We start from the raw sequence: 57,671 nt of genomic DNA, 5'->3' as shown, positions 1-57,671 counted from the left end.
GGTGACGTACTGGACGATCACGTCGTCCGCGCGGGAGACGAAGACGCGGCTGGTCCAGTCGCCGTCGGTGGCGGTGGTCTCGCCGGTGGCGAAGTCGACGGCACGGCGGTATCCGGCCCGGTCCGCGGGCGGGCGGCGCAGGCGGGTCTGGAAGGCGGGGTGGAACGGCTGCACCCACTGGAGCGGCCGGCCGTCCGTGAAGCCCTCGGCGGCCGTGAGGTCTCCGGCGAGCAGCCGGTCCTGGAGGGCGCGCAGGCCGGCGGCGAGCTCCGGGGGCCGGGCGTGTTCGCCGCCGTTGGGGCGGACCAGGGTGTGGTGCGTGACGACGACACGGTCGTCGTCCGGGTCACCGGACACGAGGGCGCCGTGGTGGCCGTTGCCGCTGAGGAAGCCGTCCTCCCAGCGGGCGGCGGGGTGGGGCTCCCAGGTTCCGTGGACGGGGCCGGGGTGGTGGCCGGGGTGGTGGCCGGGGCCGGATGCCGGGCCGGCCGGAGGCGCCGCGGGAGGGGCGGGTGTCGTGGGTGTCGTGGGTCTCATGGGCGCAGTACCGCCGCTCCGTAGCGGCCGAGGGTGAGGGTGTCGGTGACCGTGGCGCCGGTGAGGAGGTCGGTGTGGGTGCCGGGCACCTCGACCGTGACCGGCTCGCGTCCGTGGTGCAGGAGGAACAGCAGCTCACCGCGGCGTACGGCCTCGACGTCCGCCGGGAGGCCGTCGAGCACGGGGCGGACGCCGGCCCCGGCGGCGATCCGGGTGAGCAGGGCGCGCAGGGCGTCCGGCTCCGGCAGTGTGGAGACGTACCAGGCGCGGCCGGTGCGCAGGACGGCGGGCAGCCCGTCGAGTTCGCCGCCCTTGTAGGGGATCGTCTCGGCGACCGTGTCCACGTCGGCCTCGATCTCCTCCGACCACAGGGTGCCGGCGAAGCCGTCGCAGGCGACGGTCTCGCCCTGCTCCAGCGGCCACCACTCGTGCAGGACGCGGATGCCGAACAGCTCGCGCAGCCGGGCGTCCATGCCTCCGGCGCGGACCCGGTCGTCCTCGTCGGCGACGCCGGTCAGGAAGCCGCTGACGAGGGTGCCGCCGCCCCGGACGTAGGCGAGCAGGTTGTCGATCGCCGCGTCGGTGAGGAGGTAGAGCTGCGGGACGACGACCAGCCGGTATCCGGTGAGGTCGTGCTCGGGGTGGGCGAAGTCGGTGGTGAGGTGCGCCTCCCACAGGGCGCGGTGCCAGGCGTGCAGGACGACCGGGTGGTCGACGCGGTCCGAGAGGCGGCCGTCCTGGGAGCTCGCCCACCAGGAGTGCCAGTCGTGCAGCACGGCGATGCCGGCGCGGACGCCGCCGCCCGCCGCCTCGGGGCCGATCCGGGCGAGGTCGGCGCCGAGCTGCCGGGTCTCCTGGTAGGTGCGGCCCCGCTCCCCCGCGTGGCCGACCATCCCGGAGTGGAACTTCTCCGCTCCCTGGCGGGACTGGCGCCACTGGAAGTAGCAGACGGCGTCGGCGCCGCGGGCGACGGCCTGGAGGGACCACAGGCGGTTCAGGCCGCGCGGCTTGGGGTGGTTGACGCCGCGCCAGTTGACCGCGCCGGCGGCCTGTTCCATCAGCATCCAGGGCCCGCGGGCCTGCGAGCGGGTGAGGTCCTGGACGAGGGCGCCGTGCTGCGGGCCGAGCGGGTCGCGCGGGTCGGGGTAGAGGTCGACGGAGACGGCGTCCTCCTCCTCGGCCCAGCGCCAGGCGTCGATGCCGAAGAACAGCGGCATGAAGTTGGTGGTGACCGGGATGTGCGGGGTGTGCCGGGCCACGATGTCGCGTTCGGCGGTGTAGCACTCCAGCAGCATGTCGGAGGTGAAGCGGCGGAAGTCCAGCACCTGGGTGGGGTTGCTCAGGTAGTGCGGGGTGCGCGGCGGCAGGACGCCGTCCCAGGTGTCGTAGCCCTGGCTCCAGAAGGCGGTGCCCCAGGCGGTGTTGAGGGCGTCGAGGGTGCCGTACTTGTCGCGCAGCCAGCGGCGGAAGGCGGCGGCGGCCTCGTCGCCGTAGTCGTAGGTGCAGTACTCGTTGTTGATGTGCCACATGATGAGGGCGGGGTGGGCGCCGTAGCGGGCGGCCAGGTCCTCGGTGATGGCGGCGGCGTGCCGGCGGTAGGTGGCGCTGGAGTGCGAGAAGTGCTGGCGGCCGCCCCACCACTCGGTGCGGCCGTCCTCGGTGCGGGGCAGGGTGTCGGGGTGGAGCCGGCCCAGCCACGGGGGCGGGGAGGAGGTGGGGGTGGCGAGGACGACGCCGATGCCGTTGTCGTGCATCAGGTCCATCAGCCGGTCCAGCCAGCCGAACTCGCGCGCTCCGGGCGTCGGTTCGAGCTTCGCCCAGGAGAAGACGCCGAGGGTGACGCAGGTGACGCCCGCGTCCCGCATGAGGCGGACGTCCTCGTGCCAGGTCTCCTCCGGCCACTGCTCGGGGTTGTAGTCGCCGCCGAAGAGGACGCGGCCCCGGGTGGCGTCGTGCAGCGTCGGCCTGTTCTCGGATGTCATCGCAGGGGCTCCCCGTACTGGATGCCGCGCCCGTTGGTGGCCAGGTAGACCCGGCCGTACACGCGCGGGTCGCCGGTGATCGTCTCGCCGGTCCAGCCCCACTGGTGGGCGTCGTCGTTGACGCGCACCCAGCTCTTCGCCCCGTCGTCGGAGCGGTGGACGGCGGTGATGGTCTCCGTGGCGCCGACCTGGTAGAGCGCCGGGTAGTCGGCGCCGTCGGCGGCCTTGCCGAAGCCGAGGGTGTACGAGGACCGGCAGCTGTCGATCTTCGAGAAGGTCGCGCCGCCGTCGGTGGACCGGTACAAACCGTTCCACTTGGCGCTCAGCCACAGGTCACCGGACCGGCCCGGGGCCGCGACCAGCTTGAACTGGCTGTCGCCGGAGGGCAGACCGGTCGCCCGCGCGGTGAAGGTGCGGCCGCTGTCCGTGCTGGCGAGGAGCGTTCCCGTGTCGGTGTCGTACGCGTAGAAGAGCGTGGGGTCGGCCGGGTCGGCGACCGGCGTGGCGCCCTTCGGGAAGGAGGGGACCTCGGACCAGGTCGTGCCGTTGTCCGTGGAGCGGTGGGCGGCGTACTTCGTGCCGTCCCAGTGCACGAAGGACCACAGCAGCGCGCTGCCGTCGGCGTTGGTGGCGATCGGCCCCGGAGCGTCCTTCGCGAGGGCGGGCTGGCTGGCGAAGGGCGCCCAGGTCACCCCGCCGTCGTGGGAGTACGCCCCGTTGCCGTGGTCGCCCCACCCGGTGCGGACGACGTACGACGGTCTGGCCGCGGCCTGCGCGAGTCCCGTCGCCGACCCGGACACGGGGTTGGTGGCCATGCCGCGCGACGGGGACGCGGTGAGCTTCTCGTGGTACATGACGCCGATGTCCCGCGAGCCGCTCAGCAGGTGTGCCTCGCCCGCCGGGGGCGACACCAGCTGGACCACGGACGCCTCCTCCAGGCCGCGGATCTGCGGGGCCCAGTTCCTCAGGTCGCGGGTGCCGTAGAGGGTGGCGCCGGTGCCGTACACGATGTGCCGGGAGTCGTACGGGTCGACGGCGAGGGCCTGGATCCACCAGCCGAACTTCGGCTGCTCCTCGCCCCACTTGAGGTAGGGGGTCTCCGACACGTCGAGGACGGCGGTGTCCTTCAGGGACGTCCAGGTGCGGCCGCCGTCGGTGGTGCGGTACAGGGTGTCGACCGCCGCCCAGCGGTTGTTGGTGGAGACGACGGCGGTGCCGGGGCGGCGGGCGTCGACGGCGACGCCGCCGTAGCCGAAGGAGTCGGTGCCGCCGTCGGCCGTGGTCCCGCCGGGCCGCACGGGCGTGACCTCGGTCCAGGTGCCGGTGGCCGTGGCCAGCTTGTGCACGCTGCCGTCGGACTGGCCGTTGGGGCCGGGCGCGTCGGCGTACGTCACGTACAGCGCGCGGGTGTGCCGGTCGTACGCGGCGCGGACCGGCACCTTGGCGGCGGTGCCGGCGGGCTGCCCGGGGACGGCGTCCCAGATGGTGCCGTCCGTGGTGCGGAAGAGGTTCGCGGAGGTGCCGTCCCCGTCGCCCCAGCCGGCGTAGACGGCGCGGCCGGCGGCGACGAGGAGGGTGACGCCCTGGCCGCCGGCGCTCGCGCCGGCGGGGAAGCCGGGGACGGCGGCCCATGTCGCGCCCCGGTCCGTCGACCGGAGGAGCCCGTCGTGCCGTGTGCCCAGCCACAGGGTGTCGCTGTCGCGCGGGTCGACGAGCAGGCGTTCACCGGCGCCCCGGCCGTCCTCGTTGGCGCCGAGCTTCACGGTGAGGTCGGTGCGGCTCCAGGTGGCGCCGCGGTCCTCGGAGCGCAGGACCGCGCCGGTGCCGGCCCAGGACTGGGCGTAGGTACCGACGGCGAGGTAGAGGCGGTCGGGGTGGGCCGGGTCGACGGCGAGGGCCTCGACGCCGAGGAGGTTCCAGTCGTCCCAGCCGAGGTGGTCGGTCAGCGGGGTCCAGCGGGCCGCGCGGTCGTCCCAGCGGTAGGCGCCGCCGATGTCGGTGCGGGCGTAGGCGAGGCCCTTGACGGCCGGGTGGAAGAGGACGCCGGTGATGAAGCCGGTGCCGCCGATGACGGCGTTGCGCCAGCGGTAGGGCACGGCACTCACGGCCGCGTGGGCACGCCCCTGCCCCACCGGGAGCGTGGTGAGCGCGGCGGCGGCTGCCGTGCCGGCGAGGACGGTGCGGCGGCTGAGCATGGGGGTTACCTCGCAGGGGTCGGGTTCGTGAACGTGGGTTGTCGGGTGCGGGGGCTGGTGCCGGGGGGTGGGGTGCGCGGCCCGGCACCGCGGGTGGCTGCGGCCGCGGGGAGCGTGACCGCACCCCCTAGGGGCGCGGGGAACTGCGCGACCGGCCACCGACGGCCCGCGGCCGTACGCCGACCCGCACCACCCCTCGGCACGGCACCGGCACCATCCCTCGGCACGACACGGCACCGGCACCGGCGTCAGCCCTTCACCGCGCCCGTCAGCATCCCCTTCTTGAAGTGCCTCTGCACGAACGGCGACAGCACCGCCACCGGCAGCAGCGCCATCACCATGACGGCCATCTGCACGGCCAGCCCGGACAGTTCTCCGGTCTTGATGGCCTGGCCCAGGCCGACCGGGGCCTCCTGCTTCTGCACGAGCTGGATCATGACGTTCTGCAACGGCATCATGTCCTGGTCGTTGAGGTACAGCGAGGCGTTGAACCAGGCGCTCCAGTAGCCGACGGCGTAGAACAGGGTGATGACCGCGAGGACCGCCCGGGACAGCGGCATCACGATCCGCCACAGGATCCGTACGTCCCCCGCCCCGTCGATCCGGGCGCTGTCGATCAGTTCCTGCGAGATCCCCATGAAGAACCCGCGCAGGACGAGGATGTTGAAGACGCTGATCGCGCTCGGCAGGATCAGCGCGAGGTAGGTGTCGGTCAGGCCCAGCGACTGCACCAGGAGGTAGGTGGGGATCAGGCCGGCGCTGAAGAACATCGTCGCCAGCAGGATCATCAGCAGCCAGCGGTGGCCGAGCGAACCCGTGCGGGAGAGTCCGTACGCGCACAGCACGGACACCGTCATCGAGAACGCCGTACCGACGACCGTGATCAGCACGCTGATCACCGCAGCGCGGGTCACCTGGCCGCCGCTGAGCAGCTCCTGGTAGGCGACGAAGGTGATGCCCTTGGGGATCATCACCAGGCCGCCCGCCTCGTCGATCGTCCGGCGCGAGGAGAGGCTGGTGACGACGACGATCCACAGCGGGAAGAGGATGGCGAAGCAGGCCAGTCCGAGGACCAGTCCCTTGCCCGCCAGGCCCACGCGGGTGGGCTTCTCCTCCCACACCGGGCGCGGCGGTGCGCCCCAGCGGCCGGGCCCGTCCGCCGGCTTGCCCGTCGGCTTGTCGATCGGCTTGTCGATCACGGCACTCACTTCTTGTACACCCCCTGCTCGCCCATCAGATGGGCCACCTTGTTCGCGGCCAGGACCAGTCCGAGGCTCACCACGCCCTTGATCAGTCCGGCGGCGGCCGCGTAGCCGAAGTCCTGGTTGCGCACGCCGTTCCACCAGACGAAGGTGTCGAGGACCTCCGCCGCGCCCGGTCCGACGGCCTCCCGTTGGAGGAGGATCTGTTCGAAGCCGACGGTGAGGGCGTCACCGACGCGCAGCACCAGCAGCAGGGCGATCACCGGGCGCAGCGCGGGCAGGGTCACGTGCCACATGCGGCGCCAGCGGTTCGCCCCGTCCATCGCGGCGGCCTCGTAGAGGTCCGGGGGGACCGAGGCGAGCGCGGCGAGGAAGACGATGATCCCCCAGCCGGCGTCCTTCCACACGCTCTGCGCGGTGACGAGGTACTTGAAGGTCTCGGGGTCGGTCATGATGTCGAGACCGTCGTAGCCGTGCTGGCGCAGCAGTTGGGAGAGCAGGCCGGCGCCGCCGAACAGCTGCTGGAAGACGGCGATGACGAGCACCCACGAGAAGAAGTGCGGCAGGTAGAGGATCGCCTGCGAGATCGCCCGCACCCGGGGCCTGACCACGCTGTTGATGAGCAGCGCGAGAAGGATCGGGATCGGGAAGTAGAGCACCAGCTGGAGCACGAACAGCACCAGCGTGTTGCGCAGGGCGTCCCAGAAGGCGGAGTCCTCGAAGATCCGCTGGAAGTTCTCCAGGCCCACCCAGGGGCTGTGCAGGATGGAGACGACCCCGTTGTCGCTGATGTAGGGGTCGTACTCCTGGAAGGCGACGAGGTTGCCGAGGATCGGCACGTAGTTGAAGAGCAGGACCAGCAGGACGGCCGGCAGGGTCATCAGGAGCAGGACGCGGTCGCGTCTGAACCTGAGCCGCAGGCTGAGCTTCCCCTGCTGTCGTTCCCGCCGGGTGCCGGTGGCGTCGTCGGGCGCCACCGGGGTCTCGTCGTTCTTCTCCGGCGTGCTGGTCTCGGTCCCGCTCCGGGGCACCGTGCTGTGCGACACGGCCGTTCTCCTTGCCTCGGTACCGGATCAGCTCGCCGACGAGCCGTTGTCGTCGAGCAGCTTCTGGTACCAGTCGCGCAGCTTGTCTCCGCCCTGGCTCTTCCAGTCGGAGACGGCCTGCTGCATGTCGCCGATCTTCTTGCGGCCGCGGATGATGTCGTCCTCGAGCTGCTCGAAGTCGTTGTAGAGGTTGGTGTAGCGGGTGGGCTCGGTGATCTGCATGCCGTAGAAGGAGGACTTCTTGGTGGCGGCGCCGACCTTCTGCTGCCACTCGACCTGCCCCCTGGCGACCTCGGGGAAGTCGGGGTGGGCGAGGGTCGAGGCGGGGCTGGCGATCATCACATAGGCGTTCAGGACGTCGATGTTGCCCTGGTCGTTCTTGACCGGGACGCCGTCCTTGAGGGTGTAGTGGGTGCCTTCGACGCCGTAGTTGGTCATCATGAACTCCTTGGTGCCGTACGGCGCGGCGGTGACGTTGGCGACGGCCAGCGCGTCACGGATGACCGACTCGGACGCGTTCTTGTTGACGAAGGCGAAGATGCTGGCCGGGTTCTTGGCCCAGAAGGTGGGCGTGCCCCCGTCGTGGGCGAAGAGGTCCATGCCCCACACCTCGAACTCCGGGTTCTGCGTGGCCTGTTCGGCGGTGCGGCTGTACCACTGCGAGATGTCCTGGTTGTAGATGAGGAACTCGCCGGCCGCGAACTTCGGCCCCGCGTCGGTGGCGTTGCTCTTGCCCAGCTCGGCGTCGGGGTGCACGAGTTCGTCGGCGAACAGCTTGCGCGTCCACTCGATCGCCTCCAGGTACTCCTGGGTCTCGATGCGGTTGATCAGCTTGCCGTCGACGACGTTCCAGCCGAGCGCCTTCTCGTCTCCGGAGAGGACGCCGAACATGTTCCAGGCGGTCCACTTCATGTCGAGACAGGCCCACCGCTTGGCCTTGGCGTTGGTGATCTCCTTGGCCAGGGCGTAGAACTCGGCGGCGGTGGTGGGGACGGCGTACCCCTCCTTGTCGAAGATGTCCTTGCGGTAGAGGGGCACGATGTTGGAGACGTACGCCGAGGGCATCGGCAGCCCGCGCAGTTTGCCGCCGAAGAGGGAGCGCTGCCAGGCGTCGGTGGGGATCGCCGCGAGGTTCGGGTAGTCCTTGACGGCGTCGCCGGAGAGGTAGGGGCCGAGATCGGCGAACTTGCCGATGATGGCGCTGGGTATCCTGCCGTTCATGTTCCAGCCGGGGACGACCACCATGTCCGGCACGTCGCTGGAGGCGAGGACCGCGCCGAGCTTCTGCTCGTAGGTGTTGCCGTCCTGGTTCTGCCAGGCGACGTCGACGCCGATCAGGTCGTTCATGGCCTTGTAGTAGGCGTTGTCCGACTTCGGCGGGGAGCCCCAGAACGGCGACATGACGGTGACCTTGCCGCCCTTGCCCAGCTTCTTCGGCACCGAGGTCTTGAGGCCGGCCAGGTCCAGCTTGCTGGTGAAGCCGATCGAGGAGCCGTTCTTGGACGGGATGTCGGGCGTCACCACGTTGGAGGCGACGTAGGCCGGCAGGAGCTTCTTGGCGTCCTTGCCCGACGTGGTGCCGTCGCGCGAACCGCTGTCCGTACCGCCGCAGGCGGCGAGCAACGGCATCCCTCCGGCCACCGCTGCGGTGGCGACCGCCGTGGAGGCGAGGAAGCTTCTCCGGCTGGGGCCGGAGGAGGCGGAAGCGGCGTTCGGCGTCATTGCGTCAACCCTTCATGGCGCACCAGGACACCCGGCGGTGGCCGTCGGCTGCGGTGTCTCGAGTGGAACTGGCTGAGCTGAAGCGGTTCCCGTCCCCGGTCGTCGGAGGATTACCCGCCCCGTGGCGGCGACTCCGTACACCGGAAGGATCGTCGAAGCGCTTCGATGTTGCTGCGAGGTTAAGTGAAGGGATGGGGGTGCACAAGGGTCGCTTCCAAGATTCCTCCGAGGTGTGCGGGTTCGGTGCGTGCTCATGTACGGCTTGAAATGCCGCCCGTGAGTCGGAGTTGTTGCCGAGGAATGTCTTGACACCCACCCTGCGGCCGACTGAGCATCGAAGCGCTTCGAAAGCGCCTGCTCGCTCCAGTGCAAAGGGATCACCACGTGACCGCACCCACGCCGCCCACGCCGCCTTTCCGCGATCCGCACCTGCCGTTCGCGAAGCGCATCGACGATCTGCTGTCGCGGCTGACCCCGCAGGAGAAGGTCTCCTTCCTGCACCAGTTCGCCCCGGCCGTGGAGCGGCTCGGCGTCGCCGCGTTCCGCACCGGCCAGGAGGCGCTGCACGGCGTGGCCTGGATGGGCCCGGCGACGGTGTTCCCGCAGGCCGTGGGGCTGGGCGCGACCTGGAACCCGGAGCTGGTGCGCCGGGTCGGCGACGCCGTCTCCCGGGAGGTGCGCGCGATGCGGGCCCGGGACGAGCGCGTCGGCCTCAATGTCTGGTCGCCCACGGTCAACCTGCTGCGCCACCCCCTGTGGGGCCGCAACGAGGAGGGCTACTCGGAGGACCCGAAGCTCACCTCCGCCATCGCCACCGCCTACACGCACGGTCTGCGCGGAGAACATCCGACGTACTGGCGCACGGCCCCGGTCCTCAAGCACTGGCTGGCCCACAACAACGAGACCGGCCGGGACGTCACCTCCTCCTCGGTCCGCCCGCGCGTGCTGCACGAGTACGACCTGCGCGCCTTCCGGGAGACGGTCGAGGCGGGCGCGGTGGCCGGCGTGATGCCCGCGTACAACCTGGTCAACGGCCGCCCCAACCACGTCTCCCCGTACCTGCGCGAGCAGCTGCGGACCTGGACGGAGGAGGAGCTGCTGGTCTGCTCGGACGCGGGCGCCCCCTCCAACCTGGTCGACTCCGAGCACTACTTCGACACCCACGAGGAGGCGACGGCGGCCTCGCTGACCGCCGGCGTGGACAGCTTCACCGACCACGGCACGGACGGCTCGAAGATCACCGCGCGGGTGCGGGGCGCCCTGGAGCGGGGGCTGCTGACCGAGGCCGACGTCGACGCGGCGGTCCGCCGCCAGCTCTCGGTCCGCTTCCGGCTCGGCGAGTTCGACCCGGGCGAGGACCCGCACGCGGGCACCGGCGCGTTCGACACCCCGGCCCACCGGGCCCTCGCCCAGGAGGCCGCCGAGCAGGCCGTGGTGCTGCTGCGCAACGACGGTGTGCTGCCGCTGGCCGCCGGCACCCGGCTCGCCGTGGTGGGCCTGCTCGCCGACGAGTGCAAGCTCGACTGGTACAGCGGCACCCTGATCCACCGCTCCACCCCGCTGGAGGGGCTGTACGAGCGGTTCGGCGCCGAGCGGGTGGAGTTCGCCGAGGGCACCGACCGGGTCCTGCTGAGGACCGCCTCGGGAGCGTTCCTGACGGTGCCGCCCGCCCCCGAGGCCGCCGACGCGGTGCGCGGCGCCGAGGGCGCCCTGGACCCGGCGCTGCTCGCGGGCCGCACCGACCTGCCCCCGCTGACCACCGGCGCGTCGGGCACCGAGCTGGCGCTGGCCGACTGGGGGGAGGGCGTCCTCACCCTGCGCGCGCCCGACGGCCGGTACCTCTCGGTCGCCGACGACGGCTTCCTGCGCGCCTCCGCCGACCAGCCCGGCGGCTGGGTGGTGCAGGAGACGTTCCGCCTCGAAGCCCATGGAAACGGTCACCTCCTGCGGCACCTGGGAACGGGTCGCCACGTCTGTGTCACCGCCGACGGCGTGAAGGTTGCCGAGGAGAATCCCGAGGTCTTCGAGCTCATCGTCGTCGAAAGCGGTGAGGACGCGGTGACCCGGGTCACCGCCGGGGCCGACGTGGTCGTGGTGGTGGCGGGCAACGACCCGCACATCAACGGCCGCGAGACCGAGGACCGTACGACCCTGCGGCTGCCGCCGCACCAGGAGCGCCTGCTGGCGGCGGCCCGGAGCGCGAACCCGCGCACGGTGCTGGTCCTGACGTCGGCGTACCCGTACGCGGTCGAGCCGGGCACCCTGTCCGCGGTGCTGTGGACCGCGCACGGCGGGCAGGCCGCGGGGACCGCCCTGGCGCGGGTGCTGGCCGGTGACGTCTCCCCTGCGGGCCGGCTGCCGCAGACCTGGTACGCCGACGACGCGGACCTGCCCGACCTGCTCGACTACGACGTGATCGGCTCCCGCCAGACGTACCTGTACTTCGAGGGCACCCCGCTGTTCCCGTTCGGGCACGGCCTGTCCTACGCGTCCTTCGCCTACGCCGGGCTGGCGGTGGCCGTCGGGGAGGACGTGGCGCGGGTCTCCTTCACGGTGACCAACACGGGGGACGTGACCGCCGACGAGGTCGCCCAGCTCTACGCCCGCGCGGTGGAGCCGTCGGTCCCCCGCCCGCGCCGTGAGCTGCTGGACCACCGCCGGCTCACGCTGGCCCCGGGCGAGCGGCAGGAGGTCTCCTTCGAGGTGCCGCTGTCCGCCTTCGCGTTCTGGGACGTGGCCCGGGGTGGCCTGCGCCGCGAACCGGGCCCGTACGACCTGCTGGTCGGCGCGTCCAGCGAGGACGTCCGGCTGCGGGCGACGGTGACGCTCGACGGCGAGGCGGCCGTCCCGCGTCCCGTCCTGCGCGAGGGACTGGCCGCCGTCGGCTTCGACGAGCAGAGCGGGACCGAGATCGTGGACCGGGCCAAGGCGGCGGGGGACGCGGTGACGCCGGCGGCCGGCGGCACGGGCGAACTGGTCTACCGTGCCTGCGACTTCGGGAGCGGCACGACGGCGGTGAGCGTGGAGGTGGCCGGCGAGGGCACGGTCGAGGTCTTCCTGGACGGCGGTCCGGCCCGGGCGGTGCTGACGCTCGGCACGCCCACGCCGGGCCCGTACGACTACACCACCCTCGACGCCCCGTTCAGCGCGGACGGGGTGCGCGATCTGCGGATCGAGCTGCGCGGCCCGCTGCGGCTCGCGCTCGTCGGCTTCTCCGGTTGAGGGTCCGGACGAGGCCGGCGCGGAGAAGGGGCCCGGCACCGGTGAACTCCGGTGCCGGGCCCCTTCGGGGACGGCGCTCGCGCGTCGAGGACCGGCCGGGCGCGGGAACGGCTCCCGCCGGCCGGGGGCGGGGACCTGGGTCAGCCGGGGTGGGGCGGGGACCTGGGTCAGCCGGGGTGGGGCGGGGACCTGGGTCAGAGGGCGAGTCCGGTGAGGACCAGAACCCGCTCGTAGGTGTAGTCGTCCATCGCGAACCGCACGCCCTCGCGGCCCACCCCGGACTGCTTGGCACCGCCGTACGGCATCTGGTCGGCGCGGTAGGACGGGACGTCGCCGATGACGACACCGCCGACCTCCAGCGCGCGGTGGGCGCGGAAGGCGACCTGGAGGTCATGGGTGAACACGCCCGCCTGAAGGCCGTACTTGGAGTCGTTGACGGCGTCGAACGCCTCGGCCTCGCCGTCCACCCTGCGCACGGTGAGGACCGGCCCGAAGACCTCCTCGCAGGCGATCGTGACGTCCGCCGGTACGTCGGTGAGGACGGTCGGCGCGTAGGAGGCGCCGTCGCGCTTGCCGCCGGTGAGCAGGGTCGCGCCCGCGGCGACGGCCTCGTCCACCCAGGTCTCGACGCGCTTGGCCGCGTCCTCGCTGACCAGCGGGCCGACGTCGGTGCCGTCGTCGGACGGGTCGCCGGTGGCCTGCGCCTCGACGGCGGCGACGATGCGCGGCAGCAGCCGGTCGTACACCGACGCGTCGGCGATCACCCGCTGCACGGAGATGCAGGACTGACCGCCCTGGTAGTTGGAGAACGTGGCGATGCGCGTGGCGGCCCGGTCCAGGTCCGCGTCGCTCGCCCAGTCGCCGAGGACGACGGCCGCGCCGTTGCCGCCCAGCTCCAGGGTGCAGTGCTTGCGCGGCACCGAGTCCATGATCGCGTAGCCGACCTTCTCGGAGCCGGTGAAGGAGATGACCGGCAGCCGCTCGTCCTGGACGAGGGCGGGCATGCGGTCGTTGGCGACCGGCAGGATGCTCCAGGAGCCGGCGGGCAGCTCGGTCTCGGCGAGCAGCTCGCCGATGACCAGACCGGAGAGCGGTGTGGCCGGGGCCGGCTTGAGGATGATGGGCACTCCGGCGGCGATGGCCGGGGCGACCTTGTGGGCGCACAGGTTCAGCGGGAAGTTGAACGGCGCGATGCCGAGCACCACGCCCTTGGGGAAGCGCCGGGTGAGGGCGAGACGGCCCTGGCCGCCGGCGTCGGTGTCGAGCCGCTGGGCCTCGCCGCCGTTGAACCGGCGGGCCTCCTCGGCGGCGAACCGGAAGACGGAGACCGCCCGGCCGACCTCACCGCGCGCCCACTTGATCGGCTTGCCGTTCTCGGCGGAGATCAGCTGCGCGATCTCCTCGGTGCGCTCGACGAGCCGCTTGCCGACGTGGTCCAGGGCGGCGGCGCGGACGTGGGCCGGGGTGGCGGCGAACTCGTCCCGCACGGCGTACGCGGCGGCCACGGCCTCCTCGACCTGCGCATCCGTCGGCACGCCGACCCGGCCGACGAGACGGCCGTCCCACGGCGAGGTGACGTCGAAGCTGTCCTCGCCGGTGGCCTGGCGGCCGGCGAGCCAGAAGGCGTGGGTGGAAGTCATAGTCGAGTCCCGGCCCTTCCGCGTAGTGGGGTGTGCTGGATTTCCTGGTCCACCGTAGGGGCGGGGAGGCGGAAGGGCGTTTGTCCGGGACGTAGTGGTGCGGGTCGGGGGTGCGCCGCTTTGGCGCGGTCGGCCGACCGCGGCCGACCGGCCTGTGGCTCAGCGCGGGCACGCTGCCGAGCACGGGCACCCGACTCAGCCCGGGCGCCCGGAACGGGGCTACCGCGCGAGGCGGCGCAGCAGCAGCCACAGTGCGCCCAGCAGCACCGCGCCGAGGCACCAGCTGGCCGCCACGTCCGACGGCCAGTGGTAGCCCTGGCGGACCAGTCCGAAGGAGACGGCCGCGACGAGGGCGGCGGCCGTGGCGGTGACCGCGCGGCGCGCGAGCGCGGTGACCAGCCAGGGCAGCAGGACCAGTGCGGCGCAGCCGTAGGCGAGGGCCGCCGTCGCCGTGTGCCCGGAGGGGTAGTACCCGGTGGCCGGCGGCACGGCGGGCGTGCCCGGCCGGTCCGTCCACTCCTTCAGCGGGAGGACGATCAGCGGCATCAGCGCCATCAGCGCCGTCACGGCGACGGGCGGCAGCCACCAGCGCCCGGCGCCCGCCGCCCTCGCCCGCCGGGCGGTGTACCAGACGACCAGCACCAGCACGGGCACCGCGACCGACACATTGCCCAGGTCGGCGAGGAGTTCGCTGACCTGGTCCCGGTGGACGAGCGCCCGGCTGAGGCGTTCGTCCACCCGCAGCAGCGGGCCGTCGGCGACGACCTGCCAGGTGAGCAGCGCGAAGAGGAGGGCGGGCAGGCCGAACAGGAGGGCGAGGAGGCCGGGGCGCGGAGCCGGCGTCCCGGCGTCCGGCGACGCGTGCGCGTCCTCGGTCCGCCGGCGGAGGCGGGTCGACATGGACCCCAGCTTGCCAGTCGGGGGCGGGGAGGGCTGCCGGGAGGTGCGGGCGCGACCGGGGGCGTGGTAAAGACCCCGGAGCGGGTCCGGGGTCCGTCTTTGCGTGGTCTGCGCCTGAGAAGGAGGTCGGCCACCCCGGAACAGGGGGGATGGTTCCGGGGTGGCCGTCCGGACCGGAACGCCGGCCGCCCCGGGGGGTCTGGGGCGGACGACTGTCCGATCGGTGAGGAGATCCGGAGCCAGAGGCTCCGTCCGTGTGCGCGAGGCACGACCAGGTCGAAGCTGGGGAGGCTCCGGCCCGGGTTCACCCGCGGTCGCCCGCGGGTGGGGGTGTATCTCTCATCTGGGGAGAACCTACGGCAGTGACTGCCGGGACGACAGAGCGTTCCGTCTCCCGCCATCCACCTCGCACACCTTCTTCACACGCTCTGCCCGGCCCGGAATCCCGTGGCTCCCGGACCGGGTGCGAAGGGCCCGCTCAGATACGGGCGAAGGCCTGCTCGATGATGTCGAGCCCTTCGCCCAGCAGGTCGTCGCCGATCACCAGCGGCGGCAGGAAACGCAGCACGTTGCCGTAGGTGCCACAGGTCAGGACCAGCAGGCCCTCCTGGTGGCAGGCCTTGGCGAGCGCGGCGGTCGCCTCGGGGTTCGGCTCCTTGGTCGTGCGGTCCTTGACCAGCTCGATGGCGATCATCGCGCCGCGGCCGCGCACGTCGCCGATGACGTCGAACTTCTCGGCCATGGCGGTCAGGCGGCCCTTCATGATCGCCTCGATGTGCTTCGCCCGGGCGTTGAGATCGAGCTCCTTCATCGTCTCGATCGCGCCGAGCGCGCCCGCGCAGGCCACCGGGTTGCCGCCGTAGGTGCCGCCCAGGCCGCCCGCGTGGGCGGCGTCCATGATCTCGGCTCGGCCGGTGACGGCGGCGAGCGGCAGACCGCCCGCGATGCCCTTGGCGGTGGTGATCAGGTCGGGGACGATGCCCTCGTCCTCGCAGGCGAACCACTGGCCGGTGCGGCAGAAGCCGGACTGGATCTCGTCGGCGACGAAGACGATGCCGTTGTCGGCGGCGAACCGCCGGATCGCCGGCAGGAAGCCCTTGGCCGGCTCGATGAAGCCGCCCTCGCCGAGCACCGGCTCGATGATGATCGCGGCCACGTTGTCCGGCCCGACCTGCTTGGTGATCTGGTCGATGGCCTGCGCGGCGGCCTCGGGGCCGGCGTTCTCGGCACCGGTCGGCCAGCGGTAGCCGTAGGCGACCGGGACGCGGTAGACCTCGGGCGCGAACGGGCCGAAGCCGTGCTTGTACGGCATGTTCTTCGCCGTCAGCGCCATGGTGAGGTTGGTCCGGCCGTGGTAGCCGTGGTCGAAGACGACGACGGCCTGCCGCTTGGTGTACGCACGGGCGATCTTCACGGCGTTCTCGACGGCCTCGGCGCCGCTGTTGAACAGCGCGGACTTCTTGGCGTGGTCACCCGGGGTGAGCTCGGCGAGGGCCTCGGCGACCTCGACGTAGCCCTCGTAGGGGGTGACCATGAAACAGGTGTGGGTGAAGTCGGCGAGCTGCGCGGAGGCACGGCGCACGACGGCCTCGGCGGACGCGCCCACGCTGGTCACCGCGATGCCGGAGCCGAAGTCGATGAGGCGGTTGCCGTCGACGTCCTCGATGACGCCGCCGCCCGCGCGCGCGGTGAACACCGGCAGCACGGACCCCACGCCCTGCGCGACCGCGGCGGTACGGCGGGCCTGCAGCTCCTGCGACTTCGGGCCGGGGATGGCGGTGACGACGCGGCGCTCCTGCGGAAGTGCGGTCATGGAGGGCTCCCTGATGATCTTGCGTACCGGGTGGTCCGGGATGTGCGCGGTCCGGGGTGTTCCCGGGGGTGCGGTGTTCGGACGCAGTGCTTCTTTTCTCGCAGGCTAGGGCGGCGGGCGGGGGGTGGGCATGCTCCATGTGGGCGTTGTCGGCGGTGCCGGTTGTCCGCGGTGGACATAGCCGGTCGGCGGGTGGCCGGCCCCGCCGGGCAGCCGCCCCGGCCGCGTAAGCGGTGGACTCTCCCTGCCGGGGCGTTAGATTGACTCGGCGATGACGGACGGAGCGGCTGGTCAGGGGGCAGGGGCGATGGACAGCGACGGGACGCAGGACGCACGGGGTACGCACACCAATCCTGTGCCGCGCCCGGCGGGGCCGCCACAGCGCCCCGCGGGACCGCCGGGACCGCCCGTGGGACCGCCGGGACCGCCCGTGGGACCGCCGGGACCGCCCGTGGGACCGCCGGGACCTCCGGCGATGCCGCCGGGACCGCCCGCGGTGCCGCCGCGGCCGGCCGGCCCGCCGGGTGCGGCGCCGCACCCGGCGGCGGGGTGGACCGGAGGCGCCGAGCCGGACCGGCGGGGCCCATGGGCCCAGGAGGCCGAGCGGGCCGCGCAGGGTGCCCAGCCCGCGCAGGGTGCCCAGCCCGCGCAGGGTGCCCAGCCCGCGCAGGGTGCCCAGCCCGCGCCGGGTGCGCATGCCGCGCAGACCCCGCAGGCCGCACACGCCGTGCAGGCCGCGCACGCCGTGCAGGCCGCACACGCCGTGCAGCCGCCCTCGTCCGCCGTCGCCGCGTGGCTGAACGAGGCGCGTCCGGCCGCGCGGCCCGGCGTCTGGCGGTTCGGGTACCGGCTGCCGAAGGCCGCGCGCGCGGCGGAGCGGCTGGCGCCCGTCACGGTCGTCGGCATGCTGATCCCGCTGGTGATCGCCCTGGTGCTGTGGTCGCTGTGGCGGCGCGGCGCCATCCCGTACCAGTTCTCGCTGCTGCGCGTGTTCACACCGGACGACTGGTGGTGGGGCGGCACGATCGCCTCCGCGCGCACCATGGAGGGCGCCGAGGCCCGGGTGGTCTACGACGGGGTGTTCTTCGCCGTCCTCCTGTGGGTGATGGGCCGGCTGGGCGGCTGGGCGGCCGCCGCGCGCCACGTCGTCGGCCGGCGGCCGCAGCCGGCCCGGGCGCTGCTCGGCCTGCTGTGCGCGCTGGCCGCGCTGAGCTTCGTCTTCCCCGACGCGTTCCCCGGGGCCGGCTGGGACGCCCTGCCGGTCGTCGCGCCGCTGTTCTCGCTCGTCGTCCTGGTCTCCGGCAGCTACGAGCTGTTCGCCTCCCCCGCCTTCACCGACTTCCTGTACACGGTGATCACACTGCTGGTGGTGTGGCCGTTCGCGCTGCTCGGCGGCTGGTGGCCGTACCTGAGGGAACGACTCGCCGCCCGCCGGACGGCACCCGGCGCCACCGCGCCCGCGGGCGTGGAGCGGCCGCGCGCGCAGTGGCCCGAGCTGCGGGACGCCGGCGAGTACGAGGCGGCGGACGTGCTGACCGCCGAGGTCGCGGCCGGGCGGATGAACGACGTGGACTGCGCGCGCGTCGCGCGCGCGTGGGCGGCACGGCGGCCGGACTTCCGGGAGGCGGTCCTGCGGGAGGCGGGCGCCGCCTGGACGCACCCCTCCGGCGACCGTGACCTGCCCCGGCGCGGCGCCCGCCACGACCTGCTGGCGGGCCAGGTGCGCATCGGCCGCTGGGTGGCCGCCGAGCGCGCCCCCCTCGCCTACCACGACGCGGGCGCCGCGCTCGGGCCGGAGGCGCTGGGCACCTCGCTGCTGGCGGTCGGGCCGTCCGGCTCGGGCAAGACGCGGACGCTCGTCGAGCCGCTGACCGAGGCGCTGGCCCTCCAGGCGCTGACCGGGAGCTGCGCGCTCGTCGCGGTCTCCTCCCCGGGGAGCCCGCTCGGCTCCGACTCCGCGTTCGACGTGATCGTACGGATCGGGGACCCCTCGTCCGTCCACGACCTGGACCCGTACGCGGAGTGCGACGACCCCGACGAGGCGGCCGCCGTGCTCGCCGAGGCGCTGGTGGGCGACCTCGCCACGGTGAACGGCCAGAGCGCGGCCACCGCGCTCGCCCAGCTGCTCGGCCCCTACCGGGCCGCGCACGGCCGCTTCCCCGCCCTGCCGGTCCTGCGCGAGCTGCTGGAGGGCGAACCGGCGGCGCTGTCGGCGCTGCGGGAGGCCGTGGCCGGTGACGAGGTCATGCGGCGCGAACTGGACGCGCGGGTACGGCAGACCGGCGTGCCCGGCGACGCGGGCCGCGCGCTCGCCGACCGGCTCGCGCTGCTGAACCGGCCGGTGTTCGCCGGCTTCTTCGGCGGCGGGGCCGGCGGACCGGGCGGGGCGGAGGCCGGCCCGCACCGGCCCTTCTCGCTGCGCGCCGTCGCCCACCACCCGCTGCGGGTCCGGATCGACCTGCCCGAGCGCGGCCACGAGGAGGCCGCCCGGCTGATCACCCGGCTCGTCCTCGCCCAGTTCCACGCCGTCGTGCGGGAGGGCCGGCGGGCCCACTTCGCCTGCCTGGTCCTCGACGACGCGACGGGGACCGTCACCGCGGACTCGGTGCGCCGGATCCAGCGGCTGCGCGCGCGGAACGCGGGCGTGGTGCTCGCGCTGCGGACCGTCGCCGACGTCCCCGAGGCGCTGCACGGGCCGCTGTACGCGGCGGTGGGCTGCCGGATGGCGTTCTCCGGCATCACCACCTGGGACGGCAGCCGGTTCGCGCAGACCTGGGGCACCGAGTGGGTGGAGACGACGGAGGTCGCCAAGCACACCGTCTTCGCGGACCAGCCGATGACCCGCGCGATCCACGCCCTGCGCAAGCTGGTCACCGGCAAGGCCGTGACCACGGACGCGGTGACGGTGCGCCAGGTCGAGCGGGAACGGTGGTCGGCGTCGCAGCTGGCGCACGAGGTGCCGCCGGGGCACGCGGTGCTGTCCCTGACGACCGTCGGGGGTGAGCACGCGCCGCCGCTGCTGGTGGACCTGCGGGGCTGAGCCGGTGGACCCGCGGGGCCGAAGGGAAACGCGAGGACTCCTCCAGTGAGGCAGAATCGCCCTGGGCCCTTCATACGAAGCGGCCAAAAGATCACGCGGCCGAGGCAGAGGACCACGCGTACGACGCGGAGGATTCCGCAGGGGATCACGCGCACGACGCGGGGGTCCTCGCACATCGCGGAGGATCCCCGCACGGCGCGGAGGATCCCCCGCCGACGACCGCCCCCCAGACCTGAAGGCCCCATGCCCCCGACGCTCGCCTCGCTCGTCCACCACTCCGCGCTGAAGCTGACCGTGCGGGCGGGCGAGGACCGCCTGGACGTCCCGGTGCGCTGGGCCCACGTCAGTGAGCTGGCCGATCCCGTGCCGTACATGGAGGGCGGGGAGCTGCTGCTGATCACCGCGCTGAAACTGGACGCGGAGGACCCCCAGGCCATGCGGCGCTACGTGAAGCGGCTGGCCGGGGCGGGCGTGGTGGGGCTCGGCTTCGCCGTCGGCGTCGCCTACGAGGAGACCCCGAAGGCACTCGTGGACGCCGCCGAGGAGGTGGGCATGCCGCTGCTGGAGGTGCCCCGCCGCACGCCCTTCCTCGCGATCAGCAAGGCGGTGTCGGCGGCGATCGCGGCCGACCAGTACCGGGCGGTGACGGCCGGGTTCGCGGCGCAGCGCGAGCTGACCAGGCAGGCGCTGACGGACGGGCCCGAGGGGCTGCTGGCCTCGCTCGCCACCCAGGTCGACGGGTGGGCCGCGCTGTACGACGCCTCGGGAGCCGTCGTCGCGGCCGCGCCGGAGTGGGCGGCGCGGCGCGCGGCGCGGCTCACGGCCGAGGTGGAACGGCTGCGGGAGCGGCCGGCGCCCGCCTCGGTGGTGGCGGGCGGGCCGGAGCTCTCCGACCACGACGACCGGGTCGAACTGCACTCCCTGGGCACCGGCCGCCGGCCGCGCGCGGCCCTCGCGGTCGGCACGGCGTCGGCGCTCGGCACGGCGGAGCGGTACGCGGTGCACTCGGCGATCGCCCTGCTCACCCTCACCACGGAACGCTCCCGCTCGCTGCACGCGGCCGAGCAGCGCATCGGCGCGGCGGTGCTGCGCATGCTCCTGGCGGGCGAGCCGGACCACGCCCGGGCGGTCGCCGGGGATCTGTACGGCCCTCTGCTCGACGCCCCCTTCCGGGTGATCGTGGCCGAGCCGGCGCACGCGCGCGCGGCGGCCGGCGCCGGGGAGACGGCCGGGGACCTCGCGGAGGTCGTGGAGTCGGCGGCCGCCCGGTCCGGGGAGGCCGTGCTGGTCGTGCCCGAGGGCGACCGGCTGGTGGCGCTGGCCGCGGACGGCGGCGCGACGGTGGCGGCGTGCGTGCGGTACGCGACCGCGCTGGAGAACGCCCGGTCCTCGGCGGGCGGGCGCGACGGCGACGACGACGAGCCGGTCGTCGGCCTGTCCGCGCCGTCCGGCCCGACCGCCGCGGCCGGGGCGTACAAGCAGGCCGAGCAGGCCCTGTCCGTGGCCCGCCGCCGCGGCCGGGTCCTCGTCGAGCACGAGCAGCTCGCGGCGGGCTCGGTGCTCCCCCTCCTCGCGGACGACGCGGTCAGGGCCTTCGCGGACGGTCTGCTGCGCTCCCTCCACGAACACGACGCGACCGGCCGGGGCGACCTGGTCGCCTCCCTGCGTGCCTGGCTCTCCCGCCACGGCCAGTGGGACGCCGCGGCGGCCGACCTGGGCGTCCACCGCCACACCCTCCGCTACCGCATGCGCCGCGTGGAGGAGATCCTCGGCCGCTCCCTGGACGACCCGGACGTACGGATGGAACTGTGGCTGGCCCTGAAGGCGACGGCCGCGGAGTAGCCGGCCGAGGCGGGCGGCCCCGTCGAGGCCGACGGCACGGGCGACCGGCCGGGGCAGGCGGCCGGCCGCGCCGACGGGCCGGGGTGGTTCACGTGAGCGGGCCCTCCGGCGTGGGGCCCGGCGTCCGGCCTCCCGCCGGGCCCGCCGCCGCCTCGTGCATGGCCAGTTCGAGGAGGGCCGGGTCGGTCAGGGTGCCGGAGCCGTCCGGGGGGACGAGCCAGCGGACGGTGCCGGTCGTACGGCCCGGGCAGGGCACGACGATCCAGGTGCCGGCCCCGGCCGTACGGACACCGGTGCCGATCCAGCGGGCGGCCGTCCCCGGCGGGACGAGGAAGCCCAGCCGGTCGTCGCCGAAGCCGGCCATGACCGGGCCGGGCCGGTCGAGGATGCGGGTGAGCACGTCGAGGGTGGGAATGCCGAGCCCGCCCGGCAGGATGAGTACGTCCCATGCCTTGCCCGCGGGCAGCAGGGCGACCCCCAGGGGGTCGCGCTCCCATTCCCGGCGGCAGGCCCCGGGATCCGGTGCGACGGATGCCAGCCATACGACGGCCGTCTTCGCCCCAGCCATGAGGAGACCTCCCTTGTCTCGCGTGGACGCGTTCGCGTCACGAGGGAGAGGGAGGTCCCCGGTGGGCATTACGCGGGTTGCGGCCACCCGTTGGGGTGAACCGGCCCACCGCGCGGCGGCGGCCGGAGCCGCACCGCGCCGGTGGCCGGAGCCGTACCCGCGCCGGTGGCCGTCAGCTGTCGAAGCCGAGCCCCAGCCGGTCCATCGTCCGCAGCCACAGGTTGCGCCGCCCGCCGTGCGCGTCCGCCCTCGCCAGCGACCACTTGGTGAGGGCGATGCCGGTCCAGGCGAAGGGCTCGGGCGGGAAGGGCAGCGGCTTCCTGCGGACCATCTCCAGGGAGGTGCGCTCGGTGGTCTCCCCCGCCAGCAGGTCCAGCATCACCTCGGCGCCGAACCGGGTGGCGCCGACGCCGAGCCCCGTGTACCCGGCGGCGTAGGCGACCCGGCCCTGGTGGGCCGTGCCGAAGAACGCCGAGAAGCGCGAGCAGGTGTCGATCGCACCGCCCCACGCGTGGGTGAAGCGGACGCCCTCCAGCTGCGGGAAGCAGGTGAAGAAGTGCCCGGCGAGCTTGGCGTAGGTCTCCGGCCGGTCGTCGTACTCGGCGCGCACCCGGCCGCCGTAGGGGTAGATCGCGTCGTAGCCGCCCCACAGGATCCGGTTGTCGGCGGACAGCCGGAAGTAGTGGAACTGGTTGGCCGAGTCGCCGAGCCCCTGCCGGTTCTTCCAGCCGATCGACGCCAGCCGGTCGGCCGACAGCGGTTCGGTCATCAGGGCGTAGTCGTAGACCGGGACGGTATACGCCCGCACCCGTCGGACCAGGCTCGGGAAGATGTTGGTGCCGAGCGCGATCTGCCGGGCGCGGACCCGGCCGTACGGGGTGCGGACGGCGAGGCCGGCGCCGTACGGCTTCAGCGTCAGCGCGGGCGTGTGCTCGTGGACGCGGACGCCGAGGCGGACGCAGGCCCGCTTCAGGCCCCAGGCGAGTTTCGCGGGGTGCAGCATGGCCACGCCCCGGCGGTCGTACAGACCGGCCTCGAAGGTCGGGGAGTCCACCTGCTCGCGGACGGCGTCGGCGTCGAGGAACTCGACCCCGCCGGCCAGACCCCGGCGTTGAAGATCCTCGTACCAGTCCCGCAGTTCCCACGCCTGGTAGGTCTCGGTGGCGACGTCGATCTCGCCGGTGCGCTCGAAGTCGCAGTCGATGCCGTGCCGGGCGATCGCCGCCTCGATCTCGTCGAGGTTGCGCTCGCCGAGCTCCTGGAGCCGGTGGATCTCGTCCGGCCAGCGGGCGAGCCCGTTGGCCAGACCGTGGGTGAGGGAGGCCGCGCAGAAGCCTCCGTTGCGGCCCGAGGCGGCCCAGCCCACCTCGCGGCCCTCCAGCAGCACCACGTCCCGCCGGGGGTCGCGCTCCTTGGCGATCAGCGCGGTCCACAGACCGCTGTAGCCGCCGCCCACGACCAGCAGGTCGCAGGTCTCGGCGCCGGTGAGCGCGGGCTCCGGGCGGGGCCTGCCGGGATCTTCCAGCCAGTACGGGACCGGCTGGGCTTCGGAAAGGGACTTCGTCCAATCGGTGTTATTGCCACTGCTCATGGCGCTCGGGGCCATGATTTCAACTCCCTACGGGGGTTTTATTCCTTCTGCCTGTTGCGGCGGTTGCCGACGGCCATGGAGGCCAGCACCAGCAGGACGGCGACGAGGAACATCGCCGTGCCGATGACGTTGATCTGCACGGGCGTTCCGCGCTGTGCCGAGCCCCAGACGAACATGGGGAAGGTGACGGTCGAGCCCGCGTTGAAGTTGGTGATGATGAAATCGTCGAAGGAGAGCGCGAAGGCGAGCAGCGCGCCCGCGGCGATCCCGGGGGCCGCGATCGGCAGGGTGACGCGCCAGAACGTCTGGAACGGTCCGGCGTACAGGTCCTGCGCCGCCTGTTCCAGCCTCGGGTCCATGGACATGACGCGCGCCTTGACCGCCGTCACGACGAAGCTGAGGCAGAACATGATGTGGGCGATCAGGATCGTCCAGAAGCCGAGCTGGGCGCCCATGTTGAGGAACAGGGTGAGCAGCGAGGCCGCCATGACGACCTCGGGCATCGCCATGGGCAGGAAGATCAGCGAGTTCACGGCGCCGCGCGCGCGGAAGCGGTAGCGGACGAGCGCGAAGGCGATCAGCGCGCCGAGGACGGTGGCGCCGAGCGTCGCCCAGAAGGCGATCTGGAGGCTGAGCGACAGCGAGCCGCACATCCCGGCGACGCCGCAGGGGTCCCGCCAGGCGTCCGTGGAGAACTGCTGCCACGCGTAGTTGAAGCGCCCCTTCGGCTTGTTGAAGGAGAACACGGTGACGACGACGTTCGGCAGCAGGAGGTAGGCGAGTGTCAGGAGTCCCGCGAGGACGACGAGGTTTCTCCTGAACCAGGTGACGAAGGGCATCTAGACCAGGTCCTCCGTCCCGGACCGGCGGATGTAGAAGGTGACCACGAGGAGGATCGCCGCCATGAGGATGAAGGACAGGGCCGCCGCCGTCGGATAGTCCAGGACCCGCAGGAACTGGGTCTGGATGACGTTGCCGATCATGCGGGTGTCGGTGGAGCCGAGGAGTTCGGCGTTGACGTAGTCGCCGGCCGCCGGGATGAAGGTCAGCAGTGTGCCGGAGACCACGCCCGGCATGGACAGCGGGAAGGTGACCTTCCGGAAGGTCGTGAGGGGCTTGGCGTACAGGTCGCCGGCCGCCTCGTGCAGCCGTCCGTCGATGCGCTCCAGCGAGGTGTACAGCGGCAGGATCATGAACGGCAGGAAGTTGTACGTCAGACCGCACACCACCGCCAGCGGGGTGGCCAGCACCCGGTCGCCGGAGGTCCAGCCGAGCCAGCCGCTGACGTCCAGGACGTGCAGCGCGTCGAGCGCGCCGACCACCGGGCCGCCGTCCGAGAGGATCGTCTTCCAGGCGAGGGTGCGGATCAGGAAGCTGGTGAAGAACGGCGCGATCACCAGGATCATGATCAGGTTGCGCCAGCGTCCCGCGCGGAAGGCGATCAGGTACGCCAGCGGGTAGCCGAGCACCAGGCACAGCACGGTCGCGGCGGCCGCGTAGGCCACCGAGCGCAGGAACTGCGGCCAGTACGCGCCGAGCGCGTCCCAGTAGGTCGCGAGGTGCCAGGTGACCTTGTAGCCCTCCTCCAGGGAGCCCGTCTGCACGGACGTGGAGGCCTGGTAGACCATCGGCAGCGCGAAGAACACGACCAGCCAGAGCAGGCCGGGCAGCAGCAGCCAGTACGGCGTCCAGCGCCCGCGCCGGCGGGGCGGCTCCGCCTGCGCGGGTGCCGGGGAGAGCGGCGGGGGCGCCTCGGTGAGCGTCGCCATCAGAGCGCCGCCTCTTCCTCGGTGCCGGCGTCGATGTCCTGGGCGGCGTCCAGACCGAAGGTGTGGGCGGGGTTCCAGTGCAGGACGACCTCGGCACCGGGGGCGAGGCGGGCGTCGCGGTCGACGTTCTGGACGTAGACCTCGAACTCGGGGCAGACCGAGCTGTCGACGACGTACTGCGTGGAGACGCCGATGAACGACGTGGCGGCGATCGTGCCGGTGATGCGGTTGCGGCCCTCGGGGACCTCGCCCGCGTCGTCGGCGTGGGTGAGGGAGATCTTCTCGGGGCGGACGCCGACCAGGACCTTGCCGCCGGTCGTCGTGGGCGCGGAACATCGCGCCTCGGGCAGCACCAGCTTGCCGTCCCCCGCCTTGAGCACGAGGTCGTCACCGCTGCGGGAGTCGATCTCGGCCTCGATGAGGTTGGAGGTGCCGAGGAAGTTGGCGACGAACGTCGTCCCGGGGTTCTCGTAGAGGTCGGCGGGCGAGCCGAGCTGCTCGACGCGGCCCGCGTTCATCACGGCGACCGTGTCGGCCATGGTCATGGCCTCCTCCTGGTCGTGCGTGACGTGGACGAAGGTGATGCCGACCTCGGTCTGGATGCGCTTGAGCTCCAGCTGCATCTGGCGGCGCAGCTTGAGGTCGAGGGCGCCGAGGGGCTCGTCGAGGAGGAGCACCTTGGGGTGGTTGATCAGCGCGCGGGCGACGGCCACCCGCTGCTGCTGGCCGCCGGAGAGCTGGTGCGGCTTCTTGCGCGCCTGCTCGCCGAGCTGCACCAGGTCGAGCATCTCCTCGACCTGCTTCTTCACCGACTTGATGCCGCGTCGGCGCAGGCCGAAGGCGACGTTCTCGAAGATGTCGAGGTGCGGGAAGAGGGCGTAGGACTGGAAGACGGTGTTCACCGGCCGCTTGTAGGGCGGCAGCGCCGTCACGTCCTGGTCGCCGAGGTGCACGGTGCCGGAGGAAGGTTCCTCCAGTCCGGCGATCATGCGCAGCGTGGTGGTCTTGCCGCAGCCGGAGGCGCCGAGCAGGGCGAAGAAGGAGCCCTGCGGGACGGTCAGGTCGAGCGGGTGGACGGCGGTGAAGGAGCCGTAGGTCTTGCTGATGCCGGAGAGGCGGACGTCGCCGCCGCTGTCTGTGGTCTTCATCGTCGTCACGCCCCAGTGAGCTTCGCGAACTTCTCTTCGTAGGCCGTCTCTTCCTTCGAGCTCAGGGAGCGGAAGGCGTGGGACTTGGCCTGCATGGCCTGGTCGGGGATGATCAGCGGGTTGTTCGCCGCATCCGCGTCGATCTTCGCGAGCTCGGCCCGCACACCGTCGACGGGACAGACGTAGTTGATGTAGGCGGCGAGCTCGGCCGCGGGCCGCGGCTCGTAGTAGTAGTCGATGAGCCGCTCGGCGTTCGTCTTGTGCCGCGCCTTGTTGGGGATCAGCAGGTTGTCGCTGGACGTCATGTAGCCGCTGTCGGGGATGACGAAGTCGACGTCGGGGCTGTCCGCCTTGAGCTGTACGACGTCGCCGGCCCAGGCGATGCAGGCGGCGAAGTCGCCGCTGGAGATGTCCGAGGTGTAGTCGTTGCCGGTGAAGCGGCGGATCTGGCCGCTGTCCACGGCCTTCTGGAGGCGGGCGATCGCCGCGTCGTAGTCGTCGTCGGTGAAGTCCGCCGGGTCCTTGCCCATGTCGAGCAGCGTCATGCCGACGCTGTCGCGCATCTCGGTGAGGAAGCCGACGCGGCCCTTGAGCTTCGGGTTGTCGAGCAGGTCGGAGACCGACGTCACCTCGACGCCGTCGAGGGCCTTCTTGTTGTAGGCGATGACGGTCGAGATGCCCTGCCAGGGGTACGAGTAGGCGCGTCCCGGGTCCCAGTCGGGGCTGCGGAACTGGCTCGACAGGTTGGCGTAGGCGTGCGGCAGGTGGGACGGGTCCAGTTTCTGGACCCAGCCCAGGCGGATGAGGCGGGCGGCGAGCCAGTCGGTGAGGACGACGAGGTCGCGGCCGGTGTCCTGGCCCGCGGCGAGCTGCGGCTTGATCTTGCCGAAGAACTCGTTGTTGTCGTTGACGTCCTCGGTGTACGTGACCTTGATGCCGGTCCTCTTGGTGAACGCCTCCAGCGTGGGGTGGTGCTTGCCGCTGTCGTCGACGTCCATGTACTCGGTCCAGTTGGAGAAGCTGACGGTCTTCTCCTTCGCCGAGTGGTCCTCGGCGGACGTGCCGCCCTCGGTCCTGCCGGCCGCGGGGATCCCGCAGGCGCCGAGCGTGCCGGCGCCGCCCAGCGCCAGGGCGCCGCCCGCGGAGGCGCGCAGCAGTGACCGGCGGGTCAGGGCCGCCCTGCCGTTGCGGAGGCTGCGCCGCACGGCGGCCGTCTGGGCCGGTGTCAGGCGGTCTGGCTCATACTGCTCCATGCGCGTGGTGCCCTTTCGGGAGGTCGGCCGTGGTCGGCGGCCGGTCGTGGCTATCAGTCCCCGAAGACGGTGCGGTGCCAGGCCTTTCGGGCCACCGCGGTGTTATCGAACATAACGTGCTTGATCTGTGTGTACTCCTCGAACGAATACGCTGACATGTCCTTGCCGAAGCCGGACGCCTTGTATCCGCCGTGGGGCATCTCGCTGATGATCGGAATGTGGTCGTTGACCCACACGCACCCGGCCTTGATCTCGCGCGTCGCCCGGTTCGCCCGGTAGACGTCCCGGCTCCACGCGGAGGCGGCCAGACCGTACGGCGTGTCGTTGGCCAGCCGGATCCCCTCGTCGTCGCTGTCGAAGGGCAGCACGACCAGGACCGGGCCGAAGATCTCGGCCTGCACGACCTCGCTGTCCTGCGCCGCGTCCGCGATCAGAGTGGGGAGATAGTACGCGCCGTTCTCGAGCTCTCCCCGGGGGGCCTCGCCTCCGGTCACCACGCGCGCGTAGGCGCGCGCCCGGTCGACGACGGCGGCCACCCGGTCGCGCTGGACGTGCGAGATCAGCGGCCCCAGGTCGGTGCCCGGGGCGAACGGGTCCCCGAGCCGGACGGTCTCCATGAGCGCGGCGGTCCGCTCCACGAACGCCTCGTACAGGGGCCGCTGCACGTACGCGCGCGTGGCGGCGGTGCAGTCCTGCCCGGTGTTGATGAGGGCGCCCGCGACGGCACCGTGGACGGCCGCCTCCAGGTCGGCGTCGTCGAAGACGACGAACGGGGCCTTCCCGCCGAGTTCCAGGTGCAGCCGCTTGACCGTGGCGGTGGCGATCTCGGCGACACGCCGGCCGACGGCGGTGGAACCGGTGAACGACGTCATGGCCACGTCCGGATGGCCGACGAGGTGCTCACCCGCCTCCCTCCCGGTCCCGGTGACGATGTTGACGACCCCGTCCGGGATGCCGGCGTCGGTGGCGGCCCGCGCGAACAGCAGCGAGGTCAGCGGGGTGAGCTCGGCGGGCTTGAGCACGACGGTGTTGCCCGCGGCGATCGCCGGCAGGATCTTCCACGCGGCCATCTGCAGCGGGTAGTTCCAGGGTGCGATGGAGCCGACGACCCCGATGGGCTCGCGCCGTACGTACGAGGTGTGGTCCCCGGAGTACTCCCCCGCGGACTGTCCCGCCAGATGCCGGGCCGCGCCCGCGAAGAAGGCGGTGTTGTCGATGGTGCCCGGGACGTCGAACTCCCGGGTCAGCTTGAGCGGCTTGCCGCACTGCAGGGACTCGGCGCGGGCGAAGTCCTCCGCGCGCTCGGCGAGCACGGCGGCGAAGCGGTGCAGGGCGTCGGAGCGCTCGCCCGGGGTGGCGCCCGCCCACGCGGGGAAGGCGGCGCGGGCGGCCGCGACGGCCTCGTCGACGTCGGCGGTGGAGGCGAGGCCGTAGGAGTACACCTCTTCCCCCGAGGACGGATCGACCACGGCGTGGGTGCGCCCGGACGTTCCTTTCCTGAGGCTCCCCGCGATGTACTGGGCGCCCTCCGCGAAGCGTTCCTGCGCGGGGAACCGGCCGGACCGGTCCGGGGTGGCGGTGCCCGGGTTCTGCATGTCGCTCTCCTCCGCCTTCGCCCCGCTTCTCCGCGAGGCGGGGTGGCGTAGCTCCAGCTCGATTTGAGTGCCGATCCTGACAGAGCTACCCCACACCAACAAGTGATTCCGTTGTTGCCTTTTGGTTACGCGACGGAATCTGTCGACCAGGTGTCGAGTCGAGCCGGAAAAGGAGGGACGGACTGTCCGTGGCGCGTGCCACAGTGGCGTGCATGACGGAGATCGATTCCTGGGAGTCCCTGGTCACCGAGGTCCGTGCGGGGGCGCGCGTCAGGTACGTCCACTTCTGGGGCCACCGGCCGCAGCCCGACGGCCGGGTCGGCGCGAGCTGCCTGAGCCAGTGGTGGCCGTCCCCGTTCACGGTGGACGGGACGACCTACGCGACGGCCGAGCACTGGATGATGGCCGGCAAGGCCCGCCTCTTCGGCGACCCGGAGGCGGAGCGGCGGGCACTGGCCGCCGAGCACCCCGCCCAGGCCAAGAAGGCCGGGCGTCTGGTCCGCGGCTTCGACGAGACGGCCTGGGAGCGGGAGCGGTTCGGGATCGTCGTCGAGGGCAGCGTCCACAAGTTCTCGGCCCACCCCGAGCTGCGCGAGTTCCTGCTGCGCACGGGCGGGAGGGTCCTGGTGGAGGCGAGCCCCGTCGACCGGGTGTGGGGCATCGGCCTCGCCGCGGACGACGAGGCCGCCGCCGATCCGCGGCGGTGGAGAGGCCCGAACCTGCTGGGGTTCGCGCTGATGGAGGCGCGCAGGCGCCTGCGGGGCGCGTGAGGCGCCTGCGGGGCGCGTGAGGCGTCCGCCTCAGGGAGCCACGAGCACCAGGACCAGCATCCCGATCCCGAGGACGACTCCGGCCGCGCCGCAGATGATGCCGGCCAGTGCCTGCCCGCCGTTCGAGGCCTGGCCGCGGTTCGCCTTGCCGCGCCCGATCGCGCCGAAGACGACCGCGAGGATCCCCATCACGATGGCGGCCGGCCACATGCAGAACCCGCCGACCGCCACGATGCCCAGCACCATGGCGGCGACGCCCGTCCCGTTCTCCATCGGGCGCATCGCGGACCAGCCGTAGTAGCCCGGCGCACCGCCGTGACCGCCCGGCACGCCGTAGCCGGTCGGGGCGCCGCCGTAGCCCGGTGTGCCGCCGTAACCGGCCGGGGCGGCGAAGTAACCGCCCGGTGCGCCGCCGTACGCGGCGGGGCCGGGGTGTCCGAGGTCACCGGGATACCCGTACGGGACCTGCCCCGGGCCGTCCGGCGCGATCGGCGGCGGAGGCACGGCTCCGTCCTGGGGGACGGCGAAGGGGTTCTGCGGCGCAGGCACGGCGGCCCCGTCCCGCGGGCTCGCGAAGGGACTCGGCGACGCGGGCACGGAGGTCTGGGGCACGGCGGCCCCGTCCCGCGGGCTCGCGAAGGGACTCGGCGGCGCAGGCACGGCAGCCCCGTCCTGCGGGCTCGCGAAGGGGTTCTGCGGCGCAGGCGCGGCGGTCCGGGGCACGGTGGCAGGGGTCGGCGGCGGGCCGGAGGGCTGGGGTTCCGCGGGCAGTGAGGTGACCGTGAGCTGGTCGTGCACGGGCGGGGGCGGTGTCCGGTCCTCGCCCTTGTCCAGCGACACCTCGGTCCGCGCGTCCTGCGGACCGGCGTCCACGGGGCCCGCGTACTGCGGCCCTTCCTCCCCCTCGGGGACGGACCCGGGCGCGGCCCAGGGATCCCGTCCTCCGTCCCGGTCCGTGCCCTCTCCGCCCGTACCCTCCGGCACGTGCGGCCTCGACGCGTCGTCGGACATGGCGCGGCCCCCCTCTGTCGTACGTGCCGCCATGCTAAGGCCCCGGGGGCCGGGCAGTCTTAGCCGGCGGTCCGGGCTGAGTTTCTGCCGCAGCGTTTTTCGTGCGGTCAAACACTCCTCCGGTTGACGAAGCCGAGGGATACCAACCCCTCGGCCGCGCACAGCCGGTCGGAGGCGCCGCCGACCTCGGTCTGGAGCAACTGAGAGGCGGCGCCGTGCTGGTGTCCCCAGTGCATCGCCGCCCGCCACAGCGCCCGCCCGTAGCCACGGCCGCGATGCTGCGGCAGGACGCCGAAGTATTGCGGCAGCAGCCGCACCCTCCCGGCCGCGTCGCCCATCGTCTCCATGGGCCCGATCGCGCCAGCCACCTGACCGTCCTGCAGGACGGTCAGGACCGGTCCGACCGCCCCGGCCCCCATCTGCGCGTACAGGAGCGCGAAGCCGTCGTCGGCCATCGGCGCCGCGAAGTCCGCGAACCGCTCGGGCTCGTCGAGCTGCTTGTACTCGACCACCGGGACGTGCGGGGCCTCGCCGGGCCCGTCGGCGAACTCCTTGAGCTGCACGCGTGTCCCGACGCCACGGGCGTACGCCTCGGGCTGCTCCGGGCCGAGGAACCATACGATGCGAGCCTTCCTCGCGCCGTGGACCCCGGCGAGCTTGCGCGCCAGGTCGGCACCGACCGACAGGCCGTCGGCGGCCGTACCGTACACGTGGACCTTCACCACGCCCCCGGCCCGCTCGGCGAGCGTGGGGATCAGCGTCAGCCTACGGTCGTGCTCGATGGCGTCGGCCATGACGCGTTCGGTCTTCGTGTCGGACCATCGCTGGTCCTTGTCCCAAGGCAGGAAGCGGTCGGTACCGGCGTTCTCGACGACCGCCTCAAAGAGGTCGCGCAGCGGGTCGTCCCAGCGGGCGGGGCCGAGGGTGGGCACGTACGGCACGGGCATCACGGGCTCAAGCAGGTCCCAGGAGAAGCGCATGCGCCGCACGCTACCCACCTTCCACCAATGCCGCAGGCCCCCGCTCGTGTTGCCGCCGGGGCCTGCGTTCACCGCCCGATCAGTCGCCCGCGCCTAGTGCGGGTTGTCGTCGCCGGCGGCGCACGAGCACTTCGCGCTGTCCATCACGGTGTCCATGTCGGCGATGCCGGTGATCCGGGTCACCGAAGCCGCCGCCGCCAGGACCGGCCGCGTCAGGTAGGGCAGGCCTCCCTCGGACGGACCGTCGCCCGGGAGCGGGCGCCGCGGCGAGATCTCGACTGGAGAACGACCTGCCGCCGGCGACCCGCACCCTGTCCAACATGAGCCGGCAGAGCGTGGACTTGGGCAAGCCGCGGGAAGCCGTCCGCCTGGCCAAGCTCGCCTCCCAGCACGCCGCCTCCTGGTCCGCTCCCCCGCGCGTGAACGCCCTGCTGGCCATCCGTGCCGCGCAGGGCTACTCCCGCGCCCGCGACGAGCTGAACGCATCCACCACGATCAGGCGGGCGTGGCGTTATTTCGACCAGGGGCCCAGCGACCGCGATCCCGAATGGGTCTTCTTCCTCAATGAGGCCGAACTCGTGTGCCTGGAGGGCATGTGCCGCTCCGATCTCGGGCAGTACCGGCGAGCGGTCAAGCTCCTGGAGCGCTCCGCGACACTCCAGGACATCGAGCACAGCCGCAACCGGGGCATGTGCCTGGCCCGCCTCGCCACGGCGGCCGTCGAGGACCGGGACCTGGACCGCAGCGTCAGCGCGGCCCGGGAGTCCCTGCGCCTCATCGACGGCGGCCAGTCCTCCACGCGCAATCGGCTGCAGCTCGTCGTCGTACGGGACAGCCTGACCCCGTACGGCAGCCGTGACAGCGAGGCCCGTGACACGATCGAGCTGCTGAACCAGCGCATCGCCTGAGGGGAGCCGGCATGCCCGTCACCGGGAGCCTGACCGTGCAGCTTCACAACCCGGAAGAAGCCGCGGAGCGGGCGTGGTGGGCTTCCCTGGGCGACGCCCGGCCCGCCGGGGCCGGGCCGTACCTTTACTCTCCGGCACTACCCGATCCGTGATGACGCGCGCTCAGCCGGATGGTCCGGGCAGTCCGGATGGTCCGGGCAGTCCGGGACAGGTTCGGCTCCACTCCACGCTCCCTGTCACCCCCTTCCGCCCCCTCCACCCGTGCCGGGCCCCGCGCCCACCCGTCCGCCCACGCCACGCGCCCCCGCCTCCCACGCCCCGTCCCGCCCGCCCGTACCGACTCCGCCTACGATGGCCCCGACCCACCGATCAGCCGATCACGGGAAGGCCCCGTTGACCACCCACCTGCGCTCCTTCATCGCCGGTCTGCCCAAGGCCGAACTGCACGTCCACCACGTCGGCTCCGCGTCCCCGCGGATCGTCTCCGAACTGGCCGCCCGGCACCCGGACTCCAAGGTCCCCGCGGACCCGGAGGCCCTGGTCGACTACTTCACCTTCACGGACTTCGCGCACTTCATCGAGGTGTACCTGTCCGTGGTGGACCTCGTCCGCACCCCGGAGGACGTCCGGCTCCTCACCTACGAGGTGGCCCGCGACCTGGCCCGCCAGCAGGTCAGATACGCCGAGCTCACGATCACCCCCTTCTCCTCCACCCGGCGGGGCATCGACGACCGCGCCTTCATGGACGCGATCGAGGACGCCCGCAAGGCGGCGGAGGCCGAGTTCGGCACCCTCCTGCGCTGGTGCTTCGACATCCCCGGCGAGGCCGGCGGCCAGGCCGCCGAGGAGACCACCCGCCTCGCCACCGACGACCGCGTCCGCCCCGAGGGGCTGGTCTCCTTCGGCCTCGGCGGACCGGAGATCGGCGTGGCGCGCCCCCAGTTCAAGCCGTTCTTCGACCGGGCGATCGCCGCGGGCCTGCACTCGGTGCCGCACGCCGGGGAGACGACCGGCCCGCAGACCGTCTGGGACGCCCTCACCCATCTGCGCGCCGAGCGCATCGGGCACGGCACCAGCTCCGCCCAGGACGACAAGCTCCTCGCCCACCTCGCCGAGCACCGCATCGCGCTGGAGGTGTGCCCGACCTCCAACATCGCCACGCGCGCGGTGCGCACCCTCGACGAGCACCCGGTCCGGGAGTTCGTCAAGGCGGGGGTCCTGGTCACCATCAACTCCGACGACCCGCCCATGTTCGGCACGGACCTCAACAACGAGTACGCGGTCGCGGCCGGCCTGCTCGACCTGGACGAGCGGGGTCTGGCCGAGCTGGCGAAGAACGCGGTGGAGGCGTCGTTCCTGGACGAGCCGGGCAAGGCGCGGCTGCGGGCGGAGATCGACACCTACACCGCGGGGTGGCTCGCCGGCTGAGGACAATGGCCCCCATGCATCCCGATTCCGTGACGGCCGTGGCCCACCGCGGCGCCCCCTACCGCTTCCGCGAGAACACCCTCGACTCGCTGCGTGCCGCCCTCGCCCTGGGCGCGGACGCGGTCGAGATCGACGTACGCCTCACCAGGGACGGCGTGCCCGTGCTGCTGCACGACGAGACGCTGGAGCGGTTGTGGGAGCGGCAGCGGCCGTTGCTGTCGCTGACGGCGGCGGAGGTGCGCGGGCTGACGGGGGGCGGGGTGCCGACCCTGGTGGAGGCGCTGGCGGCGACCGGGGACCGCAGGGTGATGCTGGATCTGCCGGGCACGCGGGACGTGCGGACGGCGCGCCGGGTCGTGGACGTCGTGCGGGAGGCGGGGGCGGCGGACCGCGTGTACTACTGCGCGGACGCCGCCGCGATGCTGGCCGTGCGCGCCGCCGACCCGGCGGCCGAGATCGCCCTGACCCGCACGACCCTGGCGCCCGCGCGCCCGGCACTGCTGGAGGCGGTGCGGCCGCGCTGGCTCAACTACCGCTTCTCCCTGGTCGGCCGCGATCTGGTCGCCCGGGTGCACGACGACGGCTATCTGGTGTCGGTCTGGACCCCCGACACCCGCCGTTCCCTGCGGCGCCTGCTGGACCTGGGCGTCGACTCCATCACGACGAACCGGGTCGACCTGCTCTGCGGACTGCGCGGGACCTGACCGGCGTACGCCGGCCCCCGGCAGGCACGGCCCCCGGCAGGCACGCATCCGGCACGGCACGGCCCCCGGCAGGCACGGCATCCGGCACGGCACGGCGTCAGGCACGGCATCCGGCAGGCACTGCCCCCGACAGGCACGGCATCCGGCGCGACACCGGGAAGTCAGGGTCCGACCCTGACAACTCCCCCACGGGGCAGAGTGGTTGACCCAGGGTTCAGCCCGGGTCGGCCGCCCTCCTCGGTGACGATCCGGCCGGACGGCTACCGCCGGAGGATGATCACGTCCGTGTCATCCGCAGTCCTCGGGAGCCTCCGCATGCGCGCTCGACGCCGCACGACCGTCCGCACCACGGCCCTGGCGGCCGCCCTCGTCCTCGCCCTCGGCGCGGGCCCGCTCGCCGCCCCCGCGTTCGCCTCGCCCGCCTCGTCCGCGCCCGGCTCGTCCGCGCCGGCCGCCGCCTCGCCCGGGGCGCACGGCCCGGACGAGACGGCCCTGCGGGCCGCGCTCGACGGCCTTCCCGACCGGGACGCGACGGCCGCCCTGGTGCGGGTGGGCGGAACCGACGGCCGCTGGCGGGGCAGCGCGGGCGTGCACGACCTGGCGAGCGGCCGCCCGGCGGACCCGGACGCCCGGTTCCGGGCCGGTTCGACGACGAAGGTGGTCACCGCGGCGGCGGTCCTGAAACTGGCGGCGCAGGGTGGGATCGACCTGGACCGGCCGGTCCAGCGGTATCTGCCCGGCCTCCTCGGCGGGGACTTCCGGCCGGTCACCGTACGGCAGTTGCTGAACCACACCAGCGGCATCCCTGCGGGCGACGGCCTCGGGACCACGTTCGAGGAGCTGTACGCGCACCGCTACGAGACGCTCTCCCCGCGGCAGGTGGTGGCGTCGGCGGCGGCGAAGGGGCCGGAGTTCCGTCCCGGCGGCGCGCAGCACTACCTGAACATCAACTACACGATCCTCGGCCTGCTGATCGAGAAGGTGACCGGGCGGCCGTACGCCACGGCGGCCGGCGAACTGGTCCTGGCGCCCGCCGGCATGCGGGACACGTACTTCCCCGGCACCGACCCGCGCATCCTCGGCCCGCACAACCACGGCTACCAGGCGGTGGCCGGGGCCGACGGGACCACGGAGTTCGTCGACGTCACGGAGTGGAACCAGGCGGACCGGTTCGCGGCCGGGGACATGATCTCCACGACCGCGGACCTGGAGCGGCTGCTCACCTCGCTGTTCCGCGGGCGGATCGTGCCGGGGCCGCAACTGCGGGAGATGTTCACGGTGCCGGCGCACATCGAGGGCGCCACGTACAGCGCGGGGTTCCAGCGGTTCGCGTTCGAGGGGAAGGTCTACTGGCTCAAGTCGGGCGGCCGGTACGGCTACAACACGATGCTGGGCGGCACCCGTGACCTGAGCCGCACCCTCGTCTACTCGGTCAACTCCACCGACGCGAAGGGCGAGGACCTGAATCCGGTCGCCGGGCGGATCGCGCTGGCCGCGCTCAAGTAAGAGTCGGCACGGGGGTGTTCGGGGCGGTGAGGGCCTCCAGGCGCTTGATCTTCGCGCGGACGGCGTACAGCGGGATCACCCCGAACACCCCGAACGACATGTCGATGACGGTCCACCAGAAGGGGATGCCCCGGACCGGTCCGCAGATCAGGGCGAGCGGGACGACACCGGCGCAGGCGATCATGCCGAACTCGACGACCCAGATGTTGCGGACGGGGTCGCGGTACGGGCCGTAGAACGCGACGGCGATGACGAGGTGGGCGAAGGCCAGCCAGTCGGTGCCGTAGAGGACGAAGGGGTACTCGGCGTCGACGGTGTCGAGTCCCCGCCGGACGCGCTCGATCCACTCCATGAGGGCGGGCAGGTGGTCGGGGACGGACAGGGCGCGCAACGCGTCCTCCGTCCAGCGCAGTTCGTGCACCAGGGGGAAGGCCGTGGCGCCGCTGAGCACCAGGCACACGACGAAGAAGACCAGCCAGGCGCGGATGCCCCTCAGAAGGGCGGCTCTGTCGCTCATGACGGCAGCGTACGCCTGCATTTGAACATGTTCAAAACTATTTCCGGGGACTCCGTCGGCGCGGCCCGGCGAGGGGCGCCGAGGAGTGAGGGGCGCGTCCCTCAGCCCAAGGGCTCCTCCAGCGGCACGTTCCGCACCCCGGGCAGGTGCCCGTCCAGTTCCCCGGGCTCGAACCGGCACATGCCCACCGCGTGCCAGAACTCGCCCGTGACGTCGCCCTCGAACTTGTAGCCGCCGGACGGCGACAGCGCCGCCCAGCCGCCCGGCAGTCCGACGAGGGTGGCGCGCAGGCCGGCCGGGGCGCCGCCGGGGACGTTCCACAGCCGTACCGTGCCGTCCTCGCCGCCGCTGGCGAGCAGGGAGCCGTCGGGGCTGAACGCGACCGCCAGCACACGCCCGGTGTGGCCGGTCAGGACGGCGGTGGCGCGTCCGGTGCGCGGGTCCCACAGACGGACCGTCCGGTCGTCGCCGGCGGTCGCCAGCAGGGGGCGCAGCGGATGCGCGGCGGCCGTCCACAGCTTGCCGGTGTGCCCGGTCAGCCGGTGGGCGACCGCCCCGTCCCGCCAGATCACCGCCTGCCCGTCCCAGGAGGCGCTGGCCAGCCAGGAGCCGTCGGGCGCGAACGCGACCGCGTACACCCGGTCGGCGTGCCCGTCGAGAACGGCGGTGACGCGGCGGGCGGCCAGGTCCCAGATCCGCACCTTGCGGTCGTCGCAGCCGGTGGCGAGGACCGCCCCGTCAGGCCGGAAGTCGATGGAGCGGACCCGGCCGTAGTGCTCGGTGACGGTGACGACGTGGGCGCCGGTGGCCCGGTACCAGAGCCGTACGGTGTCGTCGTCGTTGGCGGTGGCCACCAGGGTGCCGTCCGCGCTGAACGCCTCGGCCCACACGTGGTCCGTCTCGACGTCCATCTCGCGCTGGTACTCGCCGGTCCCGGCGTTCCACAGGTACAGGTCGCCGTCGCTGCTCGCGGTGGCCAGCAGGGCGGGATCGGCCGGGCTGAACGCGGCGGAGACCAGGCGGTCGCTGTGCCCGGTCAGGTCCCGCAGCCGCCGCCCGGTGGCGGCGTGCCAGATCCGGACGTGGCCGTCGTTGGCGCCGACCGCCAGCAGGGAGCCGTCGGCGCTGAAGGACAGGCTGCCGATCCGCCGCCCGTGGCCGCGCAGGATGCGCCGGCCCTGGCCGGTGGCCGGGTCCCACAGGCGTACGACGCCGTCGTTGGCGCCGGTCACCAGCAGGGAGGCGGCCTCCGGGGCGGGTGCGTCGCCGTGCGGGCGGAACTTGCACACCCAGACCGAGCCCCGGTGTTCCGCGGGCTGCCGGCCGAGGGGCACGGCGACCGGGTCGGCGTCCGGCGTGACGCGCCACAGCCGGACGACGCCCTGGCTGTCCCCGGCGGCGAGCAGCGTCCCGTCGGGGTCGAACAGCACCTGGTACACCGCGCCCCGGCAGCCGCCGAGCAGCCCCGCGCCGGCCCCGGCGGCCAGGTCCCACAGCCGCACCTCGCCCTCGGTGTCGCCGCTCACCAGGAACCGGCCGCCGGGATGGAAGTCCAGCGTGTAGACGCGCCCCGCGTGCCCGGTGAACGTGTGCAGCACCCGCCGCCCGGCCACGTCCCACACCCGGACCGTGCCGGCCCGCCCGGTGCCCATGTCGCCGGTGGCGAGCAGGGTGCCGTCCGGGCTGAACCGGGCCCGGAACACCGCGCCCCGGTGGCCGGGCAGCTCCCCGGCCGGCCGCCCGTCGGCGAGGTCCCACAGCCGTACGGCGGCGGAGGCGTCGCCGGTGACCAGGGTGGCGCCGCCCGGCCCGAAGGCGACCGTGTAGACGGGCGCGGCGTGCCCGGGCAGCCGGTGCAGCGCCTCGCCCGTGGCCGTGTCCCACAGGGTGACCACGCCGTCGGCGTCCCCGGTCGCCAGCAGCGCCCCCTCGGCGTCGAGGACGACCGGCCAGACGCCCGCCGGGTGGATCTCCAGCCGGTGCCGGCACACGCCGGACACCGGGTCCCAGAGCCGTACGGTCCCGTCGGCGCTGCCGGTGGCCAGCACCCGCTCGCGGAACTTGACGGCGTAGACGCGGTCGGTGTGGCCCTTCAGGGTGCGCAGGGCGGTGCCGGTGGCGGCGTCGCAGACCAGCACTCCGCCGTCCTCGCTGCCGACCGCGAGGAGTTCGCCGTCGGGGCTGTAGGAGATGGGCTCCGGCAGCCGGCTGGTGCGCATGTCGAAGCCGTACGGCACGCCGACGGCGGAGGGCCGGAAGCCGGAGTCGACGGCCATGCCGGGGGCGAGGGCGGCGACCGCCAGCTCGGGGGTGCCGGGCAGGTCGGGGCCGCAGGTCGCCGCGACGAGCGCCGCCCGCCGCCACCGGCCGCCCTCGACCCGGGCGCCGGTCAGGTCGGTGCGGATCAGCCGCGCCCGCCGCAGGTCGGCGCCGCGCAGGTCGGCACCGGTGAGGTCGGCGCCGTCGAGGCGGGCGCCGGTCAGCCGGGCGTCGCGCAGCACGGCGCCGGAGAGGTTGGCGCCGACCAGGCGGGCGTCGGTGAGGTCGGCGCGGGTGAGGTCGACGCCGGAGAAGTCGCGGTACGACAGGTCCTCGCCGGCGAGGGCGGCGCCGCGCAGGTCGGTGTGGGCGGGGACGCGCAGCCGGGCGAGGATCTTCACCGCGTTGGCGCGGGCGGTCTCCTCGCCCTCGTCGCCGCCCAGGGCCTGTTCGGCCCACTCCTGGCAGGCGCGGTGGTCGGCGAGGTCGCACAGGAACTCCACGGCGAGGCGGCTCAGCGGCCGCCTCGCCAGCAGCGCGGGGTCCCCGGCGGCGAGCCGCAGGGCGCAGGCGCGGGCGACGAGCCACTCCGTCACCGAGCCGTGGATGAACCGGAACACCCCGTCGTCGCTGCGCACCAGCAGGCTTCCGGAGCCGACCGCGTGGGCGGCCTGCGGCACGGACAGCCGGCTGTCGGTGAGCCCGCCGAGGGTCTCGGCGACATCGGTGAGCTCGTCCAGGCGCAGTGAGTCCTGGCCGCTCTCCCACAGCCGCAGGGCGAGCGCGGTGACCGCGCTCCACAGCTGGTCCAGGCCGAGTCCCGGGGCCCGGCCGGGGCCGCCGGCGCGCTGGGCCTCGAAGCCGAGCCAGGCGGTGAGGACCTCGTCGTAGAGGCCGGCGGGGCTGAGCGCCCGGCCGGCTCCGGCGACCGCGCGGAGCTGGTCGTCGTCGAGGTCGGCGACGAAGCCGAGCAGCCGGGGGTTGCGGCACAGGGCGAGCAGGTCGGGGATGGCGTCGAGGAGCCGCACCCGGCGGTCGGCGGCGCGTTCGTCGCCGTCGTAGCGGTTGACCAGGTAGGCGTGGATCTGGCGCGGGGTGAACTCCTGGACGGCCAGCACCCTGCGGTGCGGGAGGAGGCCGACGCGTTCGCCGAGGGCGGTCAGCACCTGGCCCTGGGAGCGGAAGTGCTGGGTGCGGCTGCTGACGACGATCTTCGCGCTGTCGACGGCGGAGTCCAGCAGGACCTGGAGCCGCTCGGCGGCGCGGTCGTAGGTGACCTGGGTGACCAGTTCGTCGAAGCCGTCGAAGAGCAGCACGATCCGGCCCTGCTGGAGCATGTAGCGGAAGGCGCGCAGGTCGATGGTGTCGACGCCGTGGGCGGCGAGGTGCGCGGCGACCAGGCCCTCGAAGGAGTAGGCCCGGTCCAGCGCGTTCAGCTCCACCAGCAGCGGGACCAGGTGCGGCAGTTCGGCCGGGACGCGGCGGGCCAGCTCGCGCAGCGCGAAGGTCTTGCCGTGTCCGAAGTCGCCGAGGAGCAGCAGGAAGCGGCCCTGGTCGGAGTCGAGGAGGCGGAGCATGGCGTCGACCAGGCCGTCGTGCTCCTCCGAGCCGAGGCGCTCCACCTCCCGGTACCGCTGCGGCAGGTACATGCCCGGGGGGTAGCGGGGGTCGGTGCGCAGCCGCTCGCTCTGGGCGGCGACGTAGCCGCGCAGGTCGAGCAGGCCCTGGAACTCGGTGAAGCTGCGGACCCGGACGCCTCTGCGGCGGGCCAGGTCGCGCAGTTCGCGGGCGGGCGGCGGGCCGTCGTGGACGAGTTCGGCCTCGGTCTCGGAGTCCGCCGCGTGGACCAGGGCGACGACCCGGTCGACGTCCTCGGCGGTCGGGGTGCCGGTGTGCACGGCGACCCGCTGCTGGCGGACGAAGCCCGACTGCTCCCAGGTGACGAGGAGTTGCGGCACGGCTCCGGCCACCGGGCGGATCTGGGCCCCCTCGTGCCGGGTGCGGCAGACCTCGGCGACGCGGTCGAGCAGCAGCTCGGCCGGGGACTGCAGGGCGCGCGGCTCGGGGTCCGCGGGGAGGCCGGGATCCGCCGGGAGGTCCGGTCCCGGTGCCCGGCCGTCGGGGCTCGGCCGGTCCGGGCCGGCGCCGAACACGCCGTGGGCCCGCCGCCACCGCGCCTCCCGCCGTTCCGGCTCGCGGGGCCCGTCCCAGAGCGCCAGTGCGTCACCGCCGATGTGCAGCAGCCGGTGCCGGCCGGGTCCGGCGGCGCCCAGGAGCGGCAGTTCGCCGGAGGAGGTGGTGAGGCCGGGGCGGGTGCCGGGGTCCGCCGGGCCGTGCAGGAGCAGGTGCAGCCGGGGCGCGGTGAGCCGGGCGAGGACGTCGGTGTCGCGCAGCGGCCCGTCCCCGTCGGCGGCGCCGCCGCGCGCCGTTCCGGGCGGATGCCGCAGCGCCCCGATGCGCAGCCACCCCTCCTCCTCGTACGGGCGCAGCGCCTGGGCGAACCAGGCGGCCTGCTCGGGTCCGACCAGGCCGTACCGGTCGTCGAGGCGGTGGCTGTGGGCCATGGACGAGTTGAGCCCGGCGACCACGGTGCGCAGTTCGGGCACGGGGAACAGGGTCCAGGGCTGGTCGCTGTCGAAGACGGTGTCGAGGCCCTGGTACAGCTCCTGGAAGAGCCGGGAGAAGTGCCGCCACTTGGGCCAGTACGGCGGCCGGGGCGGCATCTCGTCGGCCTCGCAGGTGCTGAAGTAGGCCTGGCAGGCGGCCTGGTTGACGTCCCGGCCGCCGGGGACGACGGCGACCCGGTGCGGTTCGAGGCCGAGGAGCGCGCGCAGTCCGGTGAGGAAGGCGAGCGCCTGGTCGACCTCGCGGGGGCTGCCGGAGGCGGTCAGGTCGCCGGTCACCACCAGCAGGTCGGGGGCGGGGGCGCCGGCGTCGGTGAGCTCGACGAGGTCGCCCCAGATGGCCGCCTGGAGTTCGGCCGGGTCCTGGCCGCGTCCGAAGGCGGGGCCGGCCAGATGGAGCACGGTGACCGCCTCGCGCCCCCGGGCGCCCGCGGACGCGGGCGGGTACGCCGGTGGCGCCGCCGGTCTGCGCCGGCCGGCCCAGCCGGGCCGCCCGAGGGGCCGGCCCGGCGGCGGGACGGGCGGCGGGACGGGCGGCGGCGGGGCGGACGGGGACGGGGACGACGGCCCGTTCCCGCCCGGGTAGTCCGGCCGCAGGCTGGGCCGGGCACGGCCGTCGAGGGCCTGGCGGACCCGGGTGAGGAGCAGTTCTCGGGCGGCGGCCGGATCGGTGACGGGCACCAGGTCGACGTAGGTGATGGTGGCGAGCAGTCCCTCCACCGGGATGTCCTCGACCCGTACGGTGAGCAGCCGGCGCTCGGGGACGTCCGGGTCGGCGCGCAGGGCCGCCTGCCACTCCATCCGGCCGTAGCGGGACCGCTCGTAGTTGCGCGAGAGCACGGCGATGACGGCGGCCGACTCGCTGACGCCCCGGTCCATGAAGTCCACGAAGTTGGTGCCGGGGACGAAGTCCCACGCCTGAAGGACCGTGCGGTAGCCGGCCTCCTCCAGGGTCCAGGCGATCCAGGACGCCCAGCGTTCGTCCGCGGGCGAATAGCTGACGAAGAAGTCCAACGGCGCTGTCGGACCGGTGCTCTGAGGCTCCCCCATATATTCATGATGCAATGAGAGAGCGTCGATATGCACCGGTTTCACAGGCGGAATCCCGCCCGGACGGCTCCGGCGAAGGAACCGCGGGAGCAAGGGCCCCGGTCACAGGGGGGCACGGATGTGCGAGCCTTTCCCCCGTGAGTGGCTTTCGACGTCTGCACGTACTGGACCGGCTGGCGATCGGTCTGCTCGCGACCGGACTGGTGTGCCTGGCCACAGGGCTGCTGCCCACCGCTTCGGCGGCCGACGCGACGGCCCGTGTCGCTCCGCTGCTGGCGTTCCTCGGCACGGTGATCGTGCTGGCCGAACTGACCAGCAGGGCCGAGGTGTTCGACGTGGTGGCGGCCCGTGTCGCGCGCGCCGGCCGGGGCAGCTACCCGCTGCTCTTCCTCCTCTGCGTGGCCTTCGCCTCGCTCACCACGATCGCCCTGAACCTGGACACCACGGCGGTCCTGCTGACCCCGGTGATGCTGGCCCTCGCCTCCCGCGTCGGCATCGCGGCCGTCCCCCTGGCGATGACGACGGTCTGGCTGGCCAACACGGCGAGTCTGCTGCTGCCGGTCTCCAACCTGACGAACCTGCTCGCCGCCGACCGGGTGGCCCTGTCCCCGCTGGGCCTGGCGGGCCGCATGTGGGCGCCGCAACTGGCGGCGATCGCGGTGACGATGGCCTGTCTGTGGGTCTTCTACTGGCGCCGGGGACGGCGGGGCGCCGGACGGTCCGCCGCGGCGGGCCCGCACGGCGCGGGCGGCGGCCCGGGGGCGGCGCGCGAGGGGGACGTACGGGGGCTGGCGGACGTACGGGAGCGGGCAGACGTACGGGAGCGGGCAGACGTACGGGAGCGGGCAGGCGGCCTGGCGGGGGACGCCGTAGGGGGGCCGGAGGACGGCCTCCTGGTAGGGGACGCCGTAGGGGGGCCGGAGGACGGCCCGGCAGGGCAGGGCGTACGGACGGTGGACGCCGACCGTTACGTGCCGCCCGGTCCGCACCGGCCCGCCGACCCGGTGCTGTTCCGGGCCTGCGCCCTGGCCTGCGGCGGGTTCCTGCTGGCGATCCTGGTCGCGGACGTCGAGCTGTGGATCGCGTCCGCGACGGCCGCGGCGGTCGTGGTCGCCGCCTTCGCGGTCCGCGACCGCTCCGCGCTGCGGCTCTCCCTCGTGCCGTGGCGGCTGCTGGTCATGGTCCCCGGCATGTTCCTGGTGGTCGAGACGGTCAACGCCAACGGCCTGCACGACCTGCTGGCCGCCGCGGTCGGCGACGACGGCGGCCTCGGGGGCATGCTCCGCGCGGCGGGAGTGGGCGCCGGCCTGTCGAACGTCCTGAACAACCTCCCCGTCTACCTGGCCGGCGAGTCCGCCGTCCCGCTCGGCAACCACGACCAGCTGCTCGCGCTCCTCGTGGGCACCAACGTCGGCCCGGTGGTCACGCCGTGGGCCTCCCTGGCCACCCTCCTGTGGTTCGAGCGGTGCCATGCGTACGGGGTACGGGTGCCGGTGGCCCGGCTGATGGGGACGGGCGCCGTCCTCGCGGTCGCGGCGGTCACGGCGTCGGTGGCGGCGCTGACGGTGACGGGCTGAGGCCGGGGGCGGTCACCGGCCCGCTCTCCGCGGCGCCCGCGCCCGCCGCCAGCTCCAGCAGGTACGGCAGGGTCTGCGGCCGCCCCGCGACGAAGGAGCGCTCCGTGTCCGGTGCCCGGAAGTCCCCGCCGAACTCGCGCCCGTCGAGGTGCCGCACCGCGACCCCGGCCTCGCGGGCCAGGAGCGCCCCCGCCGGCAGATCGATCGCCTCGGCGCGGTAGCCGACGAAGCCGTCGATGTCCCCGCGGGCCAGCAGGGTCCAGGCCAGCAGCGGTGCCCAGAGCTGGAGCAGCCGCCGGGAGCCGAGTTCCAGGGTGTGCCGCAGGGTGCGGGCGGCACGGTCGTCGCGGCGGACCGCGTGCCCCTGGGTCCAGGCCAGCACCGGCCCGGCGGCGGACGGCGGGCGGCCCCCGCCGTCCGGCGCGAGCCGTCCGCGCGGCCCGTACGCGCCGCACCCCAGCCGCGCCGACCAGGTCCGCCCGCTCACCGGCTCGTGCACCACCCCCACCACCGGGGCCCCGTCGACGCACAGGGCGACACCGACCACGTAGACGGGCAGCCCGATCACCACGTTGTTGCTGCCGTCGAGCGGGTCCACCAGCCAGGTGCGGCCGCCACCGTCGCCGCCCGGCTCCCCGGCGGCGCCGGCCTCCCCCGACTCCTCGGCGAGGATCCGGTCGTGCGGGAACCGCTCCCGGATGCGGCCCACCACGACCTGCTCGGCCAGCAGGTCCAGGTCGGTGACGACATCGCCGAGTCCCCCCTTGGGGCGGGCGGCGAAACCGTCCGGGAAGCGGGAGCGCAGCAGCGCCCCGGCCTCCTCGGCCGCCGCCACCGCCGTACGGCACTCGCGGGCGTAGGGGGCCGCGGGATCAGTCGGGCGGGTCGGGTTCTGGCTCATGGATCCTCCTGAGGGCGGCCCGGGCGATCCGGGCGGTCTGGGCCGCGTCGCAGGTCCGGCGGACCATGCGGCGGCCCGGGGCCCGCAGCGGGCCCAGGGAGAGGTCCGCCCGGCCGGGCAGTGTCCGCCCCAGCACCAGGGTGGCGGCCGGACGTCCGTCCGGCACCACGGTGGTGTGGAACTCGCCCGCCGGAAGGTCGTAGGTCTGGCCGCGCGCGCTGGTCTGCTCGACGTCCGGCAGACAGCGCACCAGCCGGTCGGTGGGCCGCAGTTCGTCCACACCGGAGGGGTCGCTGCGCACCTCGAACACCCGGTGGGTGGGCTGCGCGGCCTCCTCGTGGACGCGCATCCGGCGGTTGCCCAGCCGCCCGTACAGCACGGTGCTCGTCAGGTTCCAGCTGTGCGAATGCACCTGATGGTCCCTCAGGACCGGGTCGGCCGGGCCGAAGACGTGCACGCACACGCCGTCCGCGCCGTCCCGCAGGACGGGCAGGCAGACGAACCCCAGCGGATGGCACACCGCGCGCAGCGCCCGCCGGCCGGTGGCGACCTCTTCCAACTCCGCGGCGGCCTGCCGCATCGCCTCACCGGCGGCGCCCTGCCGGGCGGCCCGTTCCAGGGCCGGGTAGTCCATCGTTTCCCCCCTCCCCCTCGCCCACAACAGCGGCGCTACCGTCGGTACGGGTCCTCCGCCCGCAGCGCCTTGTCGATGATGTCGCCGACGTCACGGTCGGTGAAACTCGCCGGCAGCGGCAGTCCGAGCCGGTCGAGCAGGCGTCTGACCTCGTCGACGGTCGGCTCGTCGCTCAGCGCGGTGGCCTCCCGCAGATCCAGCTTGACCGCCTGTTCCCGGCTCTGGTGCAGCTCGGTGACGTAGTAGTCGTACAGCGGCCGTCCCCGCTCCACGCAGAGGCTGACGCGGCGCGGGTCGTCCTGGGTGATGATCAGCCGGGTGTCGGACAGGTCGAAGCGCAGGGTCGGCGCGACCGACGACAGGTGGACGTCGATCTCCAGCGTGTCCAGCCGCTGGCGGTGCCAGGCGGCGGCGACCACGGTGGCGTAGGACTCCTTCCGGGTGCGCTCGGGGGTCCACGCCGTGTACGCGCCGCCCTCCTGCCGGTGGCCGAAGGTGCGCCGGAAGCGCGCGTAGGCCGCGCAGACCCGGTCGTCGGCCGGGTTCACGATGTCGATCTTCACGCTGAGGGAGCGGCGCTGCCGCTGGGCCTCCAGCACGCACTCCGGCAGGGTGACGGCGCGCAGGTAGGTGCCCGTGCCGCCCTTGAACACCCAGCGGGCGGTGGAGCGCCGGGCCTGCTCGTGCGCGAGCGCCACCTCGGGACCGGCCAGCGTGCGCACCATGGAGAGGTCCTCGATCGCCCGGCTCGTCTCCGCGGTCGCGTCCCTGATGTCGGCCAGCCGCCGCCGTCGCTCCGTCAGCGAGCCGTACACCAGCGCCGCGAGGACGAGCAGGATGGAGCCGGTGACGATGTTGTTCTCGAAATCCTTGTCCAGGATGTCCATCAGGCCGACGACCAGGGCGACGCCGATGGCCACCACGCCGTCCGCGTTTCTGACCGCCCAGGCGATCGACTCCTCCAGGCGGCGCCCGGACGGCTGTTGCGGTGCGGTGCGGCTCACGTCCACCCTCCCCCGACGGCGGCTTCCAGGGTAGGAGCAACGGGCCTTCCGCAGCTACGGGGCGAGATCCGGCCTGATGGCCGCCGGCCGGTCCGCGCCACCGGGGGCTCGGGGGTCGGTGCGGACTTCGGTGCGGACTTCGGTGCGGACTTCGGTACGGACTTCGGTGCGGACTTCGGTGCGGACTTCGGTGCGGACTTCGGTGCGGACTTCGGTGCGGACTTCGGTACGGTGACCGGCCCGGTGCTCGGCTGCTCGGCCGTTTGGCCGCATGGTCGGGGGGACTACAGTCGGCGCCGGCGCCGCACCCGCCGCCGACCCGCGGCGCCGCACGAGGGGAGCCACCATGCCGCCGTACAGCCTCGAGAACCGCCTGGTCATCGGGATCGCCTCCAGCGCGCTGTTCGACCTGGCGGAGTCCGACGCCGTGTTCCGGCGGGAGGGCGAGGAGAGTTACCGCACCTACCAGCGCGACAACGTGGACAACACCCTGCGTCCCGGCGTCGCGTTCCCCTTTATCCGCCGCATCCTGTCCCTGAACGACCTGGCCCCCGAGGGCGACCCGCTGGTCGAGGTGATCATCCTCTCCCGCAACGACCCCGACACCGGCCTGAGGGTCATGCGGTCCATCAAGGCCCACGACCTGCCCATCAGCCGGGCCGTCTTCATGCAGGGGCGGGCGCCGCACCGGTTCATGCGGGCGCTGCACATGTCCCTGTTCCTGTCGGCGGACGACAACGACGTCCGGGAGGCCGTGGCGTCGGGGCTGCCGGCGGGCCGGGTCCTCGGCTCCGCGGTGGCCGACGACCCCGAGGACAAGGACCTGCGGATCGCGTTCGACTTCGACGGCGTCCTCGCGAGCGACGAGTCGGAGCGCGTCTTCCAGCAGGACGGCCTGGAGGGCTTCCGCGCCCACGAGTCCCTGAACGTCGCCACCCCTCACGACGCGGGGCCCCTGAGGGACTTCCTGCGCGAGATCAACACACTCCAGCGCAGGGAGGAGGAACGGCGCCGCCAGGACGCGGACTACGCGATCCGCGTGCACGTCTCCATCGTCACCGCCCGCAACGCCCCCGCGCACGAACGCGCCGTCCTGAGCCTGAACAACTGGGGCGTGACCGTCAACGACGCCTTCTTCCTCGGCGGCGTCGACAAGAGCTCGGTCATGGACGTGCTGCGCCCGCACATCTTCTTCGACGACCAGGTGAGCCACCTGGAGGGCACCTCGCGGACCACCCCGAGCGTCCACATCCCGTTCGGGGTGGTCAACCAGGGGGAGCTGCCGGGTGTTCCGTAGGGGACGGCCACGAGTTGTGGGGGCGGAAGGCACCGCGTGCCGTACCGCAGCGCCCGCCCGGGCGCCCGATCCGCGGAGTACCGGATCGGGGCACGGGCGGGCGCCGGTGTCGGTGATCAGTGTGGACCGGCCGCAGGGCGCGTACGACCGAGCGGGTGGGGGACCGCTTCCCGCGGGTGCGGGGCGTGGCCGGGCGGTGGGGTGACGCGGCGGGAGGGGGAAGGGCCCCTCCGGCGGCGACCCGGGTGACGCGATGGGCGGGGCGAACGTCGCTCAGGCGAGGACGGGTACGCGCGCGGCAGTGGGTACCGGGGTCGGCTGTGCGGTCGTCACCTCGGCGCTCAGGCAGACCTCCTGGCCCTGCTCGATGGTGATCTTCAGACGGTCGCCGGCCGGCGGAGCCACGGACACCCAGCTGGGCTGGTCCAGTTCCACCCAGCGGTCGAAGGTGACCGACATACCGGTGACCATGCCGGTCTCGGCGGGCCGGTGCGCGTGCGCGGCCTGGCGCACGGCCTCGAGGAGGAGCATGCCGGGGACGTGGTCGACGGGGTGGTCGAACAGCACCGGGTGGTCCAGGTCGACGCGCAACTGCCGGCGGTCCGCCGGTGCGCCGCCGGCCAGGACGACGTTGCACGGCAGGCAGTGACCCACCGCCGCGGGCTCCAGCGCCGGCGGCAGGGGCAGCGCGGTGCGGCGCACGGCCGCGAGGTCGTACCTCGGCCCGCGCAGCCGTCGGTAGAGGGCGGGCGAGCGGTTGGCGAAGCGGGTGGTGGCCGTCCCCATGCGCTGTCCGTGCAGGTAGGCGGTGGTGTGCATGACCATCGACAGCAGACTGCCGTTCCTGATCCGCACGTCCTCGCACACGACGTCGAGCACCACCTCCGCGGGTGACTCCGTGACCGCCATGGCGAGCGGATCGACCTGGTAGCTGAAGTCGTCCCAGATCAGATGGTTGCCGAAGGGAACGCCGTACGCGGTGTGCGACAGGAGCGGCAGGGTCTGCCGCACGGTCTCGACGAACAGCATGGGGTCGAAGCGCTGGTCGCGGGGCCAGTAGAAGCTGTGGAAGCGGGGCCACTGGGCACGGACCGTGTGCCGGTTGTCCGTGTGCGTGGTCCAGCCGGTGAGCAGCACCTCGGCGTGTGCCCGTTTGTGGACGAGTTCTCTCGGTACCGCGGTGCTGAGCTGGGACATGTCTAAGTCGGTGCCGTGCGCATGCAACATGGTCTGCCTCTCCCCCTGAGTGACTGGCCGCTGGCTGCGGTGACTGCGCTAACATAAAATACGTTCTCTATTTTTGTCGAGGAGTGGATGCCCCATGACGACCGCCAACGCAGAGCGCGCCGCACGAACCCGCCAGCGCCTCCTCCTGGCCGCCGCGGAGATCTTCGACGAGGCAGGCTACGAAGGGGCGGCCGTCACCCGGATCGTGGAGCGCGCCGGGCTCACCCTCGGCGCGCTGTACTTCCACTTCGGCTCCAAGCAGGGCGTGGCCGAGGCGCTGATGAACGCTCAGGCCACCACCATCGAGCCGCACCTCGACTCCACCGGCCTGCAGCGGCTGGTCGACATCACGCTCGTGTGGGCACAGCGCATGCAGCACGACCCGATATTGCGGGCCGGCGTGCGCCTCGCGGTCGAACAGGGCAGCCACGGCATGAACGACGCGACGTCCTTCGAGGACTGGCGCAAGCTCATGCGCGGTCTCCTGGAGACGGCACGTGTGGACGGCGAGCTCGAGGAGACGGCCGACCCCGACCGTCTGGCCCGGTTCGTGGTCGCCGCCTGTACCGGGATGCAGGTCTACTCGCAGCTCGCCACCGGGCGATCCGACCTGATGGAGCGCGTCTGCGACATGTGGACGCTGCTGCTGCCCAGCATCTCCCCCGCCGCCGTGCGCGCCAACATCGTCGTCGATCCGCAGCAGGTCCGGACCTCGTGACGGCGGCGGCGCGCGAGACCCGGCACATCGTCCGGCACATCGTTCTGACGGGGGCCACCGGAACGGTCGCCCCGCTCGTGGCCCGTCACCTGGCAACGGCCGGGCACCGGCTCACCCTCACCAGCCGCAGCGTCCCGCAGCGACGCCCGCCGGACGGCTCGAACGGCCCGCGGGGCGGCCCGCGGCCGGCGGTACGGCATGTGGTCTGCGACTACGACCGGCCCGCGAGCCTCCTCGAGGCGTTCCGCGGGGCGGACGCGGTCTTCGTCGTCACGAACGACCCCACGCGCCCCCAGCACGACCGGAACATCCTCCGGGCGGCCGCGGAGGCCTCGGTCGGACACATCGTCAAACTCTCCGCGGCCGCCGTCCACGACCCGGCGGCCGATGACCTCGTCACCACGCGGCAGAGGGAGAACGAGGACCGCATCAAGGGCAGCGGCCTGCCCTGGACCATGCTCCAGCCGCGGTCCTTCATGACGCACGCCCTGGCCTGGGCTCCGGGCATCCGCGGCAGCGCGACCACCGAGGCGCTGCACCCGCACAGCCGCAACGCCTGCATCGCACCGCAGGACATCGCCGAGGTGGCCGCGCGCGTCCTCGGTGACGACACCCACCACGGCCGGTCGTACCAGCTCACCGGCGCCCAGGCGCTCTCCGCCCAGGACCAGACCCGCATCCTGGCCGGCCTCCTGGGCCGGCCCCTGGTGTGCCGGGCACTGTCCCCGGGCGAAGCGCGCGCCGCCTACCTGCGCCGGTATCCGCCGGCGATGGCGGACGCGTTGCTGGCCAGCGCGGAACGGCAGGCCGCCGGGGCCAAGAGCGCGACCACGGACACGGTCGAGCGCCTGACGGGACGGGCGCCCACCACCTTCGCGCAGTGGGCCTCCGCTCATCTGCATCACTTCACCTGATCCCGGCTCGGGAACCAGGACCGCCCGCCCCGCCCGACCCCGCCCGCCGCACCGCTCGGGCGGCCCGTTCGTACAGGTCGTACGGGGTCCTTCGCCGCCCTGCGTCGACGGATCCCGTCCGGCCGCCGGAAGGACATCCACACCTACGCACGTCCGAGGAGAGTCATGTCTGAACGAGGTCTGCTGCACGGCAAGTCCGTCGTCATCACCGGGGCCAGCAGCGGGATCGGGGCTGCGGCGGCCCGGCTCTTCGGCCGGGAGGGCGCCCGTCTGGTACTGGCCGCGCGACGCAAGGACCGGCTCCAGGAGGTCGTCGACAAGGTCGAGGCGGCCGGCGGGCAGGCGACCGCCGTCGTGGCCGACGTCACCCGCGCCGACGACATGCGGGACGTCGCACAGGCGGCGCTGGACTCCTACGGCGGCCTCGACGCCGCGTTCAACAACGCGGGATGGACCTCCACCGGCACCCCGATGCACCTGATGGCGGACGACGAGTACGACCGGATCATGGACATCAACGCCCGCGGTGTGTGGAACGCCATGCGCGCCCAGATAGCCGTGATGCTCCAGCACGGCGGCGGCGCCATCGTCAACACCTCCAGCGTGGCGGGGATGCGCGCGACCGGGGCGTCGGCTCCGTACATCGCCGCCAAGCACGCCGTCATCGGGCTCAGCAAGGCGGCCGCCGACGAGTACGCGGAGCAGGGCATCCGGGTGAACGCGCTCGTCGTCGGCAGCACCCGCACCGAGTTGATGCACGAGGTGCTGACCAACACCCCCTCCCTGCTGAAGCCGTTCACCGAACGCGCCATCCAGCAGCGGCTGGCGGCACCGAGCGAGGTCGCGCAGACGGCCGCCTGGCTCTGCTCGGACCGGTCGTCGTTCACCACCGGGGCGGCCGTCCCCGTCGACGGGGGCTGGACCGCCAGATAGCCGAACAGAGGCGGTTTCGGCTTGGACTTGCCGAAAACGTTCCGGATTCTTTCCCCTCTCATTCCCGTCCTCCGGCAGCCGTCCTATCGTCGAGCCTCCCGTAGAACCCGGTTCGCGGGACCGCGCAGCCGCCTGCGACCACTGGTGACATCCGAGGACGTACGTGACCGACCTGACCCGAGCCGCCCCGTCAAGACGTATGACCGCCCGGGCCGGATGCCCGGCGACCGGGCCGAACCCCTGGCCCGGTCGCCGGGTCGTCCGCCCGTCCCCACGTCAGGACTCCTGGTACGCGGGCCCGGAGAGACCGGACCGCGTGACCGACACGGTCGACAGAACCACCGGTGAGGTCGCGGACCCGATGTTCCGATGTCCGCCCCTCACCTCTCCACCGCGATCACCGAGGCCATGATGAAGAAGAAAGAGCAAGCCACCCGAACGCGCACCAACCTGGTCCTGGCCGCGGCACGCAACTTCGACCGGCACGGTTACGACGGTACGTCCCTGGCCTCGGTCTGCGGTGACGCGGGCATCTCGATGGGAGCGCTGACCTTCCACTTCCGCAGCAAGGCCTCCCTGGCGGCGGCGGTGGCGGACGAGGGAGTCGGTGAACTCCAGCGGATCCGCACCGCGCGTCCGCACACCGACCGACCGCTGCACGACCTGTCGTCCCTGGTCCTGGCCGTGGCGGCGACACTCCGCCGCAGCGTCCAGGCCCGGTCCGCGGCGCGTCTGATCGCGGAGGGCCACGTCGTCTCCGACTGGCCGGCGGACTGGCGCGGGGAACTCGAAGGGCTCATCGAGAGCGCGTGGAAGAGCGGAGACCTGTCCGAGGAGGTGCAGCCGGGGACGGCCACCCAGCTCGTCCGGCACCTCGTGGAGGGCGTGGCGATCGACGCCCGTGTCACCTGCGGGCAGCCCAGCCCGACCCCGCCCGACTTCGAGGAGGTCTGGCGGGCCGCCCTGACCGGTCTCGCCTCCGGCCCACAGGGCAGCATCGCCGACACCCCCTGAACGACGGGGCGGAGCAGGCCTCTGCCGCCGGACGCAGGGGGCGGGCACGTGCGAGGGCACGTGCCCGCCGTCGGATGTACCGGTGCCGGACGACTGTGAGGACACGACCCCGTCCCCGGCCCCGCCCCCGTCCACGTCCACGTCGGTGGCAGGCGGGCGCTTACCAGGGCACGGCTGGGCCGCGCGGGGCCATGGCGGGGAACAGGGGGCCCGGGGGCCCGGGAGGCCCGGGAGCCCGGCAGGCCCGGCAGGCCCGGCAGGCCCAGGAGGCCCGGCAGGCCCGGCAGGCCCGGCAGGCCCGGCAGGCCCAGGAGGCCCGGCAGGCCCGGCAGGCCCGGCAGGCCCGGCAGGCCCGGCAGGCCCGGCAGGCCCGGCAGGCCCGGCAGGCCAAGGAGGCCCGGCAGGCCCAGGAGGCCCAGGAGGCCCGGGAGAGCCGAACCGATCGCAACGACCGGCCGCGCGAACGGCGCAGTGGGCAGTCGTGTCGGCAGGGCGCCCGGTCAGCCGCCGACACGATCCGCGCTGGCCCCACGCAACCGGTAGTGCGTGAAAGCGGCGGACACCAGTGTCGCGTGGTGGTGCCAGCCCGGGAACGAGCGGCCCTCGAAGTCCTGTAAGCCGAAGTCGCCGCTCAGGGAGTTCACGACCGCGGTCGCCAGACGAGGCTGACGCATCAGGGGCAGCATCTGTGACAGCGGCCGGTCGACGAGGTTCGTCAGCCAGACCCGGTTGCCCCGGCCGCCCGTCCGCCGCTGGGCCAGCATGCGCAGCCTGGGCTGCCGCGTGGCCGCGCCGGGCAGCACCACCGGCAGGGACAGGATGTCGAGGCCGTGGTGCTGCTCGCCGCTGGTCATGGGGCTGCCCTGGGCGGCGAGCAGCCGGCGGACGCTGAGGGGCGGGGAGGCGGGATGGGGAGCGGATGCCGACCGCACGGTCAGGGTCTCGGGAACCTCGACGACGAAGGGCTGCTCACCGCGTGACAGGTGGGCGAGGAAGGAGCCGCGGTCCGGCATCCACGACAGGTCCGCGGTGAGCGGGGCCTGCGGACCGGTGGTCCACGAGGTGACGCGGCGCACGAGTTCGGCGGCCTGGGACCACAGGGCCCCGCCGGCGTCCTCGGGCAGCCGGACCCGCGTGCGCAGTCGAGGGTCCGTCACCCAGTCCTCGGGGATGTAGAGGTTCCAGTCGACCGGGAGCGGGCCCTCGTCGCCGCAGAGGAACAGTCCGATGCCCAACTGGCACTTGGTGGACCGGCCCAGGAAAGGGTCGAAGCGCCGGTGCACGCCGACCGAGTGCTCGCCGCGCTTGGGGATGAACGCCGGTGCCAGCGCCCACGCCGTGGCGGCGGTCGTCCGCTCCACCCAGCGCAGCAGGTCCTGGCGGATCATCTGCCAGTCCCAGGGGCTGGCGTTGACGAACTGGTGCATCGACTGCGACGCCGTGGGCGAGTCGCTGACGGAGTCCGCGAGCCTGCGCACCGACTTCTTCCCGGGCGTCCGGAGCAGGGCCTTGACGTGCAGCTCGGCCCACCTGCGCTGATCGGCGCGCGGCAGCCGGCCGAAGACCGCGTCGGTGAACGAGTTCAGCTGACGGGCCTCGCCGAGGTCGGCCAGATCCCTCGGATCCGGCTCGTACAGCACGGTCATCTGACAGTCCCTCCCACAGGGCGGCGTTGACCCCTCCAGCATAAATAGCGTTCTTTATGTTACTGCGGGCGGAAGCCCATCCGGCGCGACTTAGGCAAGTCGGGGGCAGTGAATGGCATGAAAGCGCCCCAGAACGACCGGCTCGCCGGGGGTGGATGAGGGGCTGGGGCCGCCGGAACTCTTCGCCGACTCCCCTAAGTAGCGTCCGCTCGCCGCACCGTGCTCGCAGCGGCAAGGCCGTTCCTGCGCACACTGACCGCCGACGGCGAGGCGGTACCGCACCCTCGCCCGGGTCGTCACGGGCGACCCTCCGGGCCGTGCATCACGGCACTCTCCCAAGTCTTTGGACACCCAACATGAGTGAGATAACGAAAGCGGTCATCCCCGTCGCGGGGCTGGGCACCCGCTTCCTGCCCGCCACCAAGGCCACTCCCAAGGAGATGCTGCCGGTGGTGGACAAGCCGGCCATCCAGTACGTCGTCGAGGAGGCCGTCAGCGTCGGGATGCGGGACATCCTCATGGTGACCGGGCGCAACAAGCGCGCCCTGGAGGACCACTTCGACCGCAACTGCGAGCTGGAACTGGCCCTTGAGAAGAAGGGCGACACCGACCGGCTCGCCTCCGTCCACGCCTCCACCGAACTCGCCGACATCCACTACACGCGTCAGCGCGACCCGCGCGGCCTGGGCCACGCCGTGCTGTGCGCCGCCCCGCACGTGGGCGACGAGCCCTTCGCCGTCCTCCTCGGCGACGACCTCATCGACCCCCGTGACCCGCTCCTCGCCCAGATGCGGCAGGTACGCCGCCGCCACGGCGGATCGGTGATCGCGCTCATGGAGGTCTCCCCCGGACGCAGCCACCTCTACGGCTGCGCCGCGGTGGAGCGCGAGCACGGAAGCGACATCGTGCGCGTCACCGACCTCGTCGAGAAGCCGGCACCCGGCACCGCCCCGAGCAACCTGGCCGTCATCGGCCGCTACGTCCTCGACCCCGCGGTCTTCCCCGTTCTGCGGCACACCCCGCCCGGACGCGGCGGCGAGATCCAGCTGACCGACGCCATCCGGACGCTCGTCCACGACGGACACCCCGTGCACGGGGTGGTGTTCTCAGGACGGCGTTACGACACCGGAGACCGGGCCGACTACCTGCGCGCCGTCGTCCGGATCGCCGCCGACCGCAGCGACCTCGGCCCCGACTTCGTCGAGTGGCTGCACGAGTTCCTGGGCCGCGACCCGGCGGCGCTCACCGTCTGATGCGTGCAACTGCGCCCGGAGCGCCGGTTGAACGTCGGCATCTTCAGCGAGTTGGCGATGTCGTCGTCGTCCGGCTCCACCGGATGGATTACGACAGGAGACCTCCGTATGGTCCACGAGCGAATACAGAGAAGCAGCCGGACCGAATCCGCCGGGGAAAAGGCGGTGGACGCCCGGAAGGGATCGGCGCGATCGCAGGAAGGAAATACCGAACTCGAACCCGAGTACCGCGTCCCGCTGACCGCGCTGAAGAACGTCATCAAGGTCAGGCTGGACGGCCCGGACGACCGGCACACGCGGGCCCTCGCCGAATCCGGTGAGTTCCCGCCGATTCTGGTCCATCGCCCCACCATGGCAATCCTCGACGGTGTCCACCGCTTTCACGCCGCACACCTGCGGGGTGACACCCACATAGCGGTGCGATTCTGCGACGAACCACTGGAGAAAGCCTTCGTCCGGACGGTTCGGGAGAACGTCCGGCACGGCCTTCCCCTGACGTTCTCCGACCGCACGGCGGCGGCCGGGCGCCTCCTGACGGCTCATCCGCACTGGTCGGACCGCTACGTCGCCGGGATCGCCGGGCTGTCCCGGAGGACCGTCGCCGACCTGCGCAAAGGCGCGCAGCAGGCGGCGGGCCCGACGCATCGCCTCGGCCGCGACGGGCGTCTGCGCCCCACCGACGCGGACGAACGTCGCCGGCGCGCGGCCGAGATCCTGCGCAGCGAGCCGGACTCCTCGCTCCGCGAGGTCGGGCGTCTGGCCGGTATCTCGCCCACCACGGTGCGGGACGTGAAACGAAGGATCGAGAACGGACAGGAACCCATTCCGCGCAGGTCCGCGGAGAGCACGGCCCGGACCGCCCGCAACGGCGAGAACACGTCGCCGCCACCCCGGCACGACCCGGTGGCGGGGGCGGCTCCGGCGGATTTCCCGGCGCTGGTCAAACGCCTGTGCGGTGAGCCGTCACTGCGGCATTCCGCCGACGGACGGCTTCTCCTGCGCCTTCTCGACCTGCATCTGGCGGCACAACGGAGTTCCGCCCGGATCGCCTCCGCGGTCCCCGCGCATCAGATCGCGACAGTCGCCGTCGTGGCTGCCTGCTGCCGGCAGATCTGGCACGACATGGCGACGGGACTCGACAGCACTCGGCGCGGCCCCGACGACCTGGCCGCAGTGAAGAACTGAGAAAGGAAGAAGAGACATGTCTGTTGTTGATGGTGTGGTGGAGGGGGCGGTCGTGGCGGGGCCGGGTGGTTCCGGGCCTGAGCGGTTGTCGTCGCGGATGCGGTTGACGCTGGTGGTGCTGCTGGTGGCGCAGTTCATGCTGGCGGTGGACTTCTCGATCCTGAACGTGGCGTTGCCGGTGATCGGTGAGGGTCTGGGATTCTCGCTGTCCCATCTGCAGTGGATCGCGACCGCGTTCGCGTTGTGCGCGGCCGGGTTCACCCTGCTGTTCGGGCGGGTCGCGGACCTGTTCGGGCGGCGCCGGCTGTTCATGGGCGGTCTGGCCGTGCTGGGCCTGGCCTCGCTGGCCGGCGGCCTGGCGACCAGCCCGGAAGTCCTCATCGTGGCCCGTGTCTTCCAGGGCCTGGCCACCGCGGCCGTCACCCCGGCCGGCCTGTCCCTGCTGACCACCTCCTTCCCCGAGGGCCCGCTGCGGCAGAAGGCCCTGGGCCTGAACGGGGCCTTGATGTCGGCCGGTTTCACCACCGGCGCCATCCTCGGCGGTGT

42 protein-coding genes (1 of these 42 running past the window's edge) are annotated in these 57,671 nt (G+C 73.2%); 17 read left to right on the top strand and 25 right to left on the bottom strand.

What is annotated here, in order from left to right; genetic code table 11:
- The 6 genes from ACFV9M_RS33945 to ACFV9M_RS33920 all read right to left on the bottom strand — a co-directional run.
- A protein-coding gene (locus ACFV9M_RS33945) for a glycoside hydrolase N-terminal domain-containing protein (RefSeq protein ID WP_385074938.1) crosses the window boundary here: on the bottom strand, positions 1-537 show its 5' end (the start). The gene continues 1,740 nt to the left of window position 1, outside the view; 537 of the gene's 2,277 nt are visible here — the first part of the coding sequence; the start codon lies at positions 535-537; its stop codon lies off the left edge, out of view.
- Complete coding sequence (locus tag ACFV9M_RS33940; protein ID WP_385074935.1) at positions 534-2,519, bottom strand: beta-galactosidase; 1,986 nt, start codon at positions 2,517-2,519, stop codon at positions 534-536. The genes ACFV9M_RS33945 and ACFV9M_RS33940 overlap by 4 nt, the downstream gene beginning before the upstream one ends.
- Positions 2,516-4,714: a 1,4-beta-glucanase gene (locus ACFV9M_RS33935; RefSeq protein WP_385074933.1), complete on the bottom strand. Its 2,199-nt coding sequence runs from the start codon at positions 4,712-4,714 to the stop codon at positions 2,516-2,518. The genes ACFV9M_RS33940 and ACFV9M_RS33935 overlap by 4 nt, the downstream gene beginning before the upstream one ends.
- 248 nt (positions 4,715-4,962) lie before the next feature.
- Positions 4,963-5,922, bottom strand: a complete 960-nt coding sequence (locus tag ACFV9M_RS33930) for a carbohydrate ABC transporter permease (protein WP_385074931.1) — start codon at positions 5,920-5,922, stop codon at positions 4,963-4,965.
- A complete protein-coding gene (locus ACFV9M_RS33925) occupies positions 5,919-6,962 on the bottom strand; it encodes an ABC transporter permease (RefSeq protein WP_385074928.1) in 1,044 nt (347 codons plus the stop codon). The genes ACFV9M_RS33930 and ACFV9M_RS33925 overlap by 4 nt, the downstream gene beginning before the upstream one ends.
- Positions 6,963-6,989: 27 nt before the next feature.
- The gene (locus ACFV9M_RS33920) at positions 6,990-8,684 is read right to left on the bottom strand and encodes an extracellular solute-binding protein (RefSeq protein ID WP_385074926.1); all 1,695 of its coding nucleotides are present in this window, start codon (positions 8,682-8,684) and stop codon (positions 6,990-6,992) included.
- 384 nt (positions 8,685-9,068) lie between these two features.
- Between ACFV9M_RS33920 and ACFV9M_RS33915 the strand changes: the two genes are divergently transcribed.
- Complete coding sequence (locus ACFV9M_RS33915; RefSeq protein WP_385074923.1) at positions 9,069-11,906, top strand: glycoside hydrolase family 3 C-terminal domain-containing protein; 2,838 nt, start codon at positions 9,069-9,071, stop codon at positions 11,904-11,906.
- A 194-nt stretch (positions 11,907-12,100) separates the two neighbouring features.
- Here ACFV9M_RS33915 and ACFV9M_RS33910 read toward each other — a convergent pair whose 3' ends face one another.
- From ACFV9M_RS33910 to gabT, 3 genes are all read right to left on the bottom strand, one after another.
- Complete coding sequence (locus ACFV9M_RS33910; protein ID WP_385074921.1) at positions 12,101-13,546, bottom strand: aldehyde dehydrogenase family protein; 1,446 nt, start codon at positions 13,544-13,546, stop codon at positions 12,101-12,103.
- 219 nt (positions 13,547-13,765) lie between these two features.
- On the bottom strand, positions 13,766-14,446 hold the full coding sequence (locus ACFV9M_RS33905) for a phosphatase PAP2 family protein (RefSeq protein WP_385074919.1): 681 nt from the start codon (positions 14,444-14,446) through the stop codon (positions 13,766-13,768).
- A gap of 478 nt (positions 14,447-14,924) precedes the next feature.
- Entirely contained in the window at positions 14,925-16,259 is a 1,335-nt protein-coding gene (gene gabT / locus ACFV9M_RS33900; RefSeq protein WP_385074916.1) for a 4-aminobutyrate--2-oxoglutarate transaminase, read from the bottom strand.
- A gap of 307 nt (positions 16,260-16,566) precedes the next feature.
- Here gabT and ACFV9M_RS33895 point away from each other — a divergent pair, with 307 nt between their 5' ends.
- Together ACFV9M_RS33895 and ACFV9M_RS33890 are read left to right on the top strand one after the other, a co-directional pair.
- Entirely contained in the window at positions 16,567-19,299 is a 2,733-nt protein-coding gene (locus ACFV9M_RS33895) for an ATP/GTP-binding protein (protein WP_385102621.1), read from the top strand.
- A 243-nt stretch (positions 19,300-19,542) separates the two neighbouring features.
- A complete protein-coding gene (locus ACFV9M_RS33890; protein ID WP_385074907.1) occupies positions 19,543-21,141 on the top strand; it encodes a PucR family transcriptional regulator in 1,599 nt (532 codons plus the stop codon).
- A gap of 88 nt (positions 21,142-21,229) precedes the next feature.
- Here ACFV9M_RS33890 and ACFV9M_RS33885 read toward each other — a convergent pair whose 3' ends face one another.
- From ACFV9M_RS33885 to ACFV9M_RS33855, 7 genes are all read right to left on the bottom strand, one after another.
- Positions 21,230-21,709 carry a hypothetical protein gene (locus ACFV9M_RS33885; protein ID WP_385074904.1) on the bottom strand — a complete coding sequence of 160 codons (480 nt, stop codon included), beginning with the start codon at positions 21,707-21,709 and terminating at the stop codon, positions 21,230-21,232.
- 172 nt (positions 21,710-21,881) lie between these two features.
- On the bottom strand, positions 21,882-23,315 hold the full coding sequence (locus tag ACFV9M_RS33880) for an NAD(P)/FAD-dependent oxidoreductase (protein ID WP_385074902.1): 1,434 nt from the start codon (positions 23,313-23,315) through the stop codon (positions 21,882-21,884).
- A gap of 23 nt (positions 23,316-23,338) precedes the next feature.
- Positions 23,339-24,139 (bottom strand): ABC transporter permease, encoded by an 801-nt coding sequence (locus ACFV9M_RS33875; protein ID WP_385074899.1) that lies wholly within the window; start codon positions 24,137-24,139, stop codon positions 23,339-23,341.
- On the bottom strand, positions 24,140-25,069 hold the full coding sequence (locus ACFV9M_RS33870) for an ABC transporter permease (protein WP_385074896.1): 930 nt from the start codon (positions 25,067-25,069) through the stop codon (positions 24,140-24,142).
- Complete coding sequence (locus ACFV9M_RS33865; protein ID WP_385074893.1) at positions 25,069-26,226, bottom strand: ABC transporter ATP-binding protein; 1,158 nt, start codon at positions 26,224-26,226, stop codon at positions 25,069-25,071. The genes ACFV9M_RS33870 and ACFV9M_RS33865 overlap by 1 nt, the downstream gene beginning before the upstream one ends.
- Positions 26,223-27,470, bottom strand: a complete 1,248-nt coding sequence (locus tag ACFV9M_RS33860; RefSeq protein WP_385074890.1) for a PotD/PotF family extracellular solute-binding protein — start codon at positions 27,468-27,470, stop codon at positions 26,223-26,225. Before ACFV9M_RS33860 ends, ACFV9M_RS33865 begins: the two co-directional genes overlap by 4 nt.
- Positions 27,471-27,523: 53 nt before the next feature.
- Positions 27,524-29,065 (bottom strand): gamma-aminobutyraldehyde dehydrogenase, encoded by a 1,542-nt coding sequence (locus ACFV9M_RS33855; RefSeq protein WP_385074887.1) that lies wholly within the window; start codon positions 29,063-29,065, stop codon positions 27,524-27,526.
- Positions 29,066-29,277: 212 nt separating this feature from the next.
- On the opposite strand from ACFV9M_RS33855, the gene ACFV9M_RS33850 reads away from it, so the two are divergent.
- On the top strand, positions 29,278-29,835 hold the full coding sequence (locus tag ACFV9M_RS33850) for an NADAR family protein (RefSeq protein WP_385074883.1): 558 nt from the start codon (positions 29,278-29,280) through the stop codon (positions 29,833-29,835).
- A 30-nt stretch (positions 29,836-29,865) separates the two neighbouring features.
- Here ACFV9M_RS33850 and ACFV9M_RS33845 read toward each other — a convergent pair whose 3' ends face one another.
- On the bottom strand, positions 29,866-30,846 hold the full coding sequence (locus tag ACFV9M_RS33845) for a hypothetical protein (protein ID WP_385074880.1): 981 nt from the start codon (positions 30,844-30,846) through the stop codon (positions 29,866-29,868).
- Positions 30,847-30,953: 107 nt separating this feature from the next.
- Positions 30,954-31,826, bottom strand: coding sequence for a GNAT family N-acetyltransferase (locus ACFV9M_RS33840; RefSeq protein ID WP_385074915.1), 873 nt, complete (start codon positions 31,824-31,826; stop codon positions 30,954-30,956).
- Between the two features lie 320 nt (positions 31,827-32,146).
- Here ACFV9M_RS33840 and ACFV9M_RS33835 point away from each other — a divergent pair, with 320 nt between their 5' ends.
- The 4 genes from ACFV9M_RS33835 (at position 32,147) to ACFV9M_RS33820 (ending at position 36,372) form a co-directional block, all read left to right on the top strand.
- Positions 32,147-32,734 (top strand): hypothetical protein, encoded by a 588-nt coding sequence (locus ACFV9M_RS33835; protein ID WP_385074877.1) that lies wholly within the window; start codon positions 32,147-32,149, stop codon positions 32,732-32,734.
- Between the two features lie 351 nt (positions 32,735-33,085).
- The gene (locus ACFV9M_RS33830; protein ID WP_385074874.1) at positions 33,086-34,162 is read left to right on the top strand and encodes an adenosine deaminase; all 1,077 of its coding nucleotides are present in this window, start codon (positions 33,086-33,088) and stop codon (positions 34,160-34,162) included.
- Positions 34,163-34,176: 14 nt separating this feature from the next.
- Complete coding sequence (locus ACFV9M_RS33825) at positions 34,177-34,866, top strand: glycerophosphodiester phosphodiesterase (RefSeq protein WP_385074872.1); 690 nt, start codon at positions 34,177-34,179, stop codon at positions 34,864-34,866.
- A gap of 315 nt (positions 34,867-35,181) precedes the next feature.
- Positions 35,182-36,372 (top strand): serine hydrolase domain-containing protein, encoded by a 1,191-nt coding sequence (locus ACFV9M_RS33820; protein WP_385074869.1) that lies wholly within the window; start codon positions 35,182-35,184, stop codon positions 36,370-36,372.
- Here ACFV9M_RS33820 and ACFV9M_RS33815 read toward each other — a convergent pair.
- Complete coding sequence (locus tag ACFV9M_RS33815; RefSeq protein WP_385074866.1) at positions 36,365-36,889, bottom strand: hypothetical protein; 525 nt, start codon at positions 36,887-36,889, stop codon at positions 36,365-36,367. The genes ACFV9M_RS33820 and ACFV9M_RS33815 overlap by 8 nt on opposite strands.
- Before the next feature lie 101 nt (positions 36,890-36,990).
- A complete protein-coding gene (locus ACFV9M_RS33810) occupies positions 36,991-42,822 on the bottom strand; it encodes a TIR domain-containing protein (RefSeq protein ID WP_385074863.1) in 5,832 nt (1,943 codons plus the stop codon).
- Positions 42,823-42,959: 137 nt separating this feature from the next.
- Here ACFV9M_RS33810 and ACFV9M_RS33805 point away from each other — a divergent pair, with 137 nt between their 5' ends.
- Positions 42,960-44,399 carry an SLC13 family permease gene (locus ACFV9M_RS33805; protein WP_385074860.1) on the top strand — a complete coding sequence of 480 codons (1,440 nt, stop codon included), beginning with the start codon at positions 42,960-42,962 and terminating at the stop codon, positions 44,397-44,399.
- On the opposite strand, the gene ACFV9M_RS33800 is transcribed toward ACFV9M_RS33805, so the two are convergent.
- From ACFV9M_RS33800 to ACFV9M_RS33790, 3 genes are read right to left on the bottom strand one after another with little or no spacing between them, the layout of a single operon-like run.
- Positions 44,362-45,300, bottom strand: coding sequence for an inositol monophosphatase family protein (locus ACFV9M_RS33800; RefSeq protein ID WP_385074857.1), 939 nt, complete (start codon positions 45,298-45,300; stop codon positions 44,362-44,364). The two genes, ACFV9M_RS33805 and ACFV9M_RS33800, sit on opposite strands and share 38 nt — an antisense overlap.
- Positions 45,272-45,934 (bottom strand): hypothetical protein, encoded by a 663-nt coding sequence (locus tag ACFV9M_RS33795; RefSeq protein ID WP_385074854.1) that lies wholly within the window; start codon positions 45,932-45,934, stop codon positions 45,272-45,274. The genes ACFV9M_RS33800 and ACFV9M_RS33795 overlap by 29 nt, the downstream gene beginning before the upstream one ends.
- 35 nt (positions 45,935-45,969) lie before the next feature.
- On the bottom strand, positions 45,970-46,938 hold the full coding sequence (locus ACFV9M_RS33790) for a hypothetical protein (RefSeq protein WP_385074852.1): 969 nt from the start codon (positions 46,936-46,938) through the stop codon (positions 45,970-45,972).
- 346 nt (positions 46,939-47,284) lie between these two features.
- Between ACFV9M_RS33790 and ACFV9M_RS33785 the strand changes: the two genes are divergently transcribed.
- Complete coding sequence (locus tag ACFV9M_RS33785; RefSeq protein WP_385074849.1) at positions 47,285-48,235, top strand: 5'-nucleotidase; 951 nt, start codon at positions 47,285-47,287, stop codon at positions 48,233-48,235.
- A gap of 273 nt (positions 48,236-48,508) precedes the next feature.
- On the opposite strand, the gene ACFV9M_RS33780 is transcribed toward ACFV9M_RS33785, so the two are convergent.
- Entirely contained in the window at positions 48,509-49,432 is a 924-nt protein-coding gene (locus tag ACFV9M_RS33780; RefSeq protein WP_385074846.1) for a ScbA/BarX family gamma-butyrolactone biosynthesis protein, read from the bottom strand.
- A 124-nt stretch (positions 49,433-49,556) separates the two neighbouring features.
- Here ACFV9M_RS33780 and ACFV9M_RS33775 point away from each other — a divergent pair, with 124 nt between their 5' ends.
- From ACFV9M_RS33775 to ACFV9M_RS33760, 4 genes are all read left to right on the top strand, one after another.
- Complete coding sequence (locus ACFV9M_RS33775) at positions 49,557-50,180, top strand: ScbR family autoregulator-binding transcription factor (RefSeq protein WP_385074843.1); 624 nt, start codon at positions 49,557-49,559, stop codon at positions 50,178-50,180.
- The gene (locus ACFV9M_RS33770) at positions 50,177-51,094 is read left to right on the top strand and encodes an NAD(P)H-binding protein (protein ID WP_385074840.1); all 918 of its coding nucleotides are present in this window, start codon (positions 50,177-50,179) and stop codon (positions 51,092-51,094) included. The genes ACFV9M_RS33775 and ACFV9M_RS33770 overlap by 4 nt, the downstream gene beginning before the upstream one ends.
- Before the next feature lie 165 nt (positions 51,095-51,259).
- The gene (locus tag ACFV9M_RS33765) at positions 51,260-52,027 is read left to right on the top strand and encodes an SDR family NAD(P)-dependent oxidoreductase (RefSeq protein WP_385074837.1); all 768 of its coding nucleotides are present in this window, start codon (positions 51,260-51,262) and stop codon (positions 52,025-52,027) included.
- 369 nt (positions 52,028-52,396) lie between these two features.
- Positions 52,397-53,041: a TetR family transcriptional regulator gene (locus ACFV9M_RS33760; RefSeq protein ID WP_385074833.1), complete on the top strand. Its 645-nt coding sequence runs from the start codon at positions 52,397-52,399 to the stop codon at positions 53,039-53,041.
- 500 nt (positions 53,042-53,541) lie between these two features.
- Here the strand turns inward: ACFV9M_RS33760 and ACFV9M_RS33755 are convergent, their stop codons facing one another.
- The gene (locus tag ACFV9M_RS33755) at positions 53,542-54,687 is read right to left on the bottom strand and encodes an IS701 family transposase (protein WP_385074831.1); all 1,146 of its coding nucleotides are present in this window, start codon (positions 54,685-54,687) and stop codon (positions 53,542-53,544) included.
- Positions 54,688-55,043: 356 nt separating this feature from the next.
- On the opposite strand from ACFV9M_RS33755, the gene galU reads away from it, so the two are divergent.
- From galU to ACFV9M_RS33740, 3 genes are all read left to right on the top strand, one after another.
- The gene (gene galU, locus ACFV9M_RS33750; protein WP_385074828.1) at positions 55,044-55,940 is read left to right on the top strand and encodes a UTP--glucose-1-phosphate uridylyltransferase GalU; all 897 of its coding nucleotides are present in this window, start codon (positions 55,044-55,046) and stop codon (positions 55,938-55,940) included.
- Between the two features lie 165 nt (positions 55,941-56,105).
- Positions 56,106-57,125: a hypothetical protein gene (locus tag ACFV9M_RS33745; RefSeq protein ID WP_385074825.1), complete on the top strand. Its 1,020-nt coding sequence runs from the start codon at positions 56,106-56,108 to the stop codon at positions 57,123-57,125.
- Positions 57,126-57,141: 16 nt separating this feature from the next.
- The coding region (locus ACFV9M_RS33740; RefSeq protein ID WP_385102618.1) for an MFS transporter at positions 57,142-57,671 on the top strand (530 nt) is incomplete at its 3' end.

The organism is Streptomyces sp. NPDC059895, assembly GCF_042731035.1.
Lineage (GTDB): Bacteria > Actinomycetota > Actinomycetes > Streptomycetales > Streptomycetaceae > Streptomyces.
Note: the sequence above shows the minus strand (reverse complement) of the source record. Positions and strands in the feature narration are given on the sequence as shown.

Coding starts and splice junctions, on each gene's coding strand:
- ACFV9M_RS33940 (WP_385074935.1), bottom strand. CDS start 2,519: ATGACATCCGAGAACAGGCCGACGCTGCACGACGCCACCCGGGGCCGC.
- ACFV9M_RS33935 (WP_385074933.1), bottom strand. CDS start 4,714: ATGCTCAGCCGCCGCACCGTCCTCGCCGGCACGGCAGCCGCCGCCGCG.
- ACFV9M_RS33920 (WP_385074926.1), bottom strand. CDS start 8,684: ATGACGCCGAACGCCGCTTCCGCCTCCTCCGGCCCCAGCCGGAGAAGC.
- ACFV9M_RS33910 (WP_385074921.1), bottom strand. CDS start 13,546: ATGACTTCCACCCACGCCTTCTGGCTCGCCGGCCGCCAGGCCACCGGC.
- ACFV9M_RS33905 (WP_385074919.1), bottom strand. CDS start 14,446: ATGTCGACCCGCCTCCGCCGGCGGACCGAGGACGCGCACGCGTCGCCG.
- gabT (WP_385074916.1), bottom strand. CDS start 16,259: ATGACCGCACTTCCGCAGGAGCGCCGCGTCGTCACCGCCATCCCCGGC.
- ACFV9M_RS33895 (WP_385102621.1), top strand. CDS start 16,567: ATGGACAGCGACGGGACGCAGGACGCACGGGGTACGCACACCAATCCT.
- ACFV9M_RS33890 (WP_385074907.1), top strand. CDS start 19,543: ATGCCCCCGACGCTCGCCTCGCTCGTCCACCACTCCGCGCTGAAGCTG.
- ACFV9M_RS33885 (WP_385074904.1), bottom strand. CDS start 21,709: ATGGCTGGGGCGAAGACGGCCGTCGTATGGCTGGCATCCGTCGCACCG.
- ACFV9M_RS33880 (WP_385074902.1), bottom strand. CDS start 23,315: ATGGCCCCGAGCGCCATGAGCAGTGGCAATAACACCGATTGGACGAAG.
- ACFV9M_RS33875 (WP_385074899.1), bottom strand. CDS start 24,139: ATGCCCTTCGTCACCTGGTTCAGGAGAAACCTCGTCGTCCTCGCGGGA.
- ACFV9M_RS33870 (WP_385074896.1), bottom strand. CDS start 25,069: ATGGCGACGCTCACCGAGGCGCCCCCGCCGCTCTCCCCGGCACCCGCG.
- ACFV9M_RS33860 (WP_385074890.1), bottom strand. CDS start 27,470: ATGGAGCAGTATGAGCCAGACCGCCTGACACCGGCCCAGACGGCCGCC.
- ACFV9M_RS33855 (WP_385074887.1), bottom strand. CDS start 29,065: ATGCAGAACCCGGGCACCGCCACCCCGGACCGGTCCGGCCGGTTCCCC.
- ACFV9M_RS33850 (WP_385074883.1), top strand. CDS start 29,278: ATGACGGAGATCGATTCCTGGGAGTCCCTGGTCACCGAGGTCCGTGCG.
- ACFV9M_RS33845 (WP_385074880.1), bottom strand. CDS start 30,846: ATGTCCGACGACGCGTCGAGGCCGCACGTGCCGGAGGGTACGGGCGGA.
- ACFV9M_RS33840 (WP_385074915.1), bottom strand. CDS start 31,826: ATGCGCTTCTCCTGGGACCTGCTTGAGCCCGTGATGCCCGTGCCGTAC.
- ACFV9M_RS33835 (WP_385074877.1), top strand. CDS start 32,147: ATGAGCCGGCAGAGCGTGGACTTGGGCAAGCCGCGGGAAGCCGTCCGC.
- ACFV9M_RS33830 (WP_385074874.1), top strand. CDS start 33,086: ATGGCCCCGACCCACCGATCAGCCGATCACGGGAAGGCCCCGTTGACC.
- ACFV9M_RS33825 (WP_385074872.1), top strand. CDS start 34,177: ATGCATCCCGATTCCGTGACGGCCGTGGCCCACCGCGGCGCCCCCTAC.
- ACFV9M_RS33820 (WP_385074869.1), top strand. CDS start 35,182: ATGCGCGCTCGACGCCGCACGACCGTCCGCACCACGGCCCTGGCGGCC.
- ACFV9M_RS33815 (WP_385074866.1), bottom strand. CDS start 36,889: ATGAGCGACAGAGCCGCCCTTCTGAGGGGCATCCGCGCCTGGCTGGTC.
- ACFV9M_RS33810 (WP_385074863.1), bottom strand. CDS start 42,822: ATGGGGGAGCCTCAGAGCACCGGTCCGACAGCGCCGTTGGACTTCTTC.
- ACFV9M_RS33800 (WP_385074857.1), bottom strand. CDS start 45,300: ATGAGCCAGAACCCGACCCGCCCGACTGATCCCGCGGCCCCCTACGCC.
- ACFV9M_RS33795 (WP_385074854.1), bottom strand. CDS start 45,934: ATGGACTACCCGGCCCTGGAACGGGCCGCCCGGCAGGGCGCCGCCGGT.
- ACFV9M_RS33785 (WP_385074849.1), top strand. CDS start 47,285: ATGCCGCCGTACAGCCTCGAGAACCGCCTGGTCATCGGGATCGCCTCC.
- ACFV9M_RS33780 (WP_385074846.1), bottom strand. CDS start 49,432: ATGTCCCAGCTCAGCACCGCGGTACCGAGAGAACTCGTCCACAAACGG.
- ACFV9M_RS33775 (WP_385074843.1), top strand. CDS start 49,557: ATGACGACCGCCAACGCAGAGCGCGCCGCACGAACCCGCCAGCGCCTC.
- ACFV9M_RS33765 (WP_385074837.1), top strand. CDS start 51,260: ATGTCTGAACGAGGTCTGCTGCACGGCAAGTCCGTCGTCATCACCGGG.
- ACFV9M_RS33760 (WP_385074833.1), top strand. CDS start 52,397: ATGTCCGCCCCTCACCTCTCCACCGCGATCACCGAGGCCATGATGAAG.
- ACFV9M_RS33755 (WP_385074831.1), bottom strand. CDS start 54,687: ATGACCGTGCTGTACGAGCCGGATCCGAGGGATCTGGCCGACCTCGGC.
- galU (WP_385074828.1), top strand. CDS start 55,044: ATGAGTGAGATAACGAAAGCGGTCATCCCCGTCGCGGGGCTGGGCACC.